The organism is Kitasatospora sp. NPDC051702, from assembly GCF_040681575.1.
Taxonomy (GTDB): domain Bacteria; phylum Actinomycetota; class Actinomycetes; order Streptomycetales; family Streptomycetaceae; genus Kitasatospora.
In genome coordinates this window covers 1-57,671 of the sequence record NZ_JBFAZB010000007.1, presented here as the reverse complement: position 1 = coordinate 57,671, position 57,671 = coordinate 1, and the positions used below count along the sequence as shown (strand labels likewise).

Sequence of the window (57,671 nt, the reverse complement as noted above, 5' to 3'; positions counted from 1 at the left end):
TGCGCCCTTCCCCTCTTCGTTGCCGGTGCCGGCGAGGACGGCGTCCAGCCAGTCCTGCACGGTCTTGCCGGTGGTCTCCACGTGTTCCTCCATCAGCGACCAGTGGTCGCCCGGGACGTCCAGCACGGTGTGCGCGCCGGGCCAGGACGCCCGCCAGTCGACGGTGCTGTCCGGTGCCGGCTCGGCCAGCGGGCTGGACGCCCGGACCAGCAGCACCGGGGCCCCGATCGCGGGCGGCCGCCAGTCGTCCAGCAGCTGGAAGTAGCGGCCCATCGCGGTCAGCCGGGCGCCGTCCATCGGCGCGGCCCGGTCCTCGCGTTCGAACATGCCGCCCACCAGGACGTCCTCGAACTGCGTCATCGCGGCGTCCCCCGACAGGTAGGTGTCCAGCAGGACGACGGCCGCCGCCGGTGTGCCCAGCTCCTCCAGCCGGGCCGCCACCGCGTGGGCCAGGGTGCCGCCGGAGGACGAGCCGAGCAGGACGAGTGGCCGGCCCCCGGCTGCCGCCAGCGCCGCCGCGGCCTGGAAGTCGACCAGCGCGGCCATCCGGTCCGGCAGCGGTTCGGCGGCCGCGAACCCGGGCGCGTCCAGGGCGCTGACGCCGTGCCGGCCGCGGAACAGCGCGGCGAAGCGGGCGTACTGGTGCGCGCCGCCGAGCGCCACGATCGAGCCGAAGCAGACCAGCTCCGGCCGGGCCGGGGGGCCCTGCGGCGGTTCGACCAGCCGCAGCGGCGCCGGGCCGTCGCCGGAGGCCAGCAGCGCCTCGCCGGAGGAGAACGCCGGGCGCAGCGCCGCGGCGGTGCCGAGCAGGGCGATCCCGGTGTCGATCCGGCCCTGTGCGCAGGCCTGCCGGAACAGCGCCGCGACCGGGTCGGTGCCGCCGGCCGTCCGGTCGGCGGAGGGCTCGTCCCCGTGCCGGGCGTCCCGCTGCGGTCCGCCGTCGGCCAGGGCGTCCAGCAGGCGCCTGGCCAGCCGCTCCGGGGTGCCCGCCTCGAAGACCAGGGTGGGGCGCAGCCGCAGGCCGGTCGCGTCGGCGAGGCGGTTGCGCAGCTCGACCGCGGTCAGCGAGTCGAAGCCCATGGCCAGGAAGGCCGTCCCGGTGGACACCGCGTCCGCGTCCGGGTGGCCGAGCACCGCGGCCGCCCGGCGCCGCACCAGGTCGAGCAGCAGGGCCGCCCGCTCCGGCCCGTCGGCCCGGGCGAGCCGTCGGCGCAGCTCGTCGCCGTCCTCGCGGCTGCCGCCCGCCGTGCCGCCCGCCGTCGTGCCCGCGCCGCCGGGTACGGGCCGCACCAGGGCCCGCAGCAGGGGCGGGACGGGACCGTCGGCGGCCGACGGCAGTTCCAGGCGCACCGGGACGGCCGTGGTGGCGGCGCCGCCCAGCGCCGCGTCGAACAGGGCGAGCGCCTCGTCGGTGGGCAGCGCGCCCGCTCCGGCGCGGGCGATCCGCTCCAGCTCGGGCCCGGCCAGGTCGGCGGTGAGCGTGCTGCGCTGCTCCCACAGGCCCCAGGCCATCGACCGGCCGGGCAGTCCCTGCCGGCGGCGCAGGGCCATCAGCGCGTCCAGGCAGGCGTTGGCGGCCGCGTAGGAGGCCTGGCCGGGGCTGCCGAAGACGCCGGCGGCCGAGGAGAAGACGACGAAGGCGGTGAGCCCGGCGTCGGCGGTCAGCTCGTGCAGCAGGCGGGCGCCCTCCAGCTTCGGGCCGAGGACGGTGGCCAGCCGCTGCGGGGTGAGCGACTCCAGGACGCCGTCGTCCAGGACCGCGGCGGTGTGCACCACCGCGCGCAGCGGGTGGTCGTCCGGGACACCGGCCAGCACCTCGGCCAGGCGCCGGCGGTCCGTCACGTCGCAGGCCGCCACCGTCACCTCGGCGCCCGCGGCGGTGAGCTCGGCCACCAGCTCCGGCAGGCCCGGGGCGTCGGCGCCCCGGCGGCCGAGCAGCAGCAGGTGGCGGACACCGTGTTCGGCGACGAGGTGCCGGGCGACCAGCCCGGCCAGGGTGCCGCCCCCGCCGGTGAGCAGCACCGTGCCGGCCGGGTCGAAGCGCTCGGCGGTGGGCGCCTCCGGCCCGGGGGCGGCGGCTCGCACCAGCCGGGGGGCGGACAGCACGCCGCCGCGCACGGCGAGCTGCGGCTCCGCGCCGTCGAGGGCGGTGGCCAGGGCTGCGGCCGTCCCGGCGGGCCCGTCGGTGTCCAGCAGGACGAACCGGCCCGGGTGTTCGAGCTGGGCGCTGCGCAGCAGCCCCCAGACGGCCGCGCCGGCGAGGTCCACCGGGTCGGTCGTGCCGTGGTCGACGGCGCCGCGGGTGAGCACCACCAGCGGGGCGGCGGCGGCCGGGTCGGCGAGGTGCTCCTGCACGGCGGTGAGCACCCGGCCCACCGCCGCGAGCAGCTCCGCGGGCGCGGCGTCGGGCGCCACCGGCGGGCAGGGCAGCAGCGTCAGCTGCGGTGCCGCGGCCACCGGCCCGTCCGGCAGCAGCCCGGCCGCGGTGTCGTCCACCGGCCCGGCCGTCGGCGCGTCGTCCACCGGCCCGGCCGTCGCCCAGCGCGGGACGGGCGCCGGGGTGGCGGCGAGCCGCGTCCAGGCCAGTTCGAACATCGACCGGGACGGGGTGCGCAGCGCGTCGAAGGAGGCGGTGCGCATCACCAGCGAGCCGACCTCGGCCACCGGCCGACCGGCCGGGTCGGTGATCCGCACCGACACGGCGTCCGCGCCGTCCGGGGCCAGCCGGACCCGGAGCACCGGCTCCTCGCTGCGGGTGACGCTCACCCGCTGCCAGGAGAACGGCAGCGGCACTCCGCCCGCCTCGGCGCCCGGCCGGTCCGCGCGCAGACCGACGGTCTGCAGGGCGGCGTCCAGCAGGGCCGGGTGGACGGCGAAGCCGGCCTGCGGCGCGACCGGGCCGGGCAGGGCGACCTCGGCGAACACCTCGTCCCCGCGCCGCCAGGCGGCCCGCAGCCCGCGGAACGCGGGCCCGTAGTCGATGCCCCGGGCCTCGAAGCCGCGGTAGCAGTCGTTGACGGGCAGGGCGACGGCGCCGACCGGCGGCCAGGCGCCCCGGTCCGGTTCGTCGGCCTGCGCCCGGGCCCGTTCGGTGCTCGGTCCGTCGGTCGGGTCGTCGGTCGGGTCGTCGACGGGCTCGCCGGCCGGGGCGAGCAGGCCGCCCGCGTGCCGCCGCCACGGCCCTGCGGCGCCGTCCTCGGCCCGGGAGTGCAACTCCACCGGGCGGCGCCCCTGCCCGTCCGGACCGCCCACCGTGAGCCGCAGCTGCACGGCGCCGCCCTGGTCCGGCAGCACCAGCGGCGCGGCCAGCGTCAGCTCCTCCACCAGCGGGCAGCCCAGCCGGGCGCCGACCGAGGCGGCCAGCTCCAGGTAGGCGACGCCCGGCAGCAGCACGGTGCCCGAGACGGCGTGGTCGGCCAGCCACGGCTGCGTCGCCAGGGACAGCCGCCCGGTGCACAGCACCCCCTCGCCGTCGGGCTGTTCGACCAGCGCGGTGAGCAGCGGGTGCCCGAGCGCGAGCTGCCCGGCGGAGGCCGGGTCGCCGCCGGCCGGCGGCGCGTCCAGCCAGTAGCGCTGCCGCTGGAACGGGTACGTCGGCAGCGCGAGGGGCCGGGCCGGCAGGTCGGCGAAGACCGGCCGCCAGTCGACCGCCAGGCCCTGCACGTGCGCCTCGGCGAGGGCCAGCAGCAGCCGGCGGGGCCCGCCGTCGCCCTGCCGGAGGGTGGCGAGCACCACGGCCTCGTCGGCGGCCGCGTCCGCCACGGCGTCCTCGATGCCGAAGGTGAGCGTCGGGTGCGGGCTGACCTCTAGGAAGGTGCGGTGCCCGGCGGTCAGCAACTCCTGCACGGCGGCGTGGAAGCGGACGGTGCCGCGCAGGTTGCGGAACCAGTAGTCCGGGGTGAGGTCGCCGGCCCGGACCGGGCCGCCGTCCACGGTGGAGACCATCGGGACGGTCCCGGCCCGCGGCACGATCCCGTCGAGGTCGGCGTGCAGCCCCTCGCGCAGCGCGTCCACGGCGGCCGAGTGCGAGGCGTAGTCGACGGGCATCCGCCAGGTCAGCACACCCTCCTCACCGAGCTCCTGCTGGAGGCGGTCGACCGGCCCGGCCTCGCCCGCGACCACCGCCACCCGGGGGCCGTTCACCGCGGCGAGCGACACCGCGCCCCCGTACGGGGCCAGCCGGGCGGCCAGCTCCTCGGCGGGCAGCATCACCGTCGCCATGGCGCTGTCGCCGCCCGTACCGGCCAGGGCCCGGCTGCGCAGCGCCACCACCCGGGCCGCGTCCTCCAGCGACAGCAGCCCGGCGACGCAGGCGGCCGCCACCTCGCCCTGGCTGTGGCCGACCACGGCGGCCGGGCGCACCCCGTGCGCGATCCACACCGCGGCCAGCGACACCATGACGGAGAACAGCACGGGCTGGAGCACCTCGACCCGTTCCAGCGGGTCCCCGGTGCGCAGCGCGGCCGTCACCGACCAGTCCAGGTACGGCTCCATGGCCCGCTCGCAGTCGGCCATCCGGGCCGCGAACTCCGGTGAGGAGTCGAGCAGTTCGGCCGCCATGCCGGGCCACTGGGCGCCCATGCCGGGGAAGACGAACACCGGGCGGCGGGAGCCCTGGGGGGCGGTGCCCCGGACGGCGGCGGGAGCGGCGTCGTCCTCGGCGAGCGCGGCCAGGGCCGCCAGCAGCTCCGCCCGGTCCTCACCCACCAGCACCGCTCGCTCGGCGAAGGCCGGGCGCCCGAGCGCCAGCGCCCGGCCGACGGCCCGCGTGCCCTCGGCGGCGGTTCCCTCGGCGGCGGTTCCGTCGGGGTCTCCGCCGAGCCGGGCGTGCAGGCGGGCGGCCTGCGCACGGAGGGCGGCCGGGGTGCGGGCCGACAGCAGCCAGGCGGCCGGTCCGTCGGTGCGTGCCGGGTCAGGCCCGGTCTCCTCGCCGGCGGGCGGGCAGGACTCCAGCACCACGTGGGCGTTGGTGCCGCTGGCACCGAAGGAGGAGACGCCGGCCCGCCGCGGGCGGCCGGTCTCCGGCCACGGCCGGGCCTCGGTGAGCAGTTCCACCGCCCCGTCCGACCAGTCCACCTGGGTGGAGGCCCGGTCCAGGTGCAGGCTCTTCGGCAGCACCTGGTGCGCCATCGCCAGCACCGTCTTGATCACCCCGCCGACGCCGGCGGCGGCCTGGGTGTGCGTCAGGTTGGACTTGAGCGAGCCGAGCAGCAGCGGCCGGTCGGCGGGGCGGTCCTGCCCGTAGGTGGCGAGGATCGCCTGGGCCTCGATCGGGTCGCCGAGGCGGGTGCCGGTGCCGTGCGCCTCGACGGCGTCGACGTCGGCGGCGGTGAGTCCGGCGTCGGCGAGGGCGGCCCGGATGACGCGCTGCTGGGAGGGGCCGTTGGGGGCGGTGAGCCCGTTGCTGGCGCCGTCCTGGTTGACGGCGCAGCCGCGCACCAGGGCCAGCACCGGGTGCCCGTGGCGGCGGGCGTCGGAGAGCCGCTCCAGCAGCAGCAGGCCGACGCCCTCGCCGAAGCCGGCGCCGTCCGCGCCGTCCGCGAAGGACTTGCAGCGCCCGTCCGGCGCCAGCCCGCGCTGCCGGCTGAACCCCACGTACAGGCCGGGCGTCGACATCACCGTCACCCCGCCCGCCAGCGCCAGCCCGATCTCGCCGGCCCGCAGCGCCTGGCAGGCCAGGTGGATCGCCACCAGCGAGGACGAGCAGGCGGTGTCCAGGGTCACCGCCGGGCCCTCCAGGCCCAGCGTGTACGCCACCCGCCCGGAGGCGATGCTCGGGACGCTGCCGGTGCCGAGGAAGCCCTCCAGCTCCGCCGGGATGCTGGTCAGCCGCGCCGAGTACTCGTTGTACATCACGCCCGCGTACACCCCGGTGGCGCTTCCGCGCAGCGACAGCGGGTCGATGCCGGCCCGCTCCACGGCCTCCCAGGCCGTCTCCAGCAGCAGCCGCTGCTGCGGGTCCATCGCCAGCGCCTCGCGCGGCGAGATCCCGAAGAAGCCCGGGTCGAACTCGGCGGCGTCGTGCAGGAACCCGCCGTGCCGGGTGTAGAAGGTGCCGGGCGCGTCCGGGTCCGGGTCGAACAGCCCCTCGACGTCCCAGCCCCGGTCGGCCGGGAAGCCGGTCACCGCGTCCCGTCCGTCCAGCAGCAGCTCCCACAGGTCCTCCGGGGAGCGCACGCCGCCGGGGAAGCGGCAGCTCATCGCGACGATCGCGACGGGCTCCGCGGCCCGCTCGGCGAGCGCCCGGTTCTCCTCCCGCAGCCGTTCGTTGGCGAGCAGCGACGCCCGCAGGGCCTCGACCACCTGGTCGGTGTGCATGGTGCTCCGTTCGGTCTCCGGCAGGGGGCGGGGGGCGTCAGGCACGGTCGCCGTCCAGGGCCATCCGGACCAGCTCCTGGACGTCCATGGACGCGATCCCGGCGCCCGGCGAGGTTTCGGCGTCGGTGGGGCCGCCGGCGCCCGGCGCGGAGCCGGTGCCGCCCGGCCCGGCCAGTGCCAGCAGCCGGTCCAGCAGTCCGGCCTCCCGCAGCCGGTCCAGCGGGATGCCGGCCAGCAGCCGGCGCAGCTCCGGATCCCGCCCGGCGGGCGCCGCGGGCGGCTGCTCCCCGGCCGGGACCAGCCGCTCCACCAGGTACGCCGCGACGGCGACCGGGCTCGGGTGGTCGAAGACCAGCGTCGCGGGCAGCCGCAGCCCGGTGACCGCCTTCAGCCGGTTGCGCAGCTCGACCGAGGTCAGCGAGTCGAAGCCGACCTCCTTGAAGGCGCGCTCCGGGTCGACGGCCTCCGGGCCGTCGTGGCCGAGCACCTCCGCCACCCGGGCCCGCACCAGCTCCACCACGGCCGCCTCGCGGTCCTGCGCGCCCAGCAGGGTGAGGCGCCGGCGCAGCGAGTCGGCCTCGGCGGCGTCCGCCGCGGCCGCCGCCCGGCGCGGAGCACCGCGCACCAGCCGCCGGAACAGCGCCGGCACCCCGTCCGGCCCGGAGCCGGCCCGCAGCCGGGCCAGGTCCATCCGCACCGGCAGCAGCAGGGCGTCCGCCGAGCCGAGGGCGGTGTCGAACAGCGCCAGGCCCTCCTCGGCGGAGATCGCCGCGACGCCGCCCCGGTCGAGCCGGCGCAGGTCGGTGGCGTCCAGCGTGCCGGTCAGGGCGCTGCGCTGCTCCCACAGGCCCCAGGCCAGCGACTGCCCGGCCAGACCGGCCGCCCGGCGCTGCTGGGCGAGCGCGTCGAGGAAGGCGTTGGCCGCCGCGTAGCCGCCCTGTCCGGCGCTGCCGAACGTCCCGGCCGCCGAGGAGAACAGCACGAAGGCGGCGAGGTCCAGATCGCGGGTCAGCTCGTGCAGGTGCAGCGCCGCGTCCACCTTGGGGCGCAGGACGGTGTCCAGCCGCTCGGGGGTGAGCGAGCCGATCACGCCGTCGTCCAGCACCCCGGCCGAGTGCACCACCGCCGTCAGCGGGTGCGCCGGCGGGACGGCGGCCAGCAGGGCCCGCACCGATTCGCGGTCGGCGACGTCGCAGGCCGCCACCGTCACCTCGGCGCCCAGCGCGCCCAGGTCGGCGGCGAGCGCGACGGCCGCCGGATCCCCGGAGCCGCGCCGGCCGGCCAGCAGCAGGTGCCGCACGCCGTGCGCGGTGACCAGGTGCCGGGCCACCAGGGAGCCCAGCACCCCGCCGGCACCGGTCACCAGCACCGTGCCGCCTTCCGCGGGCGTGAACGGCCGCGGCTCGGAGACCGGGGCCCGCACCAGCCGGGCGGCCAGGACGGCGCCGCCGCGGACGGCGAGCTGCGGTTCGCGCAGCGCGGCCAGGGACGGCGCCAGCGCGGCCAGGCCGTCCGGGTCGTCGGTGTCGACCAGCACGATCCGGTCCGGGTGCTCGGACTGCGCGGAGCGGACCAGGCCCCGCACGGCGGCCGCCACCAGGTCGGCCACCCCCTCGGACGGGCCCGTCGCGACCGCCGAGGAGGTCGCGACGAGCAGCGTCGAGTCGGCCCGGTCCTCGTCCGCCAGCCAGGTCTGGAGCAGCTGCAGGGCTTCCGCCAGCGCGGCCCGCACCGCGGCCGGACCGGACTGCCCGGCCCGCTCGCAGCGGACCAGCACGGCCGTCGAGGCGTCCCGGGGGAGCTCCTCGCCCAGCACGATGCCCGCGCAGGGCCCGTCGGCCGCCACCGGGGAGACGGGCTGCCACTCCAGGCGGAACAGCGAGTCGCCCAGCCCGCTGCCGGCGGCGCGCAGCGCGTCCAGCTCGACCGGCCGGATCACCAGCGCGTCCACCGAGGCGACCGGGCGCCCCTGCGGATCGGCGGCCTCGACCGAGACCGATCCGGTGGCGTCGTAGCCCAGCCGCACCCGCAGCGAGGTCGCCCCGGAGGCGTGCAGCCGGACCCCGGTCCAGGAGAACGGCAGCCGGGCCTTCCCCGGCTCCTCCCGGTGCTCCGCACCGTCCCTGGGCACCAGCCACAGGCCGTGCAGGGCCGCGTCCAGCAGCGCCGGGTGCAGGCCGAACGCGGCCGCCTGGCCGTGCTGGTCCTGCGGCAGCCGCACCTCGGCGAAGACCTCGTCGCCGAGCCGCCAGGCCGCCGTCAGCCCCTGGAACGCGGGGCCGTAGCCGTAGCCGAAGGACTCGAAGCGTTCGTACAGCCCCTCGACCGGGACGGGCACCGCACCGGCCGGCGGCCACGGTCGGTCCGCCGACTCCGGTGCCGGAGCAGCCGGTTCGGGCGCCAGGACACCGGTGGCGTGGGGCGTCCACGGCCCGGTCGAGCCCTCCGGCCGGGAGTGGATGTCCAGGGTGCGGTGTCCGGTGGGGTCGGGGGCGCCTGTGCGGATCTGGAGGTGGACGGGGGTGGTGGGTGGGAGGAGGAGGGGGGTTTGGAGGGTGAGTTCGTGGAGGTGGGGGGTGTCGGTTTCGTCGGCGGTGCGGAGGGCGAGTTCGAGGAAGGCGGTGCCTGGGAGGAGGGTGGTGCCGTTGACGGTGTGGTCGGCGAGCCAGGGGTGGGTGTGGAGGGAGAGGCGGCCGGTGAGGAGGGTTTCGCCGGTGTCGGCGATCTCGACGGCCGCGCCCACCAGCGGGTGCCCCGTACTGCCGAGCCCCGCAGCGCTCACGTCGCCGCCGCCTCCGGGCTTCGGCTGGGCCCAGTACGTACGCCGCTGGAACGGGTACGTCGGCAGCTCCGCCCGGGCCCCCTCGCCGACGAACTCGCTCCAGTCGACGGGGAGTCCGTGGGTCCAGGCGTGGGCGAGGGAGGTGAGGTACCGGGTGCGGTTGCCTTCGTGGCGGCGGAGGGTGGGGATGGCGGTGGCGGTGTCGAGGGTTTCCTCGATGGTCATGGTGAGGACGGGGTGGGGGGTGGTTTCGATGTAGGTGGTGTGGCCGGCTTGGTGGAGTTTCTCCAGGGCTGGTGCGAGGAGGACGGGTTGGCGGAGGTTGGCGTACCAGTAGGCGGTGTCGGGCGGGGTGGTGAGCCAGGTGCCGGTGACGGTGGAGAACATGGGGATGCGGGGGGTGGTGGCGTCGACGGTGAGGAGCTGGTTCAACTGCTGCTGGAGTTGGTCGACTTGGGGGGAGTGGGAGGCGTAGTCGACGTCGATGGGGCGGTGGCGGATGTCGTGGGCGGTGCAGTGGGTGTGGAGGGCGGCGAGGGCTTGCACGGTTCCTGAGACCACGGTGGTGTGGGGTGAGTTGAGGGCGGCGATGGTGAGGTCGGGTGCCCAGGGGGCGATGAGTTGTTCGGTGTCGGCCTGGGGGAGGTTGATGCTGGTCATGCCGCCCTGGCCTTCGAGGCTGCGCAGGGCTTGGCTGCGCAGGGCGGCGATGCGGGCGCCGTCTTCGAGGGTGAGGGCGCCGGCGACGACGGCTGCGGCGATTTCGCCTTGGGAGTGGCCGATGACGGCGTCGGGGTGGATGCCGTGGTGCTGCCAGAGTGCGGCGAGGGAGACCATGACGGCGAACAGGGCGGGTTGGATGACGTCGACGCGGTCCAGCGCTGCCTGGGTGCGGAGGAGTTCGGTGAGGGACCAGTCGACGTGGGGGGTGAGGGCGGTCTCGCAGTCGGTGATGCGTTGGGCGAAGACGGGTTCGGTGTCGAGGAGTTCGGCGGCCATGCCGGCCCATTGGGAGCCCTGGCCGGGGAAGACGAACACCGTCCGGCCGTCCCCGGCGTCCCGGCCCTCCACCCGGTGGGCGGTGCCGCCGACCAGGGCGGCGCGGAGCTGCTCCGGTCCGCCGACCAGCACCGCGCGGTGGGCGAACGCCGTCCGCCCGGCCAGGGTGCGGGCCACCGCCAGCGGGTCGGCGTCCGCGCCGTCCAGGTGCTCGCGCAGCTGCTCGGCCCGGTCGGCCAGGGCCTGCGGGGTGCGGCCGGAGAGCAGCCACGCCACCGGGCCGGCCGGCGGGGTGTCCTGGTCGGGCGGTGCGGGGGCTTCGGTGGGCGGTGCCTCCTCCAGGATGACGTGGGCGTTGGTGCCGCTCATCCCGAACGAGGACACCCCGGCGCGTGCGGGCCGGTCCAGTTCGGGCCACGGGCGGGCGTCGGTGACCAGGGACAGTGCGCCCTGCGTCCAGTCGACCTTGCCGGACGGCCGGTCGACGTGCAGGGTCGCCGGGACGGTGCGGTGGCGCAGCGCCAGCACCGCCTTCATCACCCCGGCGACGCCGGCCGCGGCCTGGGTGTGCCCGATGTTCGACTTCAACGAGCCGACCAGCAGCGGGAGGTGCTCCGGCCGGTCCTGACCGTAGGTGGCGAGCAGGGCCTGGGCCTCGATCGGGTCGCCCAGTGTCGTCCCGGTGCCGTGCGCCTCGACCACGTCGACGTCGGCGGCGGTGAGCCCGGCGTCGGCCAGCGCGGCCCGGATGACCCGCTGCTGCGAGGGGCCGTTCGGGGCGGAGAGGCCGTTGCTGGCGCCGTCCTGGTTGACGGCGGAGCCGCGCAGCACGGCGAGCACCGGGTGCCCGTTGCGCCGGGCGTCGGAGAGCCGCTCGACGAGCAGGACGCCGGCGCCCTCCGACATGCCCATCCCGTCGGCGGCGTCCGCGAAGGCCTTGCAGCGGCCGTCCGCGGCGAGGCCCCGCTGCCGGGAGAACCCGACGATCGCTCCGGGCGTGGACATCACCGCGACGCCGCCGACCAGTGCCAGCGAGCAGTCCCCGGCGCGCAGCGCCCGGGCGGCCAGGTGGAGGGCCACCAGGGAGGCCGAGCAGGCGGTGTCGACGGTGATCGCCGGACCCTCCAGGCCGAGGGTGTAGGCGACCCGGCCGGAGACCACGCTGGCGGCGCTGCCGGTGAGCAGGTGGCCCTCGTTCTCGGCGGACTGCGCGACGGCCGCCGCGTAGTCCTGGTAGTTGACGCCGGTGAACACGCCGGTGCTGGTGCCGCGCAGGGCGACCGGGTCGAGGCCGGCCCGTTCGATCGCCTCCCAGGAGGTCTCCAGCAGCAGCCGCTGCTGCGGGTCCATGGCGATCGCCTCGCGCGGCGAGATGCCGAAGAACTCGGCGTCGAAGTCGCCCGCGTCGTGCAGGAAGCCGCCGTGCCGGGTGGTGGAGGTGCCGGGCCGGTCCGGGTCGGGGTCGAACAGGGTGTCGAGCGGCCAGCCGCGGTTGTCCGGGAACCCGGACACGGCGTCGCCGCGGTCGACCAGCAGCTGCCAGAGCTGCTCGGGGGTGCGGACGCCGCCGGGCAGCCGGCAGCCCATGGAGACGATGGCGACCGGTTCGTCGGGCTCGCCGGCCGTTCCGGCGCCCGCCCCGGCCGGGCCGGTGAGCTCGCCGAGCACGGCCGAGCGGATGTGCTCGGCGAGTACGCCCGCCGACGGGTAGTCGAAGACCAGGGTGGCCGGGAGCCGCAGGCCGCTCGCGGTGGTCAGCCGGTTGCGCAGCTCGACGGCGGTCAGCGAGTCGAAGCCCAGCTCCTGGAAGGCGCGCCCGGCCGGGACGGCGTCCGTGGAGCCGTGCCCGAGCACCTCGGCGGCGTGCGTGCGCACCAGGGCGAGCACGATCCGGCTCTGCTCGGCCTCCGGCAGGCCGGCCAGGCGGCCGCGCAGCACGGTGGCCGCGGGGGTCGCGGTGGGCGCGGCGCCGGGGGCGGTGAGCGCCCGGACCTCGGGGATGCCGCCGAGCAGCCGGCTGGGCCGCACCGAGGTGAACACCGCGGCGAACTGCGGCCAGTCCACCTCGGCCAGGGCGATCACCGTCTCGTCGTCGTCCAGCGCGTGCTGGAGCGCGAGCACGGCGGGCTCGGGGTCGATCAGCGGCAGGCCCTGGCGCTGCACCCGGTAGAAGTCGGAGTCGTCCACGGTGTCGCGCGCCGCCCACGGGTTGGCGGCCTTCCAGACGCCCCAGTCGACGGTGGTGGCGCCGAGGCCGCGGGAGCGGCGGTGCTCGGCGAGCGCGTCCAGGTAGGCGTTGCCGGCGGAGTAGGCGGCGTGGTTGCTGCTGCCCCACACGCCCGCGATCGAGGAGAACAGCACGAAGGCGTCCAGCTCGCGGTCGAGCAGGGCGTCGAGGTGGGCGGCGCCGGCGGCCTTCGCGGCGACGACCCGTTCGAAGGAGTCCATCGGGGTGCCGTCCAGCGGGGCCAGCTCGATGTAGGCGGCGGCGTGGAAGACCGCCGTGACGGGCTCGCCGCGCTCCTCCAGCCCGGACAGCAGTGCGGCCACCTCGTCGCGGTCCGCCAGGTCGCAGCGGGGCAGGCTCAGCCGGGTGCCCAGTTCGGCCAGTTCGGCGGTGAGTTCGGCCGCTCCGGGGACGTCGGCGCCGCGGCGGCCGGGCAGCACGAGGTGCTCGGCGCCGCCGCGGGCCAGCCAGCGGGCGATGTGCGGGCCGAGTGCACCCGTCCCGCCGGTCACCAGGACGGTGCCGCGCGGGCGCCAGGTGCGCTCGGGCACGGCCGGGCGGGGCGCCGGGACCAGCCGGCGGGCGTACAGCCCGGCCGGGCGGACCGCGAGCTGGTCCTCGCCGGTGGCCCCGGCCAGCACGGCGCGCAGCGCCGCCAGCGCCCGCCCGTCGAGCACCGGCGGCAGGTCGACCAGGCCGCCCCAGCGGGCGGAGTGCTCCAGCCCGGCGACCATGCCGGTGCCCCAGACGAGGGCCTGGTGCGGGGCGGTCAGCGGGTCGCCGAGGCCGACGGTGACGGCGCCGCCGGTGGCGCACCACAGCGGCGCCGCGACGTCCAGGTCGCCCAGGGCCTGGACCAGGGCCAGGGTGAGGGCGGCCCCGGTGGGCAGCGCGGGGTGCGCCGGGTGCGGGGCGTCGGCCAGGGCCAGCAGGGAGAGCACCCCGGCCGGGGGTTCGGCGACGGCTCCGGCCAGCAGCTCGGCCAGCACCGTGCGGTCCGCCGCCCGGTCGGGCAGCTCGACGACGCGGACGTCCGCGCCGCCCTCGGTCAGCGCCCGCACCGGGGCGAGGACCCGCTCGGACCCGGCGGAGCCGGCGGGTACGGTGACCAGCCAACGGCCGGTCGGGGCGGCGGACGCGGGCTGCGGCACCTGCTGCCACTGGACGCGGTAGCGCCAGGAGTCCAGCGCGTCGCTCTCCCGGCGCTGCCGTCGCCAGGCGCTGAGCGCGGGCAGCACCTCGCCGAGCGAGGCGGCGTCCACGGCGAGGCTGCGGGCGGTCGCGGCCAGGTCGGGTCCTTCGACGAGCTGCCAGAACGCGCTGTCGCCGCCGTCGTCCGCGCCCGGCCGGGCGCCGCCGCCGTCCAGCCAGTAGCGCTGCCGCTGGAAGGCGTAGGTGGGCAGGTCGGTCCGGTGCCGGCCGCGGCCGGCGAACACCGCCGGCCAGTCCACCGGCACGCCGCGCACCCAGAGTTCGCCGGCCGCGGTGAGCGCGCGGGCGAGGCCGCCCTCCTCGCGCCGCAGGGTGCCCGTGGCCAGCACGCCGGGCGCCCCGGCGGCCTCGGCGCCGTCCAGCACCGGCAGGGTCAGCACGGGGTGCGGGGAGACCTCCAGGAACACCTGGTAGTGCTCCTCGGCGAGTGCCCGTACGGCGGTGTCGAAGCGGACGGTCCGGCGCAGGTTGCGGTACCAGTAGCCGCCGTCCAGCTCCTCGCCGGTGACCCAGCGGCCGTCCACGGTGGAGAACAGCGGCAGCCGCCCGGCCACCGGGCGCAGGCCGTCCAGCAGTTCGGCCAGCTCCTCGCGGATCAGCTCGACCTGGGCCGAGTGCGAGGCGTAGTCCACCGGCACGGTGCGGGCCCGGACCTCCAGGCGGTCGCACTCCGCCAGCAGTTCGGTGAGCGCGGCCGTCTCGCCGGAGACCACCACCGCCGACGGCCCGTTGACGGCCGCCACCGACAGCCGCTCGCCCCAGGGCGCGATCAACTCCTCGACCAGGGCCAGCGGCCGGCCGACGGAGACCATGCCGCCCTGTCCTTCGATGCGGCGTAGGGCTTTGCTGCGTAGGGCGACGACGTGGGCGCCGTCTTCGAGGGTGAGGGCGCCGGCGACGACGGCGGCGGCGATCTCGCCTTGGGAGTGGCCGAGGACGGCGTCGGGGGTGATGCCCCAGGATTCCCAGAGGGTGGCGAGGGAGACCATGACGGCGAAGAGGGCGGGTTGGACGACGTCGACGCGGTCGAGGGGGTCGTGGGTGCGCAGGACGTCGGTGAGGGACCAGTCGACGTGCGGGGCGAGGGCGGCCTCGCAGTCGGCCATGGAGGCGGCGAACACCTCGCTGGAGTCGAGGAGTTCGACGGCCATCCCGGCCCACTGCGCCCCCTGCCCGGGGAACACGAACACCCGCCGCCCGCCGGCGTCGGCGACCCCGCGCAGGACGCCCGGGGCCACCTCCCCGGCGGCGAGTGCGGCCAGTCCCGCCGTACGGTCGCCGCCGAGCAGCACCGCCCGCTCCTCGAACGCGCCGCGCCCGGCCAGCGTGCGGGCGACGTCGGCCTGCTCCGGCCCGGCCGTCCGCAGGTGCTCGGCGAGCCGCCCGGCCTGGGCGGCCAGCGCCTCGGCGGACTTCGCCGACAGCGGCCACGGCAGGCCGCCGTCCACCGGGGCCGGCGTGACCGGCTCGGCGCCCGGTGCGACCGGCTCGGCGGCCGGGGCCTGCTCCAGCACCGCGTGCACGTTGGTGCCGCTGAAGCCGAAGGAGGAGACGCCCACCCGGCGCGGCCGCCCGGTCGGCGGCCACTCCCGGGCCTCGGTCAGTAGCTCGACCGCGCCGGAGGCCCAGTCCACGTGCGGGGTGCGGTCCTCGGAGTGCAGGGTGCGCGGCAGCACGCCGTGCTGCAGCGCCAGCACCGACTTGATCACCCCGGCCACCCCGGACGCCGCCTGGGTGTGGCCGATGTTCGACTTGAGGGAGCCGAGCCAGAGCGGGCGGTCGGCGTCGCGGTCCTGTCCGTAGGTGGCGAGCAGGGCGTCGGCCTCGATCGGGTCGCCCAGGGTGGTGCCGGTGCCGTGCGCCTCGACCGCGTCCACCTCGGCCGCCGTCAGGCCCGCGTTGGCGAGCGCCTGCCGGATGACCTGCTGCTGCGCCTGCCCGTTCGGCGCGGACAGCCCGTTGCTGGCGCCGTCCTGGTTCACCGCGCTGCCGCGCAGCACCGCCAGCACCGGGTGCCCGTTGCGCCGGGCGTCCGACAGCCGCTCCAGCAGGACCACGCCCGCGCCCTCGGCCAGGCCCATCCCGTCGGCGGCCGCGCCGAAGGCCTTGCACCGGCCGTCGGCGGCCAGCCCGCGCTGGCGGGAGAACCCGACGAACACCCCGGGTGTGGCCATCACCGCGACGCCGCCGGCCAGCGCCAGCGAGCAGTCCCCGGAGCGCAGCCCCTGCGCCGCGAGGTGCAGCGCCACCAGCGAGGAGGAGCAGGCCGTGTCGACGGTGACGGCCGGGCCCTGCAGGCCCAGCGTGTAGGCGACCCGGCCGGAGACCACGCTGGCCGCCGCGCCCGCCACCAGGTGCCCCTCGGAGGCGTCCGGCGCGCCCCCGGCCGCGATCGAGCTGTAGTCCTGGTAGTTGACGCCGACGAAGACGCCCGTCCGGCTCTCGCGCAGCCCGGCCGGGTCCAGCCCGGCCCGCTCCAGGGCCTCCCAGGAGGTCTCCAGCAGCAGCCGCTGCTGCGGGTCCATCGCCACCGCCTCGCGCGGGCTGATCCCGAAGAACCCGGGGTCGAAGTCGCCCGCGCCGTACAGGAAGCCGCCCTCCTGCACGTACGAGCGGCCCGGCTGGTCCGGATCGGGGTGGTAGAGGCCCGCGAGGTCCCAACCGCGGTCGGTGGGCATCGGCCCCACCACGTCGCCGCCGTCCAGCAGCAGCTGCCAGAGCTTGTCCGGGTCGTCGATCCCGCCGGGGAAGCGGCAGCTCATCGCGACGACCGCGATCGGCTCCGCCGGGTCGCCGGGCGCCTCGCGCAGCACGGGTGCGGCCCGGTCCGCGGCGGTGCCGAGCAGGTCGACCCGCAGGGCCTCGCCCAGCGCGTCGGCGGAGGAGTGGTCGAAGACCACGGTGGTGCGCAGCCGCAGTCCGGTCGCCGCGTTGAGCCGGTTGCGCAGCTCCACGGCGATCAGCGAGTCGAAGCCCAGCTCGCGGAACGGGCGGTCGGCCCGCACCTGCTCGGGCGAGTCGTGGCCGAGCACGTCGGCGGCGTGCCGGCGCACCAGCTCGACCAGGGTGCGCCGGGCCTCGGCCTCGGTGCGGCCGGCGAGGTCGCGCCGCAGCGCTGCGCCGGCCTCGTCGCCCTCCGGCGGCCCGGCCTCGGCGGCGGCCGCGGCGAGGGCCCGCACCTCGGGGATCTCGGAGATCAGCGGGCTGGGCCGGACGGAGGTGAAGACCGGGACGAACCGCTCCCAGTCCACGTCGGCGACCACCACGGTGCGCTCGTCGTCGTCCAGCACCCGCTGCAGGCCGGCGACGGCGAGCCGCGGGTCCATGAACGGGATGCCGCGCTCCAGGAGTTGTTGCTCCAGCTCGCTGGTGGCGAGCCCGCCGCCGGCCGCGCTCCAGATGCCCCAGACCACCGAGGTCGCGGCCAGGCCGCGGGAGCGGCGGTGCTCGGCGAGCGCGTCGAGGTAGGCGTTGGCGGCGGCGTAGGCGCCGTGGTCGGCGCTGCCCCACACACCGGAGACGGAGGAGAACAGCACGAAGGCGTCCAGGTCGGTGTCCCGGAACACCTCGTCCAGGTTGGCCGCGCCGAGCACCTTGGCCTCCAGGGTGCCCGCGAACTCGCCCGGCCCGGTGTCGCGGACCTTGCCGAGCTGGACGGCCGCGGCGGTGTGCAGCACCGAGCGGACCGGGTCGCCGGCGGCGGCCAGGCCGTCCACCAGCCCGCGCACCGCGCCCGGATCGGCGAGGTCGCAGGCGGCCAGCGTCACCCGGCACCCCAGGGCGGTCAGTTCGGCGGCCAACTCGGGCGCGCCGGGGGCCCGTTCACCGCGGCGGCTGACCAGCACCAGATGCTCGGCGCCGCCGGCGGCGAGCCAGCGGGCCACATGGGTGCCGAGCCCGCCGGTGCCGCCGGTGACCAGCACGGTGCCGCGCGGCCGCCAGGGCCTGGGGTCGGCGGCCTTCGGCGCCCGGACCAGCCGGCGGGCGAAGAGGCCCTCCGGCCGGACGGCCAGCTGGTCCTCCGAACCGTCGCCGGCCAGCACCGCGGCCAGCCGGGTCAGCGCCCGCTCGTCGACCTCCGCCGGCAGGTCGACGAGACCGCCCCACAACGGCGGCTGTTCGAGCGCCACCACCCGGCCGAGCCCCCAGACGAGCGCCTGCACGGGCCGCTGCGGCCCGTCCGCGGCGGACACCGCGACGGCGCCGCGGGTGAGGCTCCACAGCGGGGCCGTGACGTCGAGCTCCAGCAGCGCCCGGACCAGTGCGGTGGTCAGCGCGGTGCCGGCCGGCAGGGCCGGGTGGGCGGGGTGCGGCCGATCGTCCAGGCCCAGCAGCGAGACCACCCCGGCCAGCGGGGCCCGCCCGTCCAGGGCCGTGCGCAGCCGTGCGGCGAGGGCCGCCGGGTCGCCGTCGGCGTCGTCGGTGCCGTCCAGGGCCAGCGGGACCACCTCGGCGCCGTGCCCGGCGAGCAGGTCGGCGATCCGGCCGGCGATCCCGTCGGCCGGCCCGTCGCCCGTCGTCCCCTCCGCCGTGCCCGCCGTGCGCTCGGCCGTGCCCGCCGCGGCGAGCAGCAGCCAGGTGCCCTCCAGCACGCCGGCTTCGGGCTCGCCGAGCGGCTTCCAGCCGACCCGGTAGCGCCAGCCGTCCAGGACCGCCCGGTCCTGCCGGTGCCGGCGCCACCGCGCCAGCGGCGCCAGCACCTCCTGCCAGGAGTCCGGCGCGACGCCGAGGGTGGTCGCCACCGTCTCGGCGTCCTCCCGCTCCACGGCCGCCCAGAACGCCGCGTCCGCCGGGTCGGCGGTGCCCACGGCGGCGGCCGGCTCCAACCAGAACTGCCGGTTCTGGAAGGCGTACGTGGGCAGCTCCACCGCGACGGGCCGGTGCGCGGCGAAGGCCGGGGCCCAGTCCACCGGCAGCCCCCGCACCTGCGCCTCGGCGAGGGCCCGCAGCATCGCGCCGGGCCCGCCCTCGTCGCGGCGCAGCGTGCCGAGCACCACGGTGTCGGGGTGCCCGAGGTCCTCGGCGACGGCCTGCACCGGCACCGTCAGCACCGGATGCGGGCTGACCTCGACGAACACCGCGGGGCCGGACACCAGCAGCGACCGCACGGCCGCCTCGAAGTCCACCGTCTCGCGCATGTTGCGGAACCAGTAGGCGGCGTCCAGCTCCGCCGTGTCCAGCCGCCCGCCGGTCACGGCGGAGTGGAACGGCACGCTGGAGCTGCGCGGCCGCAGCCCGGCCAGCGAGGCCAGCAGGCCCTCGCGCAGCCCGTCCATGTGCGCGGAGTGCCCGGCCACGTCGGCGGCGACCGCGCGGGTCCGGATGCCGGCGGCCGTGCACTCGGCGACCAGCTCGGCGACGGCCGCCGGGTCACCGGAGACCACCACGGAGGCCGGGCCGTTCACGGCGGCCACCGACAGCCGCCCCCGCCAGCGGCGCAGCCGCTCCCGCGCCGCGTCCGCCGACAGCTGCACGGCCGTCATCGCCCCGGTGCCGGACAGCCGCGCCTGGGCGAGGCTGCGCAGCGCGACGATCCGCGCCGCGTCCGCCAGGTCGAGGCCGCCCGCCACGTACGCGGCCGCCACCTCACCCTGGGAGTGGCCCGTCACCGCGTCCGGGCGGACCCCGTGGGACTGCCACAGCTCGGCCAGCGACACCATCACCGCGAACAGCGCGGGCTGCACCACGTCGATCCGGTCCAGCGGTGCGGCGCCCGGCTCGTCCCGCAGCACCGCGGTCAACGACCAGTCCAGGTGGGGCTCCAGGGCCTCCGCGCAGGCCGCCACCGACCGGGCGAACACCGGGGCCGAGGCCATCAGGCCGCGGGCCATGCCCAGCCACTGCGAGCCCTGGCCGGGGAAGACGAACACCGTCCGGGCATCCTCGCCGCCCGCCCGTCCGGTCGTCAGGTTCGGTGCGGGCACGCCCTCGGCGAGCGCGCTCAGGCCCTGCAGCAGCTCGGCGGGCTCGGAGCCGACCAGCACCGCCCGGTGCTCGAACACGGAGCGGGTGGTGGCCAGCGCGAAGCCGACGTCCGCCGGGCGCAGCTCGGGGCGGGCCGAGACCTGCGCGGCCAGCCGGGCGGCCTGCGACCGCAGCGCCTCAGGGCTCTGCCCGGACAGGGCCCACGGCACCGGCGTCCCGGTGGCGGCGGGCCCGCCCGTGGCGGGGGCGGTCGGCTCCGGCTCCGGGGCCTCCTCAAGGACCACGTGCGCGTTGGTGCCGCTCATCCCGAAGGAGGAGACGCCGGCCCGGCGCGGCCGGTCCGTCCGCGGCCAGGGCCGGGCCCTGGTGAGCAGCTCCACCGAGCCGGCCGACCAGTCCACGTGCGGGGTCGGCGCGTCCACGTGCAGGGTGCGCGGCAGCACGCCGTTGCGCAGCGCCAGCACCATCTTGATCACTCCGGCGACGCCGGCGGCGGCCTGGGTGTGGCCGATGTTCGACTTCAGCGAGCCGAGCCAGAGCGGCCGGTCGGCGTCGCGGTCCTGGCCGTAGGTGGCCAGCAGCGAGTCCGCCTCGATCGGGTCGCCCAGCCGGGTGCCGGTGCCGTGCGCCTCGACCGCGTCCACGTCCGCGGTGCTCAGCCCGGCGTCGGCCAGCGCCGCCTGGATGACCCGCTGCTGGGACGGCCCGTTGGGGGCGGTGAGCCCGTTGCTGGCGCCGTCCTGGTTGATCGCGCTGCCGCGCAGCACCGCCAGCACCGGGTGACCGTTGCGCCGCGCGTCCGACAGCCGCTCCACCAGCAGGACGCCGACGCCCTCGCCCCAGCCGGTGCCGTCCGCCGCGGCCGCGAAGGGCTTGCACCGGCCGTCCGCCGCCATGCCGCCCTGCCGGGCGATCTCCAGGAACGCGCCCGGCAACGCCATCACGTTCGCCCCGCCGACCAGCGCCAGGGAGCACTCCCCGGCGCGCAGCGCCTGGGCTGCCAGGTGCAGCGCGACCAGCGAGGCCGAGCAGGCGGTGTCCACGCTCAGCGACGGCCCCTCCAGCCCCATCGCGTAGGACACCCGGCCGGACAGCACGCTGATCGCGTTGCCCGTCATCAGGAAGCCGCGGACCGCCTCGGGGGCGGTGCGGCCGAGCGTGCCGTACCCCTGGTCGACCGCCGTGACGTACACCCCGGTCGCACTGCCGCGCAGCGAGACCGGGTCGATGCCGGCCCGCTCGACCGCCTCCCAGCAGGCGAGCAGCAGCAACCGCTGCTGCGGGTCCATCGCCAGCGCCTCACGGGGGCTGATCCCGAAGAACGCCGGGTCGAAGCCGCCCGCGTCGGACAGGAACGCGCCGCGGGCCGGGGCGCCGCTCGCGGACAGGTCGGACAGCTCCCAGCCGCGGTCCGCCGGCAGGCCCGTCATCGCGTCCCGGTCCGCGGCCAGCAGCTCCCACAGGTCCTCCGGGGTGCTGACACCGCCCGCGAAGCGGCAGCTCATCGAGACGACGGCGATCGGCTCGCGGCTGCGCGCCTCGGCGTCCCGCAGCCGCTGCTTCGTCTGCTGGAGGTCGATCGTCACGCGGTTGAGGTAGTCACGCAGCTTCTGCTCGCTCACGGGGTTCCTGCACCTTCGTTTCGGGAGGCGTCACGTTTCGGGTCGGCGTCGGGGACCGCGGGACGCCGGGGAGGGGCGGATCGGGGGCGGGTCGGAGGTGGGATCACCCGCCCGCGCCGGGGGGACTCACGGGCCGCCCAGCTCTCGGTCGATCAGTTCGAAGATCTCGTCGTCGGTCGCGGCGACGATCCTGGTCGCCGCCTCGCTCTGCTCGCCGTTGCGGGAGAGCACCTCGCGCAGCCGCCGGTCCACCTCCAGCCGGACCGGCTCGTCCGCCGGCAGCTCCGCCACCAGCGCCTCCAGCCGCTCCAGACCGGCCAGCACGGAGGCCGCGGCGTCCCCACCGCCGCCCGAGCGGTCCGGCCCGGCGGCGGCGCCCAGGTGACGGGCCAGCGCCTCCGGCGTCGGGTAGTCGAACACCATCGCGGCGGGCAGGCGCACGCCCGTCGCGGCCACCAGCCGGTTGCGCAGCTCCACCCCGGTCAGCGAGTCGAACCCGAGGTCCTTGAACGGCCGGGCGGGCCGCACCCGCTCCGGCGTGGCGTGCCCCAGGACCGCCGCGGCGTGCCCGCGCACCAGCTCCAGCAGCAGCCGGTGGGCCTCCGGCTCCGGCAGCGCCGCCAGCCGCGACACCAGGGACTCGGCGCCCCCGGCGGGCAGACCGGCCGGGCCGCCCGCCGCATTGCGCAGCCGCGGCCGGCGCACCAGCCCGCGCAGCACCGCCGGGACGCGACCGTCCGCCCCGCCCCGCTCCAGCCGGGCGGCCAGCAGGTACGGGTCCGGGGCCGCGAGGGCGGCGTCGAACAGGGCCAGGCCCTGCGCCGTGGACAGCGCCCCCGCCCCGCCTCGCGTCGCCGGGCCGGCTGCCGGGCCGCCGGCGGTGTCGGGCAGCAGGCCCGCGGTGAGCGCGCTGCGCTCCGCCCACAGCCCCCAGCCGATCGACACCCCCGGCAGGCCGGCCGCCCGCCGCCGGGCCGCCAGGGCGTCCAGCGCGGCGTTGGCGGCCGCGTAGTTGGCCTGCCCCGGCGTGCCCAGCAGCCCGGCCCCGGAGGAGAACAGCACGAAGGCCGCCAGATCCAGACCCGCCGTCAGCTCGTCCAGCGCGATCGCCGCGTCCGCCTTCGGCCGCAGCACCCGGGCCAGCCGCTCCTCCGTCATCGACTCCGCGAGCCCGTCCGCCAGCACGCCGGCCGCGTGCACCACGGCCGTCAGCGGATGCTCCTTCTCCACCCCGGCCAGCAGCTCCGCCAGCTGCGCCCGGTCGCCCACGTCACAGGCCACCGCGGTGGCCCGCACGCCCAGCCCGGCGAGCTCGGCCACCAGTGCGTCCGCGCCCTCGGCCGCCGGCCCCCGACGGCTCGCCAGCACCAGGTGCCGCACGCCGTGCCCGGTGGCCAGGTGCCGGGCCACCAGCGCGCCCAGGGTGCCGGTGCCACCGGTGACCAGCACGGTGCCGTCCCGGTCCAGCGGCGCGGGCAGCAGCAGGACGTTCTTGCCGACGTGCCGGGCGCCCGCCAGGAACCGGAACGCCTCGGTGGCCTCCCGCACGTCCCAGCAGGTCAGCGGCAGCTCGGTGAGCACCCCGCGCTCGAACAGGGCGAGGATCTCGGTCAGCATCTCGCCGATCCGCTCCGGACCGGCCTCCATCAGGTCGAACGCCCGGTACGCGACCCCCGGGTGCTCGGCGGCGACCCGCGCGGCGTCCCGGATGTCCGTCTTGCCGAGCTCCAGGAAGCGGCCCGCGCCCGTCAGCAGCCGCAGCGAGACGTCCACGAACTCGCCGGCCAGGCAGTTCAGCACCAGGTCCACGCCCCGCCCGACGGTGGCCGCCAGGAAGCGGTCCGCGAACTCCAGGGTGCGCGAGGAGGCCACCCGGTCCCCGTCCAGCCCGGCGGCGCGCAGCGCGTCCCACTTGTGCGGGCTGGCCGTGCCGAACACCTCGGCCCCCGCGTGCCGGGCCAGCTGGACGGCGGCCATCCCGACCCCGCCCGCGGCGGCGTGCACCAGCACGGATTCACCGCGCCGCAGCCCGCCCAGGTCGAACAGCCCGTAGTAGGCGGTCAGGAACACCACCGGCACCGACGCGGCCCGCGCGAACGACCAGCCGTCCGGGATCCGCACCACCGTCCGGTGGTCCGCCACGGCCACCGGTCCGAACGCCGAGCCGAAGATCCCCATCACCCGGTCGCCCGGGCGCAGATCAGCCACGGCGGCGCCGACCTCCAGGACCACGCCCGCGCCCTCGCTGCCGAGACCCTGCTGGTCCGGCGTCAGCCCGAGAGTGACGGCGACGTCCCGGAAGTTCACCCCGGCCGCCCGCACCGCGATCCGCACCTCGCCCGCGCCGAGCGGCGCCGACGCGGCGGTGCCCGGCGCCGGCGTCAGGTCCTCCAGGGTGCCGGTGCCGGAGGTCTCCAGCCGCCAGCCCCCCTCCGCGGGAGGCGTCAGCAGGCCCGGGCGGGCGGCCGCCGCCAGACGCGGCACCAGCAGCTCCCCGCCGCGCAGCGTGAGCTGCGGCTCGGCCTCGACCGGGAGCGCGGCGGGCAGCGCCTCGTCGTCGGTGTCCAGCAGCACGAACCGGTCCGGGTGCTCGCTCTGCACACTGCGCAGCAGCCCCCAGACCGCCGCCTGCGCGAGGTCGACCGGGCCGGGCTCGCGCCCGGTGCGGACGGCGCCCCGGGTCCGGAGCACCAGCCGGGAGGCGGCGAAGCGCTCCTCGGCCAGCCAGCCCCGGACCAGGGTGAGCGCCCGGGCGACCGCCCGGTGCAGGCGGACGGCCTCGTCGCCGTCCTCGGACCGCTCGTCGCCGCCGTCCGTCCGCTCCTCGCTGGCAGGGCAGTCGGCGAGCACGAGGGAGGGCGCCGGGTCCTGCGGGCGCAGCGCGTCCAGGGCGGTCCAGGCGGTGCCCGGCGAGGCCTCCGCGGGGCGCCAGTCCAGCCGGAACAGGCTGTCCGCACCGGCCCGGTCGCCGACGAGCGCGTCCGCGCGCACCGGACGCAGGGTCAGCGAGTCCACGGACAGCACCGGCCGGCCCGCCAGGTCGTAGGCCGAGAGCGACACGGCCTCCGGGCCGTCGGAGCCGACCCGCACCCGCAGGGAGGTGGCGCCCGACGCGTGCGCGGTCACCCCGTTCCAGCTGAACGGCAGCCGGGCCACCCCGTCCCGGTCCGCGAGCAGCGCGCACGCCTGCAGGGCCGCGTCCAGCAGCGCCGGGTGCACCGTGCAGCCCGCCGCGTCGGCCTGCTGGGCAGCAGGGAGGACGAGCTCCGCGAAGACCTCGTCCTCACCGAGCCGCCAGGCCGCCGTCAGCCCCCGGAACGCCGGACCGTAGCCGAAACCGGCCTCGGCGAAGCGCTCGTACAGGTCGTCCAGCTCGACGGGGACCGCCCCGGTGGGCGGCCAGCCGATCAGGTCGGGGCCGGGCTGCTGCGGCGCCTCGGGGGCCAGCACGCCGGTGGCGTGCAGGGTCCACTCCTGGCCGTCCTCCGCGCGGGAGGACACCGTGAGCGTGCGGTGTCCGGTGGGGTCGGGGGCGCCTGCGCGGATCTGGAGGTGGACGGGGGTGGTGGGTGGGAGGAGGAGGGGGGTTTGGAGGGTGAGTTCGTGGAGGTGGGGGGTGTCGGTTTCGTCGGCGGTGCGGAGGGCGAGTTCGAGGAAGGCGGTGCCTGGGAGGAGGGTGGTGCCGTTGACGGTGTGGTCGGCGAGCCAGGGGTGGGTGTGGAGGGAGAGGCGGCCGGTGAGGAGGGTCTCGCCGGTGTCGGCGATCTCGACGGCCGCGCCCACCAGCGGATGCCCCGTACTGCGCAGGCCGGACGAGGCGACGTCCCGGTTGCTGGTCGGTGCGTCCAGCCAGAACCGCTGCTCCTGGAAGGGGTAGGTGGGGAGGTCGGTGTGGTGTCCGGTGAGGTGCCAGTGGACGGGGAGTCCGTGGGTCCAGGCGTGGGCGAGGGAGTGCAGGTATCGGGTGCGGTTGCCTTCGTGGCGGCGGAGGGTGGGGATGGCGGTGGCGGTGTCGAGGGTTTCCTCGATGGTGATGGTGAGGACGGGGTGGGGGGTGGTTTCGATGTAGGTGGTGTGGCCGGCTTGGTGGAGTTTCTCCAGGGCTGGTGCGAGGAGGACGGGTTGGCGGAGGTTGGTGTACCAGTAGGCGGTGTCGGGTGGGGTGGTGAGCCAGGTGCCGGTGACGGTGGAGAGCATGGGGATGCGGGGGGTGGTGGCGTCGACGGTGAGGAGTTGGTTCAACTGCTGCTGGAGTTGGTCGACTTGGGGGGAGTGGGAGGCGTAGTCGACGTCGATGGGGCGGTGGCGGATGTCGTGGGCGGTGCAGTGGGTGTGGAGGGCGGCGAGGGCTTGCACGGTTCCTGAGACCACGGTGGTGTGGGGGGAGTTGAGGGCGGCGATGGTGAGGTCGGGTGCCCAGGGGGCGATGAGTTGTTCGGTGTCGGTCTGGGGGAGGTTGATGCTGGTCATGCCGCCGTGTCCGGCGAGGGTGTTGAGGGCTTGGCTGCGGAGGGCGGCGATGCGGGCGCCGTCTTCGAGGGTGAGGGCGCCGGCGACGACGGCGGCGGCGATTTCGCCTTGGGAGTGGCCGATGACGGCGTCGGGGTGGATGCCGTGGTGCTGCCAGAGTGCGGCGAGGGAGACCATGACGGCGAACAGGGCGGGTTGGATGACGTCGACCCGGTCCAATGGCGCCTGGCTGCGGAGGAGTTCGGTGAGCGACCAGCCGACGTGCGGGGCGAGGGCGGTCTCGCAGTCGGCGATGCGTTGGGCGAACACCGGCTCGGTGTCGAGGAGTTCGGCGGCCATGCCGGCCCATTGGGAGCCCTGGCCGGGGAAGACGAACACCGTTCGCCCGCTGGAACCTTGGCTGGTGGCCTGGATGAGGGCGGGGTGGGGTTCGCCGGTGGTGAGGGCGTGCAGGGCGGCGGTGCGGGTGTCGTGGTCGCCGACGACCACCGCACGGTGCTCGAAGGCGGCCCGGCGGGTCGCCAGGGTGGCGGCCGCGTCCGCCGGATCGGCTTCCACCGCGGCGAGTTGACGGGCGGCGTCGCACAGGGCCTCCGGTGAGCGTGCCGACAGCACCCACGGCAGCACGCCGTCGCCGGTTTCGCCCGAGCCGGAGTCCCGTTCCGCGGGGGCTTCCTCCAGGACGACGTGGGCGTTGGTGCCGCTGACGCCGAAGGAGGAGATGCCCGCCCGTCGCGGCCGTCCGTCGGTGTCCCAGCTCCGGGCCTCGGTGAGCAGTTCGACCGCGCCCGCCGACCAGTCCACCTGGGGCGTCGGGCCGTCCACGTGCAGGGTCTTCGGCAGGACGCCGTGCCGCATCGCCTGCACCATCTTGATCACCCCGCCGACGCCGGCCGCCGCCGAGGTGTGGCCGAGGTTGGACTTGAGCGAGCCGAGCCACAGCGGCCGGCCCTCCGGTCGGTCCTGCCCGTAGGCGGCGAGGACGGCCTGCGCCTCGATCGGGTCGCCGAGCCGGGTGCCGGTGCCGTGGCCCTCGACGGCGTCGACCTCGGCGGCGGTGAGTCCGGCGTCGGCCAGCGCGGCCCGGATCACCCGTTGCTGGGAGGGGCCGTTGGGGGCGGTGAGCCCGTTGCTGGCGCCGTCCTGGTTGATCGCGGTGCCGCGCAGCACCGCGAGCACCGGGTGCCCGTTGCGCCGGGCGTCGGAGAGCCGCTCCAGGAGCAGGATGCCCGCGCCCTCGCCGAAGCCCGTCCCGTCGGCCGCCGCGGCGTACGGCTTGCAGCGGCCGTCGGGTGCCAGTCCGCCCTGTCGGCTGAACTCCACGAACAGTTCGGGGCTGGACATCACGGTGACGCCGCCGGCGAGGGCGAGGTCGCACTCGCCGTGCCGCAGTGCCCGGGCGGCCAGGTGGAGGGCGACGAGGGAGGAGGAGCAGGCGGTGTCGACGGTGACGGCCGGGCCCTCCAGCCCGAACACGTAGGCCAGCCGGCCGGAGACGATGCTGCCGGAGTTGCCGGTGCCGAGGAAGCCCTCGACCTCCTCGGGGATGTGTGGCAGCAGCCGGGCGGCGTAGTCCTGCTGCATCAGCCCGACGAACACACCGGCTGCCGTGCCGTGCAGTCCGGTCGGGTCGATCCCGGCCCGCTCGAACGCCTCCCAGGCGATCTCCAGCAGCAGCCGCTGCTGCGGGTCCATGGCGATCGCCTCGCGCGGCGAGATGCCGAAGAACTCGGCGTCGAAGTCGCCCGCGGCGTCGAGGAATCCGCCTTCCCTGGCGTAGGAGGTGCCGCGGTGGTCGGGGTCGGGGTGGTAGAGCTCGTCCAGGTCCCAGCCGCGGTCCGTGGGGAACGGGGAGATGCCGTCGGCGCCGTCGGCGACCAGGTGCCACAGGTCCTGCGGGGAGCGGACGCCGCCGGGGTAGCGGCAGCCCATCGCGACGACGGCCACCGGGTCCTCTCCGGCGGCCCGGGCCACCGGTCGGGCTGCTGCGGCGGCTGCGGCGCGGTCGCCGGTCAGCTCGGTGCGCAGGAAGGCGGCGAGCACGGCCGGGGAGGGGTGGTCGAAGACCAGGGTGGCGGGCAGCCGCAGCCCGGTCGCGGTGCTCAGCCGGTTGCGCAGGTCCACCGCGGCGAGGGAGTCGAAGCCGAGGTCGCGGAACGCCCGCCCGGTCTCGACGGCCTCCGGGGAGGTGTGGCCGAGGACCGCGGCGACGTGGGTGCGGATCAGGGCGAGCAGCCGGGCCGACTGTTCGGCGGCCGGGAGGGCGGCCAGCAGGCCGGCGAGCGAGCCGTCGGCGGCGGTGGCCCGCGCGGCGACCCGGCGGGCCGGTCCGCCGGCCAGTCCGCGCAGCAGGGCGGGGACGGGACCGGTCGCGGCCCGGGCGCGCAGGGCGGCGCTGTCGATCCGGATCGGGACGAGCGCCGGCAGGTCGCTGGTGAGCGCGGCGTCCAGCAGGGTCAGGCCCTGCGCGGTGGTCAGGGCGGGCAGGCCGGAGCGGGCCAGCCGCCGTTCGTCGGCGGCGTCCACCCCGCTGGTGAGGGCGCTGCGCTGCTCCCACAGCGTCCACGCCAGCGACTGCCCGGCGAGGCCGTGGGCGCGCCGGTGCTGGGCGAGGGCGTCCAGCTGGGCGTTGGCGGCCGCGTAGTTGGCCTGGCCGGGGCCGCCGAAGACGCCGGCCGCCGAGGAGAACAGGACGAACGCGGCGAGCGGCAGCTCCCGGGTCAGTTCGTGCAGGTGCTGGGCGGCTTCGGCCTTGGGGGCGAGCACGGCGTTCACCCGTTCGGGGGTGAGCGCGGTGACGACGCCGTCGTCGAGCGCGCCGGCGGCGTGCACGACGCCGGTGAGCGGGCGCTCCGCGGGGACGCCGGCGAGCAGTGCGGCCACCGCGGCCCGGTCGGTGAGGTCGCAGGCCGTGACGGTCACCGTGGCGCCGAGCGCGGCGAGTTCGTGGGCGAGGTCGGCGGCGCCGGGTGCCTCCGGTCCGCGGCGGCCGGTCAGCAGCAGGTGCCGGACGCCGTGGTGGGTGACGAGGTGCCGGGCCACCAGCGCGCCGAGGGTGCCGGTGCCGCCGGTGACCAGGACGGTGCCGTCCGGGTCGAAGGCGGTCGGGTGCCCCTCGGCGGCCGTGGCGCGTACCAGCCGGGGGGCGAGCAGGGTGCCGCCGCGGACGGCCAGCTGGTCCTCGTCGGCGAGGGCGGCGGCCGCGGCGGGGAGCAGGTCGGCCTGGTCCGCGGGCAGGTCCAGCAGCCCGAACCGGCCGGGGTGTTCGGCCAGGGCCGAGCGGACCAGGCCCCAGACGCCACTGTGGGCGAGGTCCGGCACGTCCTCCGCGGGGCCGGCGGCGACCGCGCAGTCCGTCACGAACACCAGCCGGGAGCCGGTGTACCGGTCGTCGGCGAGCCAGCGCTGCACGAGGGCGAGCGCCCGGTGCACGGCCTCGCGGGCGGTCGGCGCGCCGGCCGCCGGGACCAGGACCACCGGGGGCACCGCCTCGCCGAGCTCGGCCGGATCGGCGACGAGGAGGTGTCCGGCGGCCTCGCGGGCCGGTGGGACGGGGCTCCACTCCACCCGGTGGAGCGTGGGGTCGAAGGCCGGCGGCGCGGTGGCGTCGGGGGCCGGGCGCAGCGCCAGGGACGCCACGGTGGCCACCGGGGCCCCGGCCGGGTCGGCGAGTGCGAGGGCGAGCGTGTCGGGCCCGGTCGGGGTGATCCGCAGCCGCACGGCGGTGGCCCCGGAGGCGTGCAGGGTGACCCCGGACCAGCTGAACGGCATCCGGGCGGTGGCGTCCGGGCCGAGCCCGGTGGCGTGGAGCGCGGCGTCCAGCAGCGCCGGGTGCAGCCCGAACCCGGCCGCCTGCGCGTGCTGGTCCGGCGGCAGCACGGCCTCGGCGCAGATCTCCCCGCCGGCCTGCCAGGCCGCGGTCAGGCCCTGGAAGGCGGGCCCGTAGGCGAAGCCGGCCTCGGCGAAGCGCCCGTACAGGCCGTCCAGGTCGAAGGGGACGGCGCCGGGCGGCGGCCAGGTGCCGTCCGTGGCGGCCGGTTCGGGCGCGGTGGCGGCGGTGAGCAGTCCTTCGGCGTGCCGCACCCAGGTGCCGTCCGGCTCGCCGTCGGTGCGCGAGTGCAGGCTGATCGGCCGGTCGCCGTGCCCGTCCGGGGCGCCGACGGCCAGGCGCAGCAGCACCCCGCCCTGCTCGGGCAGCACCAGCGGCGCCCCGAGGGTGAACTCCCGGACGCCGGGGAGGCCGACCTGGTCGCCGGCCCGGACGGCCAGTTCCAGGAAGGCCGTTCCCGGCAGCAGGATCCGCCCGCGTACGGCGTGGTCGGCCAGCCAGGGGTGGGTGCGGGCCGAGAGCCGGCCGGTGAACACGACCCCGTCCTGGTCGGCGAGGGTGACCACGGCGGCGAGCAGCGGGTGGTCGGCGGCCTCCAGCCCGACGGCGGTGAGGTCGCCGGGGGCGGCCGAGGTGTCGTCCAGCCAGTAGTCCTCGCGCTGGAAGGCGTAGGTGGGCAGGTCGGTGCGGGCCGGGCGGCCGCCGAAGACGGCGTCCCAGTCGATCGCGGCGCCGCGCAGGTGCAGTTCGCCGAGCGAGGCGAGCAGCCGGGCCGGGCCGCCCTCGCCGCGGCGCAGGGTGCCGACGGCCAGGGCGTCCGCGCCGGCGGTGTCGGCGGTCTCCTGGACGGCGGGGACGAGCACGGGGTGCGGGCTGGCCTCGACGAACACCTGGTGGCCGTCTGCGAGCAGGGCGCGGGTGGCCTGTTCGAACTCCACCGTGTGCCGCAGGTTGCGGTACCAGTACCCGGCGTCCAGCTCCTCGCCGCCCAGCAGGCCGCCGGTGACGGCGGAGTAGAACGGCAGCGCGCAGGGGTGCGGGGCGATCCCGGCGAGCTCGTGGAGCAGTTCCGCCTCGATCGCGGCGACCTGCGGGCCGTGCGAGGCGTAGTCGACCGGCACCATCCGGGCCCGGCCGCCCTCGGCGGTGACCCGTTCCAGCAGGTCCGTGAGGGCCGCGGGCTCGCCGGAGACCACCACCGAGGAGGGGCCGTTCACGGCGGCGAGCGCCAGCCGCTCCCCGTACGGGGCGATCCGGGCCCGGACCAGGTCGGCGGGCAGCGAGACGGACAGCATTCCGCCGTGCCCGGCGAGCGCGCGCAGGGCCCGGCTGCGCAGGGCGACGACGCGGGCGCCGTCCTCGAGGGTGAGGGCGCCGGCGACGACGGCGGCGGCGATCTCCCCCTGGCTGTGCCCGGCGACGGCGGCCGGCACCACGCCGTAGGAGGCCCAGAGCGCGGCCAGTGACACCATGACGGCGAACAGCAGCGGCTGCACCTCGTCGACCCGCTCGGTGTCCTCGCCGGAGCGCAGCACCTCCAGCGGGGAGCGGTCCAGCCAGGGGGCGAGCGCTGCGGCGCACTCGCGCATCCGCTCGGCGAACACCGGTGCGGTGTCGAGCAGTTCGAGGGCCATGCCGGTCCACTGGGAGCCCTGGCCGGGGAAGACCAGGGCGACGGCGCCGCCGGAGCCGGCCCGGCCGCGCAGCACGCCGGGTGCCTCGCGGCCGTCGGCGAGCGCGGCGAGGGCGTCGAGGAGGGCGTCCCGGCCGGCGCCGACCAGGACGGCGCGGTGCTCCAGCGCGGCCCGGCCGGTGGCCAGCGCGTGCCCGACCTCGGCCGGGGTCGCGTCCGGACGCTCGGTCAGGTGGGCGTGCAGCCGCGCGGCCTGGGCGCGCAGGGCGTCGGCGGTGTGGCCGGACAGCACCCACGGCAGGGTGGCCGGCGGGTCGGCCGGCCCGGTGGCCCCGGTGACCTCGCCGCCCCCGGCGGGAGCGGCCTCGGCGGGTCCGTCCCCGGCGGGTGCGGCCTGTTCGAGCACCACGTGCCCGTTGGTGCCGCTGACCCCGAAGGAGGACACCGCCGCCCGCCGGGGGCGGCCGGTCTCCGGCCACGGGGTGGGCGAGGTCACCAGCCGGACGGCCCCGTCCGTCCAGTCCACCTGGGGGGTCGGCCGTTCGGCGTGCAGGGTGGGCGGGACGACGCCGTGCCGCATGGCCTGCACCATCTTGATCACCCCGCCGACGCCGGCGGCGGCCTGGGTGTGGCCGAGGTTGGACTTGAGCGAGCCGAGCAGCAGCGGCCGGTCCTCGGGCCGGTCCTGCCCGTAGGTGGCGAGCAGGGCCTGCGCCTCGATCGGGTCGCCGAGCGGGGTGCCGGTGCCGTGCGCCTCGACCACGTCGACGTCGGCGGTGGTCAGCCGGGCGGCGGCCAGCGCCTGCCGGATGACCCGCTGCTGGGCGGGCCCGTTGGGAGCGGTCAGCCGGCTGCTGGCGCCGTCCTGGTTGACGGCGGTGCCGCGGACCAGCGCCAGGACGGGGTGCCCGTGGCGGCGGGCGTCGGAGAGCCGCTCCAGCAGCAGCAGGCCGACGCCCTCGCCCCAGCCCGTCCCGTCGGCCTCGGCCGAGAAGGACTTGCAGCGGCCGTCGGCGGCCAGCCCGCCCTGACGGCTCATCTCCACGAACGGCACCGGCGTGGACATCACCATCGCGCCGCCGGCCAGCGCCAGCGTGCACTCCTGCTGGCGCAGAGCCTGGCAGGCCAGGTGGATCGCCACCAGCGAGGAGGAGCAGGCGGTGTCGACGCTGAGCGCGGGCCCCTCCAGCCCGAAGGTGTAGGCGACCCGGCCGGAGGCGACGCTGTCGGAGCTGCCGCTGCCGAGGTAGCCGGCCACGTCGTCCGGGACCTGCCGGAGCCGTACGGCGTAGTCCTGGTACATCACGCCGGCGAAGACGCCGGTGCGGCTGCCGCGCAGGGTGGCCGGGTCGATCCCGGCCCGCTCGAACGCCTCCCAGCCGGTCTCCAGCAGCAGCCGCTGCTGCGGGTCCATGGCCAGCGCCTCGCGCGGGGAGATCCCGAAGAAGCCCGGATCGAAGGCGCCGACGCCCTCCAGGAAGCCGCCCTCGCCCGCGTAGCTGGTCCCGGGCCGCTCCCGGCTCTCGTCGACCAGCGCGGCGAGGTCCCAGCCGCGGTCGGCGGGGAAGGGCGCCACGGCGTCGGTGCCGGCGGCGACCAGCTCCCACAGCTCCTCGGGGGAGGTGACCCCGCCGGGGTAGCGGCAGCTCATCGAGACGATCGCGATCGGCTCGTGGCCGCCCGCCTCGACCTCGGCCAGCCGTCGGCGGGTGTGGTGCAGGTCGGCCGCCACCCGCTTGAGGTAGTCGCGCAGCTTGTCGTCATTCACCGGTGCAGGTCACCTTCGTCGTCGTCGGCAGGGGCCGGGGGAGCGGTGCATGCGTCACGGCATGCCGAGTTCGTTGTCGATGAAGTCGAAGAGGTCGTCGTCGGTGGCGCCCATCCGGTCCGTCAGCTCCTCGTCCGGGCCTCCCGCGGGGGCGCCGGGGCGCAGCCGGGCCAGCAGGGACTGCAGCCGGGCGGCCAGCTCGGGGTGCGGCTCGCCCTCGGCGAGGGCCTGTTCGAGCCGGTCGAGCTCGGTGAGCCCGGCGGGCGCGGGCACGGCCGGCCCGGGGTCGAGGTGCTCGGCGAGGTGTGCGGCGATCGCCGCGGCGGTCGGGTGGTCGAACAGCAGGGTGGCGGGCAGCCGCAGGCCGGTGGCGGCCCGCAGCCGGTTGCGCAGTTCGACGGCGGTCAGCGAGTCGAACCCGAGCTCCAGCAGGCCGCGGTCGGCCGGCACGGTGTCCTGGGCGGCGAAGCCGAGGACCAGACCGGCGTGCGAGCGGACGAGGTCCAGCAGGACGCGGGCGCGCTGCGGCCCGGCCAGGGCGGCCAGCCGGCGCTTCAGCGCCTCGGGCTCCTCGGGCCCGGCCTGCCCCGCGCCGGCGGCGCGCCGGGCGGGCGGGGCGACCAGGTCGCGCAGCAGGGCGGGGACGCCGCCGGTGCCGGCCTGGGCGGCGATCGCCCGGGTGTCCAGCCGCACCGGCAGCACCGTCGCCTCGTCCAGCGCGTGCGCGGCGTCGAACAGGGCCAGACCCTCCGCCGGGGCGAAGGCCACGATGCCGCCGCGGGCGATCCGCCGCAGGTCGGCCTCGTCCAGGCCGCCGGACATGCCGCCGCCGTTCGCCCACAGGCCCCAGGCCAGCGAGCTGCCGACCAGGCCGCGGGCCCGGCGCCGGTGCGCGAGGGCGTCCAGGAAGGCGTTGCCCGCCGCGTAGTTGCCCTGCCCCATGCCGCCGAAGACCCCGGCGAGGGAGGAGAACAGGATGAACGCGGAGAGCTTGCCGCCCTCGGTGAGCTCGTGCAGGTTCACCGCGGCGTCCACCTTCGGCCGCAGCGCGGTGGCCAGCTGGTCCGGCGTCATCGACGCGACCAGCCCGTCCGCCAGCACGCCGGCCGCGTGCACCACGGCCGTCAGCGGGTGCGCCGCCGGCAGGCCGTCCAGCAGCTCGGCCAGGGCGGTGCGGTCGGCCGCGTCGCAGGCCGCCAGCTCGACCTCGGCGCCGAACGCGGCGAGGTCGGCGCGCAGTTCGGCCGCGCCCTCGGCGGCGGGCCCGCTGCGGCTGGTCAGCACCAGGTGGCGGACGCCGTGCTCGGCGACCAGGTGCCGGGCCACCAGCGCGCCGATCGCGCCGGTGCCGCCGGTGATCAGGACGGTGCCCTCCGGGTCCCAGTGCGGGGCGTCCGTCTCGGCCGCCCGCGGCACCCGGGCCAGGCGGGGCACGTAGGCGCGGCCGTCGCGCAGGGCGACCTGCGGCTCGCCGGAGGCCAGCGCCGCGCCCAGCGCGGCCCGGGAGGAGGCCAGGTCGTCCACGTCCACCAGCACGAACCGGCCCGGGTTCTCGGTCTGCGCGGAGCGCAGCAGGCCCCAGACGGCGGCCTGGGCGAGGTCCGGCACGTCGTCGCCGGGGTGGACGGGCACGGCGCCGGAGGTCAGCAGCGCCAGGGTCGAGCCGGCCAGCCGCTCCTCGGCCAGCCAGTCGCGGACCAGCGCCAGGGCCTGCCCGGTCGCCTCCCGGACGGAGTCCGCGCAGTCCGCGGGCCGCTCCTGCGCGCAGCCGGCCAGCACCAGGGCGGGCACCGGCGTGCCCTCGGCCGGCAGGTCGGCGGGCCGGGCGCCCGGGGGCAGCTCCGTCCAGCTCGCGCCCGCGGCGCCCGCCGCGGGCTGCGGCAGCGCCGTCCACTCGGTGCGGAAGAGTTCCTCGTGGTGCCCGGTCCGGGCGGAGCGCACCTGGTCGGCGGAGACCGGGCGCAGCACCAGCGAGCGGGCCGAGGCGACGGGGCGCCCGGCGGGGTCGGAGACCAGCACCGCGACGGAGTCCCGCCCGGTCGGGGTCAGCCGGAGCCGGACTCCGCCCGCGCCCTGGGCGTGCAGCTCGACGCCGTTCCAGGAGAACGGCAGCCAGCCCTGGCTGTCCCCCTCCGGCCTGGTGCCGGGCAGCACGTCGAAGACCAGTGCGTGCAGGGCGCTGTCCAGCAGGGCCGGGTGCAGTCCGTAGCGGGCGGCGTCGGCCCGCGGGCCCTCGGGCAGCCGGGCCTCGGCGAACACCTCGTCACCGAGCCGCCAGGCGGCGGTCAGGCCCTGGAACGCCGGGCCGTAGCCGAACCCGCCGGCGGCGAAGCGCTCGTAGAGGCCGTCCACCGGCAGCGGTTCGGCGCCGGCCGGCGGCCAGGGCTCCGGGTCGTCCGCGGCGGGCCGGGCGCCGGGCGCGACCGGGGCCAGCAGGCCGGTGGCGTGCCTGGTCCAGGGCTGGCCGCCGTCCTCCGGCCGGGCGTGGAAGGCGACCGGGCGGGCCCCGGAGGGATCCGGCGCGCCCACCACCAGCTGCAGGACGGTGTCGCCGGACGGCGGCAGCACCAGCGGCGCCTCCAGGGTCAGTTCCTCGACCTGCCCGCAGCCGACCTGGTCGGCGGCCCGGACGGCCAGCTCCAGGAAGCCCGTCGCCGGGAACAGCACCCCGTCGAACACCCGGTGGTCGGCCAGCCAGGGCTGGGCCCGCAGGGAGAGCCGACTGGTGAACAGGTACCCCTCGGCGTCGGCGAGTTCGACGGCCGCGCCGAGCAGGGGGTGGTCGACGGCGAGCAGTCCGGCCGACGGCAGGTCGGCCTCGGCCGGGGTGGCCTCCAGCCAGTAGCGGCGGCGCTGGAAGGCGTAGGTCGGCAGGGCGGCGGCCTCGGCGGGCACGGCGGCGCCGAAGCGGCGGCTCCAGTCCACCGGTCGGCCGTGGACGTGCAGGGCGGCGAGGGCCGCGGTGAGCGCGGCGGGTTCGGGGCGGTCCCGGCGCAGCAGCGGCACCAGCAGGGCGTCGTCGGAGTCGTCGCCCAGGCAGTCCCGGCCGAGGCCGGCGAGGGTGCCGTCGGGGCCGAGTTCGACGTAGCCGGTGACGCCGGCCCGCTCCAGCTGGGCGATGCCCTCGTGGAAGCGGACGGTGCCGCGCAGCTGGTCCACCCAGTGCCGGGGGGAGGCGAGTTGCTCGGCGGTGGCGACGGCGCCGGTCACGTTGGAGACCACCGGGATCCGCGGCGGGTGGAACTCCACCCGCTCGGCGACCCGGCGGAAGTCCTCCAGCATCCCGTCCAGGTGCGGGGAGTGGAAGGCGTGGCCGACCCGCAGCCGTCGGGTGCGCCGGCCGAGCGCCGACCAGTGGGCGGCGATCTCCAGCACCGCGTCGGCGTCGCCGGAGACGACGGTGGCGGCGGGGCCGTTGACCGCGGCGAGGGCGACCTCGCCGGAGCGCCCGGCGAGCAGCGGGGCCAGCTCCTCGGGGGTGACGGCCAGGGCGGCCATCGCACCGCCGGCGGGCATCGCCTGCATCAGCCGGCCCCGCGCGGCGACCAGCGCCGCCGCGTCCGGCAGGGTGAGCACCCCGGCGACGTGGGCGGCGGTCAGCTCACCGATCGAGTGGCCGAGCAGGTAGTCGGGGCGCACCCCCCAGTGCTCGGCGAGGTGGAACAGCGCGGTACCGAGCGCGAACAGGGCGGGCTGGGTGTACTCGGTGCGGTCGAGCAGCGCGGCGTCGGCGATCGCCTCCTGCAGCGGCCGCTCCAGCAGCGGGTCGAGTTCGGCACAGACCCGGTCGAAGGCGTCCGCGAACACGGGGTGCGCCTCGTACAGCTGGGCGCCCATCCCGGCGCGCTGGCTGCCCTGCCCGGAGAACAGGAAGGCGGTGCGTCCGCCCCGGCCCGCCGGGCCGAGCAGCAGGCCGGGGTGGCCGGCGCCGTCCGCCAGGGCCCGCAGGGCGCCGGTGCGGTCCTCGCCGACCAGGGCGGCCCGGTGCTCGAAGGAGGCGCGGGAGCCGGCCAGGGCCGGGCCCGGGTCGGTGTCCGGGTGCGCGGCCAGGTGCTCCAGCAGCCGGGCGCCCTGGGCGCGCAGCGCCTCGGGGGTGCGGGCCGACAGCAGCCACGGGCCGGGCTCGCCGCCCCGGCCCGCCGCGCCCGGGCCGCCGGCCGTGTCGGTGCCCGGCTCGGCGGCCGGGGCGGGGGCCGGGACGTGCTCCAGCACGGTGTGCGCGTTGGTGCCGCTCACCCCGAAGGAGGAGACGGCGGCGCGCCGCGGGTGCCCGGTGCTCGGCCAGGGGGTGTTCTCGGTGAGCAGTTCGACCGCGCCGGCCGTCCAGTCGATCTCCGGGGACGGCCGGTCGACGTGCAGGGTGCGGGGCAGCACGCCGTGCTGCATGGCCAGCACCATCTTCATGATCCCGGCGACGCCGGCGGCGGCCTGGGTGTGGCCGATGTTCGACTTGAGGGAGCCGAGCAGCAGCGGCCGGTCGGCGGGGCGGTCCTGGCCGTAGGTGGCGAGCAGGGCCTGCGCCTCGATCGGGTCGCCGAGGCGGGTGCCGGTGCCGTGCGCCTCGACGGCGTCCACCTCGGCGGGCGTCAGGCCCGCGCTCTCCAGCGCCTGGCGGATGACTCGCTGCTGGGAGGGGCCGTTGGGCGCGGTCAGCCCGTTGCTGGCGCCGTCCTGGTTGACGGCCGAGCCGCGGATCAGCGCCAGCACCGGGTGCCCGTGGCGGCGGGCGTCGGAGAGCCGTTCCAGCAGCAGCAGACCGGCGCCCTCCGCCCAGGCGGTGCCGTCGGCGGCGGCCGCGAACGGCTTGCACCGGCCGTCGGCGGCCAGGCCGCGCTGCCGGCTGAACTCCACGAACGCGCCCGGCCCGGCCATCACCGTCACCCCGCCGGCCAGCGCCAGCGTGCACTCGCCGGCCCGCAGCGCCCGGGTGGCCAGGTGCACCGCGACCAGCGCCGAGGAGCAGGCGGTGTCCACGGTCACCGCCGGGCCCTCCAGGCCGAAGGTGTAGGCGATCCGCCCGGAGGCCACGCTGCCGGCGCTGCCGATGCCGAGGTAGCCCTCGAACTCCTCGGACGGCCGGGTCACCCGCGAGCCGTAGTCGCGGTAGCTGGAGCCGACGAACACGCCGCCGCGGTCGCCCTTGAGGGTGTGCGGGTCGATCCCGGCGCGCTCGAACGCCTCCCAGGCGACCTCCAGCAGCAGCCGCTGCTGCGGGTCGACGGAGACCGCCTCGCGCGGCGAGATCCCGAAGAACGCCGGGTCGAAGTCGCCCACGTCGTAGAGGAAGCCGCCCTCGCGGGCGTAGGTGGTGCCGACCTGCTCCGGATCCGGGTCGTACAGGCCCTCCAGGTCCCAGCCGCGGTCGGTGGGGAAGCCGCCGATCGCGTCGGTGCCCTCCACCGCCAGCCGCCACAGGTCCTCCGGGGTGCGCACCCCGCCGGGGAAGCGGCAGCCCATCGCGACGATCGCGATCGGGTCGTCCTCGGCGGCGGCCGGTCCGGCGGCGGGCGGCGCCGCCGCGGCGGGTGCCGCGGGCGCCTCGTCCGCGCCCGGCAGCTGGGGCAGCAGGTGCCCGGCCAGCGCGGCCGTCGTCGGGTAGTCGAACACCAGGGTGACGGACAGCCGCAGTCCGGTCGCCGCGGAGAGCCGGTTGCGCAGTTCGACGGCGGTCAGCGAGTCGAAGCCGATGTCCTTGAACACCCGCTCCGGTTCGATCGCCGACGGGTCCGGGTGGCCGAGCACCGCGGCCACCTCGGTGCGCACCAGCTCCGCCACCGCGGCCAGCCGCGCGGCCCGGTCCAGCCCGGCCAGCCGGGCCGCGAAGGAGTCCCCGCCCGCGTCCTGCGGCGTCACCCGGGCCGCCTCGGGCAGGTCGCGCAGCAGGGCGCTCGGCCGCAGGGCGGTGTACGCCCGGACGAACCGCTCCCAGGCGAAGTCGGCGACGACCACCCGGGTGTCGTCGTGGTCCAGGGCCTGCTGCAGTGCGGCGAGCGCCGCCTGCGGCGCCATCGCGGGCAGGCCGTCGCGCACCAGCCGCTCGCCGACCGCGCCGCCGGCCAGCGACTCCCCGCCCCACAGGCCCCAGGCCACCGAGGTGGCGGCGCGGCCCGCGGCCCGGCGCTGCTGCGCCAGGGCGTCCAGGAAGGCGTTGGCCGCCGCGTAGCCGCCCTGCCCGGTGCCGCCGAGGGTCCCGGCCAGCGAGGAGAACAGCACGAAGGCCTGCAGGTCCAGATCCCGGGTCAGCTCGTCCAGGTGCAAAGCCGCGTCCACCTTGGGCCGCAGCACCCCCGCGGCCCGCTCCGGGGTCAGCGAGTCCAGCACGCCGTCGTCCAGGACGCCGGCGGCGTGCACCACGGCCCGCAGCGGCCGGTCGGCCGGGACGGCGGCCAGCAGCTGCGCCAGTGCCGGGCGGTCCGCGACGTCGCAGGCCGCCACCGTGGCGCTCGCCCCCAGCTCCGCCAGTTCGGCGACCAGCTCGGCGGCGCCGGGCGCGGCCGGACCCTGACGGCCGGTCAGCAGCAGGTGCCGGGCACCGGAGCGGGCCAGCCAGCGGGCGACGTGCGCCCCGAGGGCGCCCGTCCCGCCGGTGATCAGCACAGTGCCGTCCGGGTCCGGTACCCAGGCCGCCCCGCCGCCCCCGGCCGCCGCGCGTTCCAGCCGGCGGCCGTACAGACCGGACGGGCGCAGCGCCACCTGGTCCTCGCCGTCGGCGTCGGCCAGCAGGCCGGCCAGCCGGGCGCGGGCCCGGGCGTCCAGCAGCTCCGGCAGGTCGACCAGCCCGCCCCAGCGCTGCGGGTACTCCACCGCGGCCACCCCGCCGAGGCCCCAGGCCAGCGCCTGCAGCGGAGCGGCGAGCCGGTCGGAGCGGCCCACCGCGACCGCACCCCGGGTCGCGCACCACAGCGGTGCCGCCGATCCGCAGTCACCGAGCGCCTGGAGCAGGGTCACCGTGGCGGCCAGCCCGGCCGGCAGCGCCGACCCGGCGGCCTGCGGGCGCTCGTCCAGGGCGAGCAGGGAGAGCACGCCGTCCGGGCGCAGCTCCGCGAGCCGGGCGGCCAGTTCGGCCCGGCCGGTGTCCGGGGCCTCCCAGACGGTGGCCCCGGCGCCGTGCTCGGTGAGCGCCCGCAGGCAGTCGGCCGTGACCGGGTCGCTGGCGGCGCCCGCCGGGACGGCCACCAGCCAGTGGCCCCGGGGGCGGCCCGTCCCGGCGGTCGGCAGGGGCCGCCACGCGACGCGGTAGCGCCAGCCGTCGACGGTGGCCAGGCCCCGGCTGTGCCGCAGCCAGGAGGCCAGCGGCGGGAGCACGGCGGCCAGCGAGCCGCGGGTGGCCTCGTCCTCGATCCGCAGCGCGTCGGCCAGCGCGGCGGAGTCCCCGCGCCCGACGGCGTCCCAGAACCGTTCGTCCGCGGGCGCCGCCGCCCCCGCTCCGCCGCTCTGCGGCTCCGCCGGGACCAGCCAGTAGTGCTGTCGCTGGAACGGGTACGTCGGCAGGCCGACCGGGCGGCCGCCGTCGGGGAACACGGTGGCCCAGTCCACCGGCACGCCCAGTACGTGCAGTTCGGACAGCGCGGTCAGGAAGCGCTCGCGGCCGCCCTCGTCGCGGCGCAGCGTGCCGACCACCGCGCCGTCGCCCCCGGCCGCCTCGACGGCCTCCTGCAGCCAGACGGTGAGCGCCGGGTGGGTGCTGGTCTCCACGAACACGTCGTAGCCGTCGGCCAGCAGGGCCCGGGCGGCCCGCCCGAACTCCACCGGGCGGCGCAGGTTGCGGTACCAGTACCCGGCGTCCAGCCGGGCGGTGTCCAGGGCGCCGCCGGTGACGGTGGAGTAGAAGGCCGTCCCGGTGCTGCGCGGCCGGACGTCGGCGAGCAGGGTGCGCAGCTCGGCCTCGATCTCCTCGACCTGCGCGGAGTGCCCGGCGAAGTCCACGCCGGGGATGGGCCAGTTCAGCACGCCGTCCGCGGACAGCTCCTCGGCCAGCTCGGCGAGGGCCTGCGGGTCGCCGGACAGCGCCACCGAGGTCGGGCCGTTGACGGCGGCGACGCCGATCCGGTCGCCCCAGGCGGCCAGCCGGCCGGTGACGGCCTCCACCGCGAGCGGCACGAACAGCATGGCGCCGCGGCCGGTCAGCGCGCGCAGCGCCCTGCTGCGCAGCGCGACCACCTTGGCCGCGTCCTCCAGGGTCAGCGCCCCGGCGACGCAGGCCGCCGCGATCTCGCCCTGGCTGTGGCCGACCACGGCGGCCGGTTCGATCCCGTACGAGCGCCAGAGTTCGGCCAGCGACACCATCACCGCGAACAGCACCGGCTGCACCAGGTCGACCCGCTCCAACGGGTCGCCGGAGCGCAGCAGTTCGGTCAGCGACCAGTCCACGTGCGGGGCGAGGGCCCGCTCGCAGGCGGCGATCCGCTCGGCGAAGACGGGTTCGGTGTCCAGCAGGCCGAGCGCCATCCCGGGCCACTGGGAGCCCTGGCCGGGGAAGACGAACACCGTGCGCCCCGGACGGCCGGCGAGGCCCCGGGCCACGGTGGCCGCGGTGCGCCCGGCGATCAGCTCGTCCAGGCCGCGCCGGAAGTCGTCCGGCCCGGTGCCGATCACGGCGGCCCGGTGCTCGAACGCCGTCCGGGTGCGGGCCAGCGCCCGGCCGACGTCGCGCGGGTCGTGGCCCTGGTCGGCGAGGGCGCGCAGCTGCTCGGCCCGGGCCCGCAGGGCGTCGGCGCTGCGGGCCGACAGCAGCCAGGGCACGGCACGCGGCGCCGGGTCGATCCCGTCGGCTGCGTCCGTCGCGTCCGGTGCGGCGGCCTCCCCGACGGGCGGCTGCTCGACGATGACGTGGGCGTTGGTGCCGCTCAGCCCGAAGGAGGAGACACCGGCCCGGCGCGGGTGCCCGGCGGTCTCCCACGGCCTTGCTTCGGTGAGCAGTTCGACGGCGCCGGCCGTCCAGTCGACGTCCGGGGTGGGCTCGTCCAGGTGGAGGGTGCGGGGCAGCACGCCGTGCTGCATGGCCAGCACCATCTTCATGATCCCGGCGACGCCGGCGGCGGCCTGGGTGTGGCCGATGTTCGACTTGAGGGAGCCGAGCAGCAGCGGCCGGTCGGCGGGGCGGTCCTGGCCGTAGGTGGCGAGCAGGGCGTCCGCCTCGATCGGGTCGCCGAGGCGGGTGCCGGTGCCGTGCGCCTCGACGGCGTCCACCTCGGCGGTGGTCAGCCCGGCGTCGGCGAGCGCCTGCCGGATCACCTCCCGCTGGGCGAGGCCGCTGGGCGCGGTCAGCCCGTTGCTGGCGCCGTCCTGGTTGACGGCGGAGCCGCGCAGGACGGCGAGCACCGGGTGCCCGTGGCGGCGGGCGTCGGAGAGCCGCTCCAGCACCAGCAGGCCCACGCCCTCCGCCAGGCCGAAGCCGTCGGCCGCGGCGGAGAAGGACTTGCAGCGGCCGTCGGCGGCCAGGCCGCGCTGGCGGCTGAAGCCGGTCAGCGACAGCGGGGTGCCGACCACGGTGGCGCCCCCGGCGAGGGCGAGCGAGCACTCGCCGGCCCGCAGCGCCCGGGCCGCCAGGTGGACGGCGACCAGCGAGGAGGAGCAGGCGGTGTCGACGGTCACGGCGGGGCCGCGCAGCCCCAGCGTGTAGGCGATCCGGCCGGTCAGCACGCTGGTGGAGACGCCCGCGATGAACAGGCCCTCCAGTTCGTCCGGGACCCGGTCCATCGAGCCGCCGTACCCCTGGTAGGCGGCGCCGGCGAACACCCCGACCGGTTGCCCGTGCAGGGCGGCCGGGTCGATCCCGGCGCGTTCCAGCGCCTCCCAGGCCGTCTCCAGCAGCAGCCGCTGCTGCGGGTCCATGGCGAGCGCCTCGCGCGGGCTGATCCCGAAGAACGCCGGGTCGAACCAGCCGGCCCGGTGGACGAACCCGCCGGCGGCGGCGTAGCTGGTGCCGGGCCGGTCGGGGTCGGCGTCGTAGAGCCCGGCGAGGTCCCAGCCCCGGTCGGCGGGCAGTTCGGAGACGGCGTCCAGGCCGTCGGTGAGCGCCTGCCAGAGCTCCTCGGGGGAGTCGATCCCGCCGGGGTAGCGGCACCCCATGGAGACGATCACCACCGGGTCCTCCTCCGGCGCGGCCACCACCGCGGCCGACGGGTCGGCCACGGCGCCGAACAGCTCGGCGGCCAGGTGGCGGCCGAGCGCGGTGGCCGAGGAGTGGTCGAAGACGACGGTGACCGGCAGCCGCAGCCCGGTCGCCTCGTTCAGCCGGTTGCGCATCTCGACGGCCGTCAGGGAGTCGAAGCCCAGGTCTCGGAAGGCCCGGCCGGGCTCCACCGCGGCCGGGGAGTCGTGCCCCAGCACGGCCGCCGCCCGGCCCCGGACCAGCTCGGTCAGCGCCCGCTCCCGTTCGGCGGCGGGCAGCGGGCGGAGCCGCTCGCGCAGTTCGGCCGAGGCGCCGTCGGGCCGCTCGTCGGCGGGTTCGCCGGCCAGCGCGGCCCGGACCTCCGGCAGTTCCGAGATCAGCGGGCTCGGCCGGGCCGAGGTGAACACCGGCGCGAACCGCGCCCAGTCCACGTCGGCGACCACCGGCACCGGCTCGTCCAGGTCGAGCACCTGCTGCAGGGCCGTCACCGCGAGCGACGGCGGCATGAAGACGATGCCCTGGGCCCGCAGCTGCGCCTCGACCAGGTGCGCGGCCATGCCCGTGCCGCCCTCCGGGTCCCAGATGCCCCAGACCACCGAGGTCGCGGCCAGGCCGCGGGCCCGGCGCCGCTCGGCCAGTGCGTCCAGGTAGGCGTTGGAGGCGGCGTACGCGCCGTGGTCGGCGCTGCCCCACACCGAGGAGATCGAGGAGAACAGCACGAAGGCGTCCAACGCGGTGTCCCGGAACAGCTCGTCCAGGTTGGCGGCGCCGCCGACCTTCGCGTACAGCGTGTCGGCGAACTCGGCCAGGTCGGTGTCCGGCAGCGGCACCAGCAGGCCGGCGCCGGCCGCGTGCAGCACCGAGCGGACCGCGTCGCCGTCCGCGGCCAGCCCCTCCACCAGGGCGCCCAGCGCGGCCCGGTCGGCGACGTCGCAGGCGGCCAGGGTGACCCGGCAGCCCAGCGCGGTCAGCTCCTCGGCCAGCGCGGCCGCCCCCGGCGCCCGCGGCCCGGAGCGGCCCGCCAGCACCAGGTGCTCCGCGCCCGCCTCGGCCAGCCAGCGGGCGATCCGGCTGCCGACCCCGCCGGTGCCGCCGGTGATCAGCACCGTGCCGCGCGGCCGCCAGGGCCGCCCGGCGCCCGCCCGGGCGGCGGGCGAGCGGACCAGCCGGCGGCCGTACCTGGCGCCCCCGCGCAGGGCGATCTGGTCCTCGCCGCCGCGCCCGGCCAGGGCCGCGGCCAGCCGGTCGGCACCGCGTTCGTCGAGGGCCTCCGGCAGGTCCAGCAGGCCGCCCCAGCCGCGCGGGTACTCCAGCGCGGCGACCCGGCCCAGGCCCCAGCTGAGCTGCTGGGCGGGCGCCGGCGGCCGGTCCTGCGGGCCGACGGCGACGGCGCCACTGCTCGCCCACCACAGGGGAGCCCGGGAGCCGAGGTCGCCGAGGGCCTGCGCCAGCGCCAGGTTGAGCGCCACCCCGACCGGCACCACCGGGTGGTCGGGGTGCGGCCGCTCGTCCAGCGCCAGCAGGGACAGCACGCCGTCCGGCGCCCCGCCCGGTGCTCCGTCCAGCCGGCCGGCCAGGACCGTCCGGTCGGCGTCGGCCTCGGCCAGTTCGAGGACCGTCAGCTCGGTGCCGGCCAGCGCGCCCGCGCAGGCCGCCGCCAGCGGATGCCGGGCCAGCCCCTCCGGGACCAGCAGCAGCCAGCGCCCGGACGGCGCGGCCCGCTCCGGTCCGGCCCGCTCGGGGTCGGGGAGCCGGCGCCACTCGACCCGGTAGCGCCAGGCGTCGACGGTGCCGCGCTCGCCCCGGCGCCGGTCCCAGTCGGCCAGCGCGGGCAGCACCGCGCTCAGCGGGTCCTCGGCGCCGACGCCGAGGGTGGCGGTGAGCTCCGGCAGGTCGCCGTCGCGCACGGCCGCCCAGAACCGCTCGGCGGCCGGGTCGGCCGGCTCCTCGACCGCCCGGCCCGCCTCCAGCCAGTACCGGCGGCGCTGGAACGCGTAGGTCGGCAGGTCGACGGCCGGCCCGGGCCGCGCGCCGAACACCTGCCGCCAGTCGGGCGAGCGGCCGGCGCAGTGCGCCTCGCCGAGCGCCAGCAGGAACCGCTCCCGGCCGCCCTCCTCCCGGCGCAGCGTGCACAGCGCGGCCGCCTCGAAGTCCCCGGCCTCCGCGGTCTGCTGCACCCCGAAGGTCAGCACCGGGTGCGGGCTGGCCTCCACGAAGTAGCGGTGACCCTGCTCCAGCAGGGCCCGGACGGCCGGCTCGAAGCGGACGGTCTGGCGCAGGTTGCGGTACCAGTACTCGGCGTCCAGCTCCTCGCCGGTCAGCCGGCAGCCGTCCACGGTGGAGAAGAACGGCACCCGGGCGGCCACCGGGCGCAGCCCGGCCAGCTGCTCGGCCAGCTCCTCGCGGACCTGCTCGACCTGCGCGGCGTGCGAGGCGTAGTCGACCGGGATCCGCCGGGCGTCCGGCTGCTCGGCGAGCACCAGCTCGACGGCCTCCGGGTCGCCGGACAGCACGGTCGCGGACGGCCCGTTGAGCGCCGCGACGGACAGCCGGCCCGCGCAGCGCTCCAGCAGACCGGCCAGCCGCTCGGCGGGCAGCGGCACCGAGACCATGCCGCCCTGTCCCTCGATGCGGCGCAGGGCCTTGCTGCGCAGGGCGACGACGCGGGCGCCGTCCTCCAGGGTGAGGGCGCCCGCGACGACGGCGGCGGCGATCTCTCCCTGGGAGTGGCCGAGGACGGCGTCGGGGGTGACGCCGTGGTGCTGCCAGAGGGCGGCGAGGGAGACCATCACGGCGAACAGGGCGGGCTGGACGACGTCCACGCGCTCCAGGGGCTCGCCGGAGCGCAGCACCCCGGTGAGGGACCAGTCGACGTGCGGGGCGAGGGCGTGTTCGCAGTCGGCCATGGAGGCGGCGAACACCTCGTCGGAGTCCAGGAGTTCGACGGCCATCCCGGCCCACTGGGAGCCCTGCCCGGGGAAGACGAAGGTGGTCCTGCCGGCCGGGCCCGCGGTGCCGAGCACCAGGCCGGGCGCCGTCTCGCCGCGGGACAGCGCGTCCAGGCCGGCGGCGAAGCCCGCGCGGTCGGCGGCGACCAGGGCGGCGCGGTGCTCGAAGGCGGACCGGGCGGTGGCCAGCGCCCGGCCGACGGCGGCCGGGGCGACGGCGGGGCCGCCGGCGGGTTCCGAGGTGAGGAAGCCGGCCAGGCCGGCGGCCTGGGCGCGCAGCGCCTGCGGGTCGCGGGCCGACAGCACCCACGGCAGCGGGCCGTCCGGGCCGTCCCCGGCACCGTCCGGGCGCTCCTGCCGGTCCGCCCCGGTCTGCCGGTCCGCCCCGGCCTGCGGGTCCTCCTCGGCCTGCTGCTCCGCCTCGGCCTGTTCGACGATCACGTGCGCGTTGGTGCCGCTCACGCCGAAGCCGGAGACCCCGGCCCGGCGCGGTCGGCCGTCGGTCTCCCACGGCCGGGCCTCGGTGAGCAGTTCGACCGCGCCCGCCGACCAGTCCACGAACGGGGACGGCTCGTCCACGTGCAGGGTGCGCGGCAGCACGCCGTGCCGCATCGCCTGCACCATCTTGATGATCCCGCCGACACCGGCGGCCGCCGAGGTGTGCCCGAGGTTGGACTTCAGCGAGCCCAGCCACAGCGGCCGGCCCGCGGGGCGGCCGCGGCCGTAGGCGGCCAGCAGGGCCTGCGCCTCGATCGGGTCGCCGAGCCGGGTGCCGGTGCCGTGCGCGTCGACGGCGTCCACCTCGGCGGGGGAGAGCCGGGCGTCGGCCAGCGCCTCGGCGATCACCCGCTGCTGGGAGGGCCCGTTGGGGGCGGTCAGCCCGTTGCTGGCGCCGTCCTGGTTCACCGCGGTGCCGCGGATCACGGCCAGTACCCGGTGCCCGTTGGCCCGGGCGGCCGAGAGCCGCTCCAGCAGGAGCACGCCGACGCCCTCGGCCCAGCCGGTGCCGTCGGCGGCCGCGGCGAAGGCCTTGCAGCGGCCGTCCGCGGACAGCGCCCGCTGCCGGCTGAACGCGACGAAGGCGTCCGGGGTCGCCATCACCGACACCCCGCCGGCCAGCGCCAGCGCGCACTCCCCGGACCGCAGCGAGCGCACCGCCAGGTGCAGCGCCACCAGCGAGGAGGAGCAGGCCGTGTCCACGGTGACGGCCGGGCCCTCCAGCCCGAGGGTGTACGAGACCCGGCCGGAGACCACGCTGCCGGCCGTGCCGGTGTCCAGCAGTCCTTCCACCTCGGCGGGCTGCCGCGGACCGGAGCCGTAGCCGTTGCCGATCGCCCCGGCGAACACCCCGGTCCGGCTGCCGCGCAGCGTCGTCGGGTCGATCCCGGCCCGTTCCACCGTCTCCCAGCAGGTCTCCAGCAGCAGCCGCTGCTGCGGGTCCATGGCGAGCGCCTCGCGCGGACTGATCCCGAAGAAGCCCGCGTCGAACTCGCCCGCCGCGTACAGGAACCCGCCGCTGCGGGTGTACGAGGTACCGGTGCGCTCCGGGTCCGGGTGGTAGAGCCGGCCGACGTCCCAGCCGCGGTCGTCCGGCCAGTCGCCGATCGCGTCGCCGCCGCGCTCGACCAGCTCCCAGAGCAGCTCCGGGGTGTCGGCCCCGCCCGGGTAGCGGCAGCCCATCGCGACGATCGCCACCGGCTCGTGCCGGGCGTCCTCGGCGGCCCGCAACTCCTGCCGGGCCGTGCCGAGTTCGGCCGTGGCGCGCCTGAGGTACTCGAGGAGCTTCTCGTTGTCCTGCATCGGTCCCAGTTCTCCCTCAGGCCATTCCGAAGTCGTTGTCGAGCAGGTCGAACAGTTCGTCGGCGGTCGCGGTGCCGAGCTCCGCCGCGGCGCCGGGCCCGGCCCCCCGGTCCGGACCGGCACCGGCCCGCTCGCCCCAGGCGCGCAGCAGCTCCCGCAGCCGGCCGTCGACCGCCGAGGCGCCCGGATCGCCCGGGTCCAGGGCGGCCAACGCCGCGGCCAGCCGGTCGAGTTCGGCCTCGGCGGGCCCCCGGGGCTCCGGGCACAGCTCCCCGTGGAGGAAGGCGGCCAGCGCGGCCGGGCTCGGATGGTCGAAGACGGCCGTGGGCGGCAGCGCGAGACCGGTGGCCGTGCACAGCCGGTTGCGGAACCGCACCGCGAGCATCGAGTCGAAGCCCAGCTCGGCGAAGGCCCGCTCCGGGGGCACGTCCGCCGCCCGGCCGTACCCGAGCGCGGCGGCCGCGTGCGCGCACACCAGCTCCAGCAGCACCCGCCGCCGGTCGCCCTCGTCCAGCGGCGCCAGCCGGGCCGCCAGCTCCGCCCCCGGATCGGTCGGTGGGCCGTCCTGCGGCGCCGGGTCCGGCACGCCGGCGGGCCCCCGGTCGGGGCCGGTCGCCCAGCCGCCGCGGCCCGGCGTCGCCAGCCAGTAGCGGTCCCGCTCGAACGGGTAGGTCGGCAGCAGGTCCGGCCGGGCCGCCCGGCCGGCGGGCCAGTCGACGCCCGCCCCGCAGACCCAGGCCTCGGCCAGCGCGCGCAGCAGCCGCTCCGGCCCGCCGTCGTCCCGCCGCAGGGTGCCGACGGCCGCCGCCGGTCGCCCGGCGGCCTGCGCCGAGCTGTCCACCGCCGCGACCAGCACCGGGTGCGGGCTCACCTCGACGAACAGGCCGTGCCCGGCCTCCAGCAGCGCCCGCGTCGCGGCCGCGAAGGCCACCGGCTCGCGCAGGTTGCGGTACCAGTAGTCGGCGTCCAGCTCCGCGCCGTCCAGCGCCCCGCCCGTCACGGTCGAGTACAGCGGCACCCTCGCGGCCCGCGGCCGCACCGGCGCCAGGTCGGCCAGCAGCCGCTCCCGCACCTCCGCCACCCGCGGCGAGTGCGCCGCGTACCCGACCGGGATCAGCCGCGCCCGCACCCCGGCCCGCTCGCAGTCCGCCAGCAGCGCCGCCAGCGGCTCCGGCGCCCCGGCCACCACCACCGCCTCCGGGCTGTTCACCGCGGCCACGCACAGCGCGTCCCCGTAGCCGCGCAGCAGCTCGGCGGTCCGCTCCGGCCCCGCCGACACCGAGACCATGCCGCCCTGTCCTTCGATGCGGCGCAGGGCTTTGCTGCGCAGGGCGACGACGTGGGCGCCGTCTTCGAGGGTGAGGGCGCCGGCGACGACGGCGGCGGCGATCTCGCCTTGGGAGTGGCCGAGGACGGCGTCGGGGGTGATGCCCCAGGATTCCCAGAGGGTGGCGAGGGAGACCATGACGGCGAAGAGGGCGGGTTGGACGACGTCGACGCGGTCGAGGGGGTCGTGGGTGCGTAGGACGTCGGTGAGGGACCAGTCGACGTGCGGGGCGAGGGCGGCCTCGCAGTCGGCCATGGAGGCGGCGAACACCTCGCTGGAGTCCAGGAGTTCGACGGCCATGCCGGCCCACTGCGCCCCCTGCCCGGGGAACACCAGCACCGTCCCGCCGCGGGCCCGGCCCTCCGCCACCCCCGCCGACGGCAGCCCGTCGGCCAGCGCGGCCAGCTCCTCCCGCAGCTGCTCCCGGCCGCCGCCGAGCAGCGCCGCCCGGTGGGGGAACACCGCCCGGCCGCCGGCCAGCGTGCGGGCCACCTCGCCGGCGTCGAGCCCCGGGTCGGCGTCGAGCCGGGCCAGCAGCCGCCCGGCCTGGCTGCGCAGCGCCGCCGGGCTGCGGGCCGACAGCAGCCACGGCAGCGCCCGGTCCGCGGGCGACGCCTCCCCGGCCGCCTCCGGCGTGCCCCCGGTGGCTTCCGGAACGCCCCCGGTGAGCGCCGGTGCCTCCTCCACGATCGCGTGCGCGTTGGTGCCGCTCATCCCGAAGGAGGACACCCCGACCCGCCGCGGCCGCCCGCTGCGCGGCCACTCCTGCGCCTGCGTCAGCAGGCGGACCGCCCCGGCGGACCAGTCGACCTTCCGGGTGGGCTCCTCGGCGTGCAGGGTGCGCGGCAGCACGCCGTGCTGCAGCGCCAGCACCGACTTGATCACCCCGGCGACGCCCGCGGCGGCCTGGGTGTGGCCGATGTTCGACTTGAGGGAGCCCAGCCAGAGCGGCCGGTCGGCGGCGCGGTCCCGGCCGTAGGTGGCGAGCAGCGCCTCGGCCTCGATCGGGTCGCCCAGGGTGGTGCCGGTGCCGTGGGCCTCGACCGCGTCCACCTCCGCCGCCGTCAGGCCCGCGTTGGCCAGCGCCCGGCGGATCACCCGCTGCTGCGCCTGCCCGTTCGGCGCCGTCAGCCCGTTGCTGGCGCCGTCCTGGTTCACCGCGCTGCCGCGGACCACGGCGAGCACCGGGTGCCCGAGCCGCCGCGCCTCGGCCAGCGTCTCCACCAGCAGGACGCCGGCGCCCTCCCCCCAGCCGGTGCCGTCGGCGCCGTCCCCGAACGACCGGCAGCGGCCGTCCGCGGAGAGCCCGCCCTGCCGGCTGAACTCCACGAACACGTCCGGGCTCGCCATCACCGCGGCGCCGCCGACCAGGGCGAAGGAGCACTCCCCGGCCCGCAGCGACTGGCCCGCCAGGTGCAGCGCCACCAGCGAGGACGAGCAGGCCGTCTCCACCGTCACCGCCGGGCCCTGCAGGCCCAGCGTGTACGCGATCCGGCCGGACGCCACGCTGGTGACGTTCCCGGCGAGCAGGTGCCCCTCGACGTCCGCCGCAGGGTCCTGCGGGCCGGTGCCGTAGCCCTGCGAGGCCAGGCCCAGGAACACCCCGCCCGTGCTGCCGCGCAGCGACGCCGGGTCGATGCCCGCCCGCTCCACCGCCTCCCAGGCCGTCTCCAGCAGCAGCCGCTGCTGCGGGTCCATCGCCAGCGCCTCGCGCGGGGAGATCCCGAAGAACCCGGCGTCGAAGGCGCCCGGATCCGTCAGGAACCCGCCCGCCCGGGCGTAGAACGTGCCGGGCGCGTCCCGGTCCTCGCTGACCAGCGACTCCAGCGGCCAACCGCGGTCGGTGGGCAGGGCGCCGACCGCGTCCCGGCCCTCGGAGACCAGCCGCCACAGCTCCTCGGGGGAGTCCACCCCGCCCGGGAAGCGGCAGGCCATCGCGACCACCGCGAGCGGCTCCCCGGCCGGCGGCGCGTCGGCCGTCGGGTCCGTACCGGCCGACCCGGCGACGTGAAGCCCGGCGACGTGAAGCCCGGCGGCGGCCGCCCCGGCCGTGGCCGGCTCGGCGTCGTCCGGCGTGGCGCCGTACAGCTCGGCGTGCAGGTGCCCGGCCAACGCGGCCGCGGTCGGGTGGTCGAAGACCACCGTCACCCCCAGCTCCCGGCCGCAGGCGGCCACCAGCCGGTTCCGCAGCTCCACGGCCGTCAGCGAGTCGAAGCCGGCCTCCCGGAAGGGCCGTTCGGCCTCCAGCTGCTGCGCGCCGGCGTGGCCGAGGACGTCCGCGGCCTCCGCCCGGACCAGCTCCACCAGCATCCGCAGCCGGGCCGGCCCGGTCAGCGGGTCCAGCCGGCGGCGCAGCCGCACGCCCGCGGACTCCTCGCCGGCCTCGGCGTCGGCGTCGTTCTCCGGCGCCGGCGGAGCGGCGGGGACCAGTCCGGCGAGCAGCGGGCTGCGCCGGGCCGACTCGAAGGCCCGCCCGAACCGCGGCCAGTCCACGGCCGCCACCACGACGTGCGTCTCGTCCAGGTCCAGGGCCAGCCGCAGCGCGTCCAGCGCCGCCTCCGGGGCCATCGGCATCAGCCCGTGCGCCCGCAGCCGTTCGCCGACCGCGCCGGCCGCCATGCCGTCACCCGCCCACGGCCCCCAGGCCACCGAGGTCGCCACCAGCCCGCGGGCGCGCCGGTCCGCGGCCAACGCGTCCAGGTGGGCGTTGGCCGCCGCGTAGGCGCCCTGTCCGCCGCTGCCCCAGGCCGCCGACACCGAGGAGAACAGCACGAAGGCGTCCAGCTGCTGCCCGTCCGGCCCGTCGAACAGCGCGTCCAGGTGGTCCGCCCCCGCCACCTTCGCCGCCGACTCGGCGGCCAGGGCGTCCGGTGTGCAGTCCGCGAGCCGGGTCCCCGAGGTCAGGCCCGCGGCGTGCACCACCGCGTTCACCCGCTCCCCGCCGAGCCCGTCCAGCACCGCCCGGAGCGAGTCCCGGTCCGTGACGTCGCAGGCCGCCAGGGTGACCCGGACGCCGTGGGCGGTCAGCTCCGCCGCGAGCTCGGCCGCCCCGGGCGCCTGCGGCCCGCGCCGGCCGGCCAGCACCAGGTGCCCGACGCCGGAGCCGGCCAGCCGCCGGGCCAGCTGCGCGCCCAGGCCTCCGGTGCCCCCGGTGATCAGCCAGGTCCCGGACGGCCGGCCGGTGGTGGCCCGCTCCGCCGGGGCGGGGGCCGGGGCCCGGTGCAGCCGCCGGCCGAACAGGCCGCCCGCGCGCACCGCCACCTGGTCCTCGCCGTCGGCGGCCGCCAGCACCGCGCAGAGCCCGCGCCAGGCGGCGGTGTCCGGCTCGCCGGGCCCGGCCGGCAGGTCGACCAGCCCGCCCCACCGCTCCGGGTGCTCCAGCGCGGCGACCCGCCCCAGGCCCCAGAGCCGGGCCTGCTCCGGCCGGGCGCCCTCGTCCTGCCCCACGGTGACCGCACCCCGGGTCACGCACCACAACGGCGCCCGCAGCCCCGCGTCACCGAGTGCCTGCACCAGCTCCAGCAGCCGGCCGGTGCCGCCGAGCAGCGACACCACCCCGCCCGCCGGCAGCCCCTCGCTCCCGGCCTCGTCGGCGGGCCCGGCCAGCAGCCCGGCGAGCTCGGCCCGCCCCGCCCCGGCGGGCACCCGCACCGTCCGCACCCCGGCCCCGGCCGCCGCGAGCACCCGCGCGCAGCCGTCCCCGGCGTCGCCGTCCTCCGGGACCAGCAGCAGCCACTCGCCCGTCAGCCGGGCCGCCGCCGGGTCGGCCAGCAGCTGCCACCCGACCTGGTACCGCTCCGGCGCCGCCGGGTCCGCCGCCGCGGCCGGGCGCTCCGGCCAGAACCGGCGGCGCCGGAACGGGTACGTCGGCAGCTCGACCCGCTCCGCGCCCGGTCCGCCGTGCCGCCAGTCCACTGGCACGCCCCGCACGTACAGCCGGGCCAGCGCGCCGGTCAGCGCCTCCGGTTCGGGCCGGTCCTCGCGCAGCAGCGGCAGCACGGCGCCCCCGGGCGCGTCCGGGAGGCACTCCTGGACGAGCGCCGAGAGCAGTCCGCCGGTGCCCAGTTCCAGGAAGGTGCCGGCCCCCTCGGCGCGCAGCCCGCGCACCCCGTCCAGGAAGCGCACCGTGCCGCGCACGTGCCGCACCCAGTACCCGGGCGAGCACAGCAGCTCCGCCCCGGCCGGCCCGCCGGTCACGTTCGAGACCACCGACAGGACGGGAGGACGGTACGTCAGACCCTCCGCCACCGCCCGGAACTCCGCCAGCATCGGGTCCAGCAGCGCGGAGTGGAAGGCGTGGCTGACGGCCAGCCGCTTCACCCGCCGGCCGGCGGCGCGGAACCCCTCGGCGGCCCGCAGCACGGCCTCCCGCTCGCCGGACAGCACGCAGGAGCGCGGCCCGTTCACCGCCGCCAGCGAGACCGCGGGGTCGGCCAGGGCCGCCGCCAGCTCGGCCTCCTCGGCCTCCACGGCCACCATCGCGCCGTCGCCCGGGAGCGCGTCCATCAGCCGGCCGCGCGCGGCGACCAGCGCGCAGGCGTCCGCGAGGTCCAGCACCCCGGCGGCGTGCGCCGCGGAGAGCTCGCCGACGGAGTGCCCGAGCAGCAGGTCGGGCTCCACCCCGTGGTGGCGCAGCAGTGCCAGCAGCGCGGTCTGGAGGGCGAACAGGGCCGGCTGGGTGTAGCGGGTGCGCTCCAGCAGCGCCGCCCGCGCGCTGCCCGGCTCCGCGAACATCACCTCGGCCAGCGGCAGGTCCAGGTGCGGTGCGAGCGCGGCCAGCACCTCGTCCAGCGCGTCCGCGAACACCGGCTCGTCGCGGTAGAGCCCGGCCCCGGCACCGGCCCGCTGGCTGCCCTGACCGGGGAACAGGAAGGCCGTCCGGCCCGCCGCGGTGACGGCGCCGGTGACGACCCGGGCCGACCGGGTGCCCGAGGCCAGCGCCCGCAGGCCCTCGCCGAGCTCCTCCCGGTTGGTGCCGAGCACCGCCGCGCGCCGCTCCAGCCCGGCCCGCCCGGCGGCCAGGGCCCGGCCCAGCTCCGCAGGGTCCAGCTCCGGACGCTCCGCCAGCAGGCCCGCCAGCCGCTCCGCCTGGATCCGCAGGGCGGCGTCACCGCGGGCCGACAGCAGCAGCGGCAGGCCCGCCCGCCCGGCGGGCGCCGGCTCCGCGGTCGGAGCCGGGGCCGGTTCCGGCTCGGAGGCCTGCTCGACGATCACGTGCGCGTTGGTGCCGCTGATGCCGAAGGAGGAGACGCCCGCCCGCCGCGGCCGGCCGCCGGTCTCCCACGGCCGGGCCTCGGTGAGCAGCTCGACCCCGCCCGCCGACCAGTCCACGTGCGGGTTCGGCGCGTCCACGTGCAGGGTGCGCGGCAGCACGCCGTGCCGCAGCGCCAGCACCGTCTTCATCACCCCGGCCACGCCGGCGGCGGCCTGGGTGTGCCCCAGGTTGGACTTGACCGACCCGAGCAGCAGCGGGCGGCCGACCGGACGGCCCCGCCCGTACACCGCCTGCAGGGCCTGGGCCTCGATCGGGTCGCCGAGGCGGGTGCCGGTGCCGTGCGCCTCGACGGCGTCGACGTCGGCGGCGGTGAGTCCGGCGTCGTCGAGGGCGGCCCGGATGACGCGCTGCTGGGACGGCCCGTTGGGGGCGGTGAGCCCGTTGCTGGCGCCGTCCTGGTTGACGGCCGAGCCGCGGATCACGGCGAGCACCCGGTGCCCGGCGCGGCGGGCGTCCGCCAGCCGTTCCAGCACCAGCACCCCGACGCCCTCGCCCCAGCCGGTGCCGTCGGCGGCCGCCGAGAACGCCTTGCAGCGCCCGTCCGGCGCCAGCCCGCGCTGCCGGCTGAACTCCACGAAGAGCTTCGGCGTGCTCATCACCGTCACCCCGGCCGCCAGCGCCCGGTCGCACTCGCCGCGGCGCAGCGCCTGGGCCGCCAGGTGGATCGCCACCAGGGAGGAGGAACAGGCGGTGTCCACGGTCAGCGCGGGCCCCTCCAGGCCGAGCGCGTAGGAGATCCGGCCGGACAGCACGCTGGCGGTGTTCCCGGTCAGGAAGTGACCCTCGGACGCTCCCGGCGCGCCCTCCAGGACGGACAGGTAGTCCTGCCCGTTGGTGCCGACGAAGACGCCCGTCCGGCTGCCCCGCAGCCCGGCCGGGTCCAGCCCCGAGTCCTCCAGCGCCTCCCAGGCGGACTCCAGCAGCAGGCGCTGCTGCGGGTCCATCGCGAGCGCCTCGCGCGGCGAGATCCCGAAGAACTCGGCGTCGAACCCGGCGGCGTCGTGCAGGAACCCGCCCTGACGGCTGTACGTGGTGCCCGGCCGGTCCGGATCCGGGTCGTACAGGCCCGCCAGGTCCCAGCCCCGGTCCGACGGCCAGTCACCCACCGCGTCCCGGCCCTCCGCCAGCAGCTGCCAGAACGCGGCCGGGTCGGCCACCCCGCCGGGGAAGCGGCAGGCCATGCCGACCACCGCGAGCGGCTCGCTGGCGGTGCCTGCGGCATCCGGCCCGGTCGCGGCCCGGTCGTCCGCGCTGCCGCGGGCGCTGCCGCTCGTACGGTCGGGTGTCCCGATGTCGCCCAGCTCCGCCAGCAGCCGGCCGGCCAGCGCCAGCGGCGTCGGATGGTCGAACAGCGCCGTCGCGGGCAGCCGCAGCCCGCTGGCCGCGCCGATCCGGTTGCGCAGCTCCACCGCGGTCAGCGAGTCGAAACCGAGCTCGGCGAACGCCCGGCCCGGGGCCAGCGCCGCGGTGTCGCCGTGGCGCAGCACCGCTGCCGCGTGGGACCGCACCAGGTCGGTCAGCACGTGCAGCCGCTCACCGGCCGGCAGCTGCGCCAGCCGACCCGCCAGGCCCCCGGCCCGCTCCGGGCCGTCCGCAGGCCGTCCGGCCGTCGCGTCCCGAGCCCCGGGCGTCGCGTCCGGACGGCCGGCCGGGGCGGGCAGCGACTCCAGCAGGGCCGGCCGCAGCCCGCCCGCCGCGGCGAACCGGCGCCAGTCCACCTCGGCGACCACCACCAGCTCGTCACCCTCGCGCAGCGCCCGCCCCACCGCGGTGACCGCCGCGTCGGGCGCCATCGCCGGCAGCCCGCGATCCCGCAGTCGCCCGGCGACCTCGGCGCTCAACATGCCGGCGCCGGCCCCGTCGTCCCCGGCACCGCCCCAGGCACCCCAGGCGATCGAGGTGCCCGGCAGGCCGGCCGCCCGGCGCCGCGCCACCAGCGCGTCCAGCGCCGCGTTGGCCGCCGCGTAGTTCCCCTGCCCCGCGTTGCCGACCACACCCATCAGCGAGGTGAACACCACGAACGCCGACAGCTCCAGCCCCGCCGTCGCCTCCTCCAGGTGCCGGGCGCCGGTCAGCTTCGCCCGCAGCGAGGCCGCCATCCGCTCCGGCGTCAGCGCGTCCAGCATCCCGTCGTCCAGCACCCCGGCCGCGTGCACCACCGCCCGCGGCCGGTGCTCCGCGACCACGGCCGCCAGCGCCTCCCGGTCCGCCAGATCACAACCCGCCACCACCACCGCAGGGCCCAGCTCGGCCCGCAGCTGCGCCGCACCCGGCGCCTGCGCACCGCGGCGGCTCACCAGCACCACCCGCTCGGCGCCCTGCGCGACCAGCCACCGCGCCACCCGGGCGCCCACCGCGCCCGTCCCGCCGGTCACCAGTACCGGGCCGTCCGGCCGCCAGCTCGCCGCGCCCGCGCCCGTCGCCACCGGGGCGGGCAGCAGCCGCCGCCCGTGCACACCGGTCGAGCGCACGGCGACTTGGTCCTCGTCGCCGCCCGCCGCCAGCACCGCGAACAGCCGCCCGGCCGCCCGCCCGTCCAGCACCTCCGGAACGTCGACCAGACCGCCCCAGCGCTCCGGGTGCTCCGACGCCACGGTCCTGGCCAGCCCCGCCACCGCGCCCTGGACGGGATCGCCCGGCCGCTCGCCCCCACCCAGCACCGCCGTCCCGGTCACCAGGCACCACAGCGGGGCACCGATCCCGGCCTCGCCCAGCGCCTGGACGAGGGCCAGGGTCAGCGCCACCGCCCCCGGCAGCTCGGCGAACCCCGGATGCGCCCGGCCCTCCCGGGCCAGCAGCGACAGCACCCCGGCCACCGGAGCGCCGTCCACCGCCTCCAGCAGCCGGGCCGCCAGCGACTTCCGCCCCTCCCCGGGCCCACCGGCCGCCCGTACCACTGCCACGTCCAGCCCGGCGGCGGCCAGCGCGTCGACCAGCTCGGCGCCCTCGCCCGCCTCCGGCAGCACCGCCAGCCACCGGCCGGCCGGCGCCGCCACCGGCCGCAGCGCCAGTGACCGCCAGCCGATCCGGTACCGCCAGCCGTCCGCCCGGGCCTCGACGGCCCGCCCGCCGCGCCACCGCGACAGCGCGGGAAGCACCTCGTCGAGGCTGTCGGCGCTGACCCGCAGCGCGGCCGACAGCTCCGTCACGTCCTGTTGCGCCAGCTCCGCCCAGAGCCCGTCATCGGTCGGGGCGGTGGCCTCGGCCGGCTCCGGCTCCAGCCAGTACCTCGCGCGTTGGAAGGGGTAGGTGGGGAGGTCGGTGTGGTGTCCGGTGAGGTGCCAGTGGACGGGGAGTCCGTGGGTCCAGGCGTGGGCGAGGGAGGTGAGGTATCGGGTGCGGTTGCCTTCGTGGCGGCGGAGGGTGGGGATGGCGGTGGCGGTGTCGAGGGTTTCCTCGATGGTGATGGTGAGGACGGGGTG

At 77.8% G+C, this 57,671-nt stretch carries 6 protein-coding genes (2 of these 6 only partly in view); all 6 read right to left on the bottom strand.

Features of this window, described 5'->3' with window-relative positions; all coding sequences use genetic code 11:
- A protein-coding gene (locus tag AB0N04_RS08760) for a 3-hydroxyacyl-CoA dehydrogenase family protein (protein WP_360222783.1) crosses the window boundary here: on the bottom strand, position 1 shows a 1-nt sliver of it. 869 nt of this gene lie to the left of the window's left edge; only 1 of the gene's 870 nt is visible here; only part of the start codon is in view: it crosses the left edge, with 1 base visible at position 1; its stop codon lies off the left edge, out of view.
- Positions 1-6,318, bottom strand: the 5' portion of a protein-coding gene (locus AB0N04_RS08755) for a type I polyketide synthase (protein WP_360222785.1). The gene continues 3 nt to the left of window position 1, outside the view; 6,318 of the gene's 6,321 nt are visible here — the first part of the coding sequence; it begins with the start codon at positions 6,316-6,318; its stop codon lies beyond the left edge, outside the window. Before AB0N04_RS08755 ends, AB0N04_RS08760 begins: the two co-directional genes overlap by 4 nt.
- 37 nt (positions 6,319-6,355) lie before the next feature.
- Positions 6,356-21,085, bottom strand: coding sequence for a type I polyketide synthase (locus AB0N04_RS08750; RefSeq protein ID WP_363363769.1), 14,730 nt, complete (start codon positions 21,083-21,085; stop codon positions 6,356-6,358).
- A 126-nt stretch (positions 21,086-21,211) separates the two neighbouring features.
- Complete coding sequence (locus AB0N04_RS08745; RefSeq protein WP_363363766.1) at positions 21,212-32,785, bottom strand: SDR family NAD(P)-dependent oxidoreductase; 11,574 nt, start codon at positions 32,783-32,785, stop codon at positions 21,212-21,214.
- Between the two features lie 54 nt (positions 32,786-32,839).
- Positions 32,840-47,647, bottom strand: coding sequence for a type I polyketide synthase (locus AB0N04_RS08740; RefSeq protein WP_360217433.1), 14,808 nt, complete (start codon positions 47,645-47,647; stop codon positions 32,840-32,842).
- Positions 47,648-47,663: 16 nt separating this feature from the next.
- Positions 47,664-57,671, bottom strand: a 10,008-nt coding sequence (locus AB0N04_RS08735) for an SDR family NAD(P)-dependent oxidoreductase (RefSeq protein ID WP_363363762.1), incomplete at its 5' end; no start/stop codon positions are given.

What these genes read in the sequence shown, in the direction of transcription:
- AB0N04_RS08740 (WP_360217433.1), bottom strand. Translation starts at nt 47,647, where the DNA reads ATGCAGGACAACGAGAAGCTCCTCGAGTACCTCAGGCGCGCCACGGCC.